Genomic DNA, 54,200 nt, shown 5'->3' on the forward strand with positions numbered 1-54,200 from the left:
GAACAATACTACGCTACGGCACCCCAAGCGACTCTCCCGCGGAGCGGGTTCGTGCACTGGTCGAACGCGACCGTAGGTGTTGAGCGGGTGAATGGCGGCTATCCCGATTTCGCGGACCATAAGCTGCCTTTCCGGTTCGTTCGCAACCTTTGACTTGATGAAGGGCGGGTAGAAGGTACGCCGACAAGCAGTAAGGATTCGAGCCTTTATTGGCCATCTTATCGCAACTGACAAAGCGGCTCTCTAGCCAGCGCTCGAGGCTGTTCGCTAGCTATTCTCAGGAAAAGCACACGGTCAGCTAGATGGGAGCGGTTTACTCCCTTCGCGTGATGCTTTTCCCAGGGGTAAATTGCAGCGACACGAGCCAGTATTCGGCAGCCAAGCAGGATTGATCGATGTCATCGTAAATCCTGCAAGCGATGCAACTGGCTAGACGATAGCGCACCTGAGGCCCGTTGTGCGGCACTACGCAGCGGAGCACTGGTCTCGGAACCGCCTCACTGCCTCCTGTAGGATGTTGGCGTCGATCTTCGCAAAACGAAGGGTAGACGAAATTGGCAAACAAGAAGTCCGCGCAGACCGCTAAGCGTCGTGCATACATCTACATGCGCTTGTCTGCCGACAAGGAGGGTGGTCAGCCGCAAAGCATTGACGCGCAGCGTCACGCGCTTCTGGAATACGCCAAGGCAAATGGCTTCGAGATCGTCGAAGAATTTGCTGACTCTGGCTATAGTGGGACGAACGACAAGCGTCCCCAGTTCAAGAAGATGATCAAGCTCGCGACTGACGAATCTCATCCTGTCGATGCTGTCCTGTTCTACATGTTCAACCGACTAGCCCGCGACATGCGCCTTTTCATTACCACCACTGGCGCTCTGGAAGATGCGGGTGTCCAACCCATTTCCATCACGGAAAATTTTGGAAACGGGCAGCACTCGAGGCTTGGCCGTAACATTGTCGCCGTGGTGGCCGAACAACAGTCTTACGACACCGCGATGATGACCCGCAAAAGTAGGCGCGAGAACGCCCGGCAGGGGTTCTACAATGGCGGACCGGTAGCCTTTGGCTATCGCTCCTACACGGCGCGCGTCGACGGTGAAAAGCAACGCAAGAAGCTGGAAATCATTCCGGAAGAGGCTGCTGTCGTGAAACAGATCTTCGACTGGGCTGAAGTGGGTCGCGGGGTTCGCTGGATTGCAAAAAACCTCAACCAATCCGGCGTTAAGTTTCGGGGTAAGAGGTTCAACAATGGCAATGTGTTCGGGATCTTGAAGCGGTCAATTTACACAGGCGTCTACCACGACATGACTGCTGACGACTATAACGTCAAACCGGACATTTCAGATGCAATCGCCGTTCCGGTCCCAGCAATTGTCACAGTCCAGCAGTTTGAAAGAGCGAGTGCAGCTAGCGCCGAGCGCAACCCCATGCGCTCGGCTCCACATGTCTCGGCTGGCACTACTCTGCTTACTGGCATTGTCAGATGCGGAATGCCTGGCTGCGGAGCAGGACTGACGATCAGGACCGGCAAGAGTGGGCAATATGCCTACTACGCATGCAACGATCGAGTGAACTGCGGGGGAAAATGCCCCTGCCCTTCAATCCGGAGAGAAAAGCTCGACGAGATCGTGATCTCGGCCCTCGAGAGTGAATTGCTTGCTCCAGAGCGGCTTCTGAATCTTCTTTCCGGCCTTCTGGATCAATCCGATCGCAAGCGTGAAAGCCTGCAGGCAAACCTGTCGTCTGCACGAGCGGAAAAGACCCGTCTTGATAAGGCCATGACAAATCTTCTCATGCTTGTGGAGAATGGGGTGATGACCCTTCGGGACCCGCAGCTGGCAGAACGCATCGCGACGAACCGGTCGGACCTCGCGCTTGTCGTTAGCCAGATAGACATTTTCGAAAGGCAACTCGCCCAAGGCAAGCGTCGTATTGACGAGGGCACTATCAAGCGCTTCGGCAAGTTGCTGTCGGCAAAACTGCGCGACAAGGACAACACCCTGCGGTCAGCTTACATCAAGATGTTTGTGGATGCGGTGACCATCTCGAGTGAAACAATCGTCATCTCAGGCCGAGTCTCAACCCTCGAAAGCGGGGTCTCGACTGGTCTACCGGTAAAACCGGGCATGGTGCCCAGCTTTGACCAGCAGTGGTGCCCCAAGCAGGACGAAAGCGATGAGTACGAATCGCCGCTTCTACTACGCTCGAGCCGCATTTTTCCGCATCGAGCCACCTATTGCCGCCGTTGAATACCTCAGATCGCTATGATTTAAATTCTGGTCGTATCCTCGGTGTAAGAGTTAGAAGCTGCTGCATGGGGAGTTGCTGTTCAACGCTCTCTCTTAATGGACGACTCCTGCCAACATTTCGGTCGATCCCTTGCCATTTTGCGCGCCCTGATATTGCCATCCGTTCAGGGGCTGTGTTGAGAACTGTTCTTGCTTCATTCGCTCACGCCGACGATGCACAGGACCCAGACCGCTCACTGCACTCACCGCCCAGATCTGATACCAGCAGAGTCAGTGCCTGGATTATCTACGTGGGCAGGTTCGTACCCGTAAGCTGTTCGACGACGGTGCGGGTAACATCGGCCGGCACGGCAAGACCGATGCCGACATTGCCGTCGCCGGGAGTGATGATGGCGCTATTCACCCCAATCACTTCACCGCGCATGTTGATGAGCGGCCCGCCGGAATTGCCGGGATTGATCGGCGCGTCGGTCTGCACATAGCGATAGCGGCCGTCAGAGGAGGTGCGGATCGCGCTGACGATGCCGGACGTCACGGTCTGACCGACCTGAAAGGGGTTGCCGATGGCCACGACATAGTCACCGACCTCGGTGCGTCGCGCCTCGGCAAGGGGAAGCTGGCGCAGGTCACGCGCCGGGACCCTGAGTACGGCAAGGTCGGTGCGCGGATCGCTGCCAATCAGCTCGGCCTCGACCCTGCGATTGCCGATGCCGACCGCGATGGCGCGGGCATTGGCGATCACATGATGGTTGGTGACCACTAGTCCGCGCGCCGCATCGACAACGAACCCTGACCCTGCCGACACACGCGGGGCCAGCGCCTCGTCAGGAACGCCCATGAACAGGCGGTAGTAGGGGTCGCGCATCAGAGGGTTCTGCAGGTGCGGCGAAGCCTGAAGAACAGCGATGTTGACGACCGCCGGAGACACCCGCCTCACAAGCGGCGCCAGCGTGAGTTGATCGACCGGAACGGGCTTATCCGATACGGGCGCGGCCGCAGCCTGCGCTTGCCGGTGCTCGAATAATGTCGTCACCGCGGCGCCACCGGCAAAGCTGCCGAGCCCGCACATCGCAAGGAGCGCGAGGGTGAAGCGACGTGAGCGCCCGGATGAAGCCGATCCCCGGTTCACGATTACACCTCCCATTGGAAACCAGCGCTATACGCGCCCGTCCAGGCCGTGGACAGAAAAGACGGGGCCGGCATGAAAGCCGGCCCCGTCGATCGTCAGTAATCCATCGCCGGCATCGGCGTGGCCTTTTCCTCCTTCGGCAACTCGGCGACGAGCGCTTCGGTGGTGATGAGGAGCGAGGCGACCGATGCCGCATCCTGCAGTGCGGTGCGCACGACCTTGGCCGGATCGATCACGCCGGCCTGGACGAGATCCTGATACTCGCCGGTCGCGGCGTTGAAGCCCCAGTTATAGTCGTCGCTTTCGAGCAGCTTGCCGACGATCCAGGCGCCGTCCTCGCCGGCGTTGTCGGCAATCTGTCGCGCCGGCGCGCGCAAGGCGCGACGGACGATGTCGATGCCCGACTGTTGATCGTCATTGGCGGCCTTGAGCCCATCGAGGGCTTTCAGCGCGCGTAGCAGCGCGACGCCGCCACCCGGCAGAATGCCTTCCTCAACCGCGGCGCGGGTCGCGTGAAGCGCGTCATCGACACGGTCCTTCTTTTCCTTGACCTCTACCTCGGTGGCACCGCCAACCCGGACAACGGCCACGCCTCCGGCCAACTTGGCGAGACGCTCCTGCAGCTTCTCACGGTCGTAATCCGACGTGGTGGCTTCGATCTGCTGGCGGATCTGGGCGACGCGGCCATCGATATCTGCCTTCTGGCCCACCCCATCGATGATCGTGGTATTGTCCTTGTCGATCGACACCTTCTTGGCTCGGCCCAGCATGTTGATCGTAACATTCTCCAGCTTGGTGCCCAGCTCTTCGCTGACGACATTGCCGCCAGTGAGGATCGCGATATCCTCGAGCATTGCCTTGCGGCGGTCACCGAAGCCTGGGGCCTTCACCGCTGCGATCTTGAGGCCGCCCCGCAGCTTGTTCACCACGAGCGTGGCGAGAGCCTCGCCTTCCACATCTTCCGCGATGATGAGGAGTGGCTTACCGGACTGCACGACCTGCTCAAGCAGCGGCACCAGTGCCTGAAGGTTGGAAAGCTTCTTCTCGTGGATGAGGATGTAGGGATCGTCCAGTTCGACCTTCAGCTTCTCCGCATTGGTGATGAAGTAGGGCGAAAGATAGCCGCGATCGAACTGCATGCCCTCAACGGTTTCCAGTTCGGTCTCCAGGCTCTTGGCTTCCTCGACGGTGATGACACCTTCGTTGCCTACCTTTTCCATCGCTTCGGCGAGGATGCGTCCGACCTCTGTATCGCCATTGGCGGAGATAGTCGCAACCTGCGCGATTTCGCTGTTGGCGCTGACTTTCTTCGCGTGTGCTTCGAGATCCTTCACCACCGCGCCTACCGCGAGGTCGACACCGCGCTTGATGTCCATCGGGTTCATGCCCGCGGCGACGGCCTTGGCGCCCTCGCGCACGATCGCCTGGGCCAGAACGGTGGCGGTGGTGGTCCCGTCACCAGCCTTGTCGTTCTGCTTGCTGGCCACTTCGCGCAGCATCTGCGCGCCCATGTTCTCGAACTTGTCGGCCAGTTCGATTTCCTTGGCGACCGTTACGCCGTCCTTGGTGATGCGCGGCGCGCCGAAACTCTTGTCGATCACGACGTTGCGGCCCTTTGGGCCCAGCGTCACCTTCACTGCGTTGGCGAGCGTATCCACGCCGCGCAGCATCCGATCACGCGCATCCGACGCAAACTTCACTTCCTTGGCAGCCATCTGCCTTGCTCCTTTCTATCAATGTCCTTTCTGAATGTTCGAGATGAGGGCGGCCGATCAGGCCGCCTGCTTGAGCGGCACGACAGTGTCGATCACGCCTAGGATGTCGCTCTCCTTCATGATGAGCAGATCCTCGCCGTCAATCTTGACCTCGGTGCCGGACCATTTGCCGAACAGGATACGGTCTCCGGCCTTGACCGAGAGTTCGACAAGCCGACCGCTATCGTCGCGGCCTCCGGCGCCGACGGCGACGACTTCACCCTCCTGCGGCTTTTCCTTCGCGGTGTCGGGGATGATGATGCCGCCCGAGGTCTTTTCCTCGGCTTCGATGCGGCGGACGACCACACGGTCGTGCAAGGGGCGGAAATGCATGCAAAACCTCCAGATGCAAAACATGATGTGATGGCCCTGGCCGTTCACATGAACGACAGGTTTCACGAAGCTAGGACGTGATATTTTTCCATTCAAGGGCCGGAATGAAGTTTTTTGGCACTCTCATGCATAAAGTGCCAATTCGTTTGTTTTGGGTCGCTTAGGAGCCAATCTGTTCTTGACGCGACTCATCTTCGTACCAAAATTGCCAAGCGCGGCGCCTCGCCGCACTCGTGAAAGGAGCGACATCAGGAAAGGAGGCAACAGCCATGTCGCAGCCATTTTCCCGTTTTCTGCATCCCTTCGAGGTTGCGCACCATCCAAGCCTGGAACCGGAAGTGAAGCGCGCCATTCTCGCTTCGTGGGCATCCGACCGTTCAGCGGTGAGGGATCAGCCAGCGATGCGAAAGCCACCAGGTGCCCGGCAGGCAGTGCCTGTTGACGATATTTTCGAGGCCATGCGCACGCTGGACGAACGACCGGATCACCGCAGATCGCTACAATGAGCGACCGCGCGTTCTTGAGGCAGTTGGAGGGTTACGGCTTGACGACGGCGGAAATCCATTATTACCGGCCCGACGCGCCCTCGCTGCTGCAACTGTTCATCTGGCAGGAATATGACCTAGCGCCGGATTTTCCAGTGCTGTTCGATTTCATCGACCATTGGAACCGTGAGATCGAGGCGGCGCTGCATTCCATCCGCATCGCACACGATCATCTGGTCCGCCCGGCGGAATGGCGCGCGGCGCGAGGCGAGTTCCGGCTCGATTGAACGACCGCATGCGAAAAGGCCCGCCACCCGGTTCGCACGGGTGGCAGGCCTTTCTTTGGCGTCCGCTTCAGGCGGCGGCTTCGCTCTTGCCAGCCTCGCGCTTGCGCAGACGCAGCCCGAGCGCGATCAACACACCCCCGGCGAACAGCGCCCAGACGGCAATCATCGTCCCCACGGAGAGGATGGTCGCGACCGGGTGCAGCCAGAGGAACGCCCAGACACCCAAGCCAAGCAGGATCGACAGCGCACCGGAGAGACCCAGCAGCCATTCGCCCTCGATTTCCTTGCGCAGCCGGATCGCGGCCGCGATCTCGAAGGCGCCCGTCAGCAACGCCCAGGCGATCACCATACCGAGCGTCACGAGCGCATAGCTGACCACGGCGAGGCCAGGCAGGATCACGAAGATCACCGCGCAGGCGATCCCGACCACGCCCCGCAGCAGCGCGCTCCACCAGCGCTTTTCCTTGCGCGAAGCGCGGCGGACACCGGCAATCAAAGACAGAATGCCGTCCGCGCCGGCATAGGCCGCGAACAACAGAGTGAAGGCGAACAATGCGTTCGCCGGGAACAGGAACGCCGTGACGCCGAGTGCAAGCGCAAGGACGCCGCGCAAGATGAATCAGGCGGGATGACGGGTGGTCAGCACCGGCTCAGACGGGTTGTCCCGCTCCGGTTCCGGGAGCGGGAGAGTAACGGATGATGCAGTCATCTTCTTCTCCCTTCACCATTGGTATGCCGTTGGTTGTGATCCCCGGGCCAAGCCCGCACCATATAGGGCAATCCCTGGCGCATGCAGTATCCAACCGCCGCCTCCGCGTTGGGAAAGCGCAGTCCAACATGGACGAGAGGATCGCTGCCACCTGTCCACCCGGTCAGCGGGTCGGCGAACGCCGGCGCCCTCGGCTCGAACCGCAGCCGCCACTGGTCGCGCTGCTTGCGCGGCACGCGATCGCCGAGCAATCGGATCGGCTCGATGATCGCGTACGCGTCCGGTGGGAAAGTGCTTCCCCATGCCGGATGAGCAGCGCGATTGTCATTCGCCGTCGGCTGCCGCGGTACGTGACCGTCACGGTCCGGCCCGGGGCTCACGCCCCGGGCCGAGGGATCAGGCTGCTTTCGCGTTGACCGGAATGCGCCGGACATTTTCATTGGCCTCCGCAGGCCGGGGCAGCGTGACGGTGAGCACGCCGTTCCGGAAGCTTGCCTGCGCCTTGTCGCGCTCGATCCCGCGCGGCAGGCCGATGCGTCGCTCGAAACGGCCGTAGCTGCGCTCCGAATAGCCGCGCTTCTTGTCCTCGACCTCGGCTCGCTTCTCGCCGCGCAGCATGAGGACGCCGTCCTCGACCAGGATATCGATGTCCCTCTCGTCGAGGCCGGGCAATTCCGCGGTGATGCGGATTTCGGTGTCGTTCTCGTCCAGTTCCACCTGCGGCCAGCTCGCCGTGCGGCCCAAGCCGGCGAAAGCGGGCACGCCAAAGCCACGAAAAACGTCGTCGAACAGCCTGTTCACCTCACGATGGAGCGAGAGCAGGGGATGGGACTCCAACGCCGCTTCCCGCTCGGGTTCGACCGTCGCGGGCAGCCGGTTCTCCTGCCGGCTCCAGGGAATCAGATCACGCAATGCCATGATATTCATCTCCTTTTCTGGCTGGAATTGGCATGACCCGCCGGCCCGCCCGAAGGCAGCGCCGGCAAGTCACTTTTGTCTATGGATCAGGCCGCTTCGAGCGCCTTTTCCGTCGGCGCCTCGATCCGGTCATTGACAGGCGCACTGCCGCCGATCGCGATGCGACGCGGCTTCATCGCTTCAGGCACGACCCGCTTCAGCGCGATGCCGAGCAAGCCGTTGTCGAAGCTGGCCTCGCCCACCTCGATATGGTCGGCAAGCTGGAAGCGCCGCTCGAACGCGCGCGTCGCGATGCCACGGTGCAGGTATTCGCCCTTGCCCTCGTCATTGGCGCGCTTGCCGGTGACGGTGAGCTGGTTCTGCTGCGCCACCACCTCGATTTCGTCGGGGCGGAAGCCAGCCACCGCAAGCGTGATGCGATAGCTGTCCTCTCCCTCCTTCACGATGTCGAAGGGCGGATAGCCATCGGCTGCGTCGCCGCGCATGCCGGTCTCGAGCAAATCGAACAGACGATCGAAGCCGACCGTGGAACGCCGATAGGGCGTGAAGTCAAAGTTGGTTCTCATTTCCAAATCCTCCTAAAAGCGATCTGGGCATGAGCTGCGCCGGTAAAGGAGAGCCGACGCCCTCTATGTCCCACCGGACCCGAACGCGGCGCCCGGCAAGGATGAGTTAGAAGCTGATTTTCCGGTTTCAAGACCTTCGGAAGCAATCGACGCGGCTCATCCGATCACGGCGCCGCAATGCACTCTCAGATCGTCGGAACCGTTCCACCATCGACCCTGACCTCCGCACCGTGAATAGCGGAAGCGCGGTCGGACGCGAGGAAGGCAATCAGTTCCGCCACCTCCTCCGGCCGCGCCGGTCGGCCGATAGGGATGCCGCCCAGCGCGTCGAGAATACTCTGGCGCGCCTCGTCCTCGCTTCCGCCGGCACTGGCGGCGATCCGCTTCACCATCGCCTCGGCTGCATCGGTGTAGATCCCTCCTGGCGACACCACGTTGACGCGAATGCCCTTGGGTCCCAGTTCTTTGGAGAGAGCCTTGCTGTATGTGACCAGGGCCGCCTTCGCCGCGGCATAGGCTGTCGTGGAGTCATGCAACGGCAGGGTGCGCTGGATCGAAGCGGTGTGAACCACCGCGCCGCTGCCGCGTCGAACCATGGCGGGGAGCAACGCCTTATCGAGCCTTACCGCGCTCATCAGGTTGAGATTCAGTTCATGCGCCCAATGCTCCTCACCGAGCGCCGCGAAGCCGCCGCCCGGCCACGCCGAGCCACCGAGCAGATGAACGATGATGTCGACGTCGCGGAGGCGCTCCAACGCGGCCGCGGCGAATGCAGCCACGCCCGCTTTCGTGCCGAGATCGGCTGCCAGAAAGCTCTCGGGCGGCACATCCACTGGCCGCTCGGACCGGGCGGCCGTGAAGACACGCGCGCCGCCCGACAGAAACCGCCGCAAGGTGGCAAGGCCAGTCCCCTTGGTTCCGCCGGTGATAACCACCGCTTTTCCGGCAAACTCCGCTGGATCGATCGCCGTCATCAGCCGATCTCCAGTTCTGCGATACGGCTATCCCGAAGAAGGAAAGCGAAGTTGAGCGTGACCGGGCTGCCTTTGAAGTCCCCGGCTACCCTGGCGGAAACCTCATGTCGGTCCCCATCGGATTCAATCGACAAAGGCGTGCTTATCGCCTTGCTTCCGACGGTGGCGTCCCCGATCCACGCCCGGATCGCCGCCGTGCCCCGAAGCTCCTTCTTTTCGTCACGGACGATGGCGTCATTCGCAAAGGGTGCGAGCATAGCCTCCACGTCAAAGTCCGGATTGCCGTTGAAATAGGCCTGAATGGGAGCGGGAAGTGCAAGCGCCATCATCTGCCTCCTGCGCTATCGGGTTGATCAGAAGAAAGTTGGCGATAAGCTCCGAAATCGGCAAGAACGAACCAAAAAGTAAGGTACAGACCTTTGGGTAAGAGACCGGATTATGCGGCGGATTCCGCTGCAGGCAGCGTGCAGAATCTGTTGCGCATTCTCGAAGGCCGCTGGAAACTGGTCATCCTGTTCCAGCTGTTCGGAGGCAAAATCCTGCGCTTTTCCGAACTGGAGCGGGCTATTCCCGGGATTTCGCAGAAGATGCTGATCCAGCAGTTGCGGCAACTGGAGAAGGACGGTGTCGTCGAGCGCATTGTCCATCACGAGGTGCCGCCGCGCGTCGAGTACCGACTGACCGCTTGGGGGCAGGCGCTATGTCCCGCTCTCGACGCTCTGCTTGTCTGGGCCGAAGCGGCGCCCGATTATATCCGCAGCAAACTGATCGTGGCGGATGCTGATGACAGCACAAGATAGCCTCGCCTTTTCTGCCATCCGGGCTCGCAATCATCAACCCGATGGTGGCGATTATGGCACGCCAGGACGTGAAAGGCGTTAGACGGCCATGATGAAGAGCCTCATCGTCGCCCATCGTGACCGCGCCCGTCTTCAGGAGATCCTCGGTATTGCCTCACGCTTCGGGCTGGGCGTGCTGCTCAAGAGGCTGGGCCTGGAGCGGGTGGGAAGCGTGGAAGGAGAAGCAGGGGAAGACCTGCCGCGGCGCGCGCGACTGGCGATCGAGTCATTGGGCCCGACGTTCGTGAAGCTCGGCCAGATTCTGGCTACGCGCGGCGACCTGCTGCCGCGGGAATGGATTGCCGAGCTGGAACAGCTTCACAGCCGTGCGCCGACCCTTTCGTTTGAGGAGTTGCGCGCTGCGGTCGAGGAAGTGCTTGGGGAGCCGCCTGAAACGGCGTTCGCCAGTTTCGACCCCGAACCGCTTGCCGCCGCGTCCATGGCGCAGGTGCATCGCGCAACCTTGCACGACGGCCGCGAAGTGGTGCTGAAAATCCGCCGGCCGGGTATCCGCCCCCGCATGGAGGCGGATTTGCGGCTGATCGCACAGCTCGCGGCTGTCGCGGAGGCCGCGAGCGCCGAAGCGCGCCGGTTTGCGCCTGCCGCCATGATGCGTCAGTTGGCGGAAGCAGTCCTCGAGGAGTTGGACTTCACCAACGAAGGCCGCAACGCCGACCGGCTGCGAGCCGATTTCGCACACGAGCCGCGAGTGCTCGTGCCGGACATCCATTGGAGCTGGTCCTCCGAGATGCTGCTGGTGATGGACTATGTCGACGGCACGCCGCCACGCGGCGGCGATATTCTGCGGGCGGCCGACATCGACCCGGCCGCGATCGCTGCGCTTGGCGCAGACACCATACTCGACATGGTCCTCATCAACGGCCGTTTCCACGGCGATCCTCATCCGGGCAATCTTCTGTGCCTGCCCGACAACCGCATCGCCCTTCTCGATCTCGGCATGATCGGTCATGTCTCCCCGCGTCGGCGGGAGGAATTCATCGCATTCGTCCAGTCCCTCAACGGCGGGGACCCCGCGCAGCTCGCCGACGTACTGGCCGGCTGGTCGGCAGGAAGCGGAGTTCCGCCCGAGCGCGTGCAGGTGGCGGCCGAACGGTTGGTCGCCCGCCACGGCGGCGGCCGCCTCGTGTTGAGCGCGATGGTCGCCGACTTCCTTCCGTTGATGCGCGAGGAAGGGATGACGATGCCCCCCGATCTGCTGCTGATCTTCAAGGCGCTGGTGACGATCGACGGAGTCCTTTCGGCGATCCAGCCCGGTTTCGACCTTTCGGAAGCGATGCAGCGCTCGTCGCTGCGGATCGCCAGAGCCCGCCTGTCTCCGGAGCATTGGGGGCCGATCCTTCAGGCATTCGTGTGGGAACTCGCGAAGATCGGCGACGATGCGCCACACCTCGTGCGCGCCGCGATCCGCCGCCTCGAGACGGGCCCTACGACTGGCCCTCCACCGGATCAGCTTGCCGCATTGTCCATGGCGGGACGCTGGATCGCCGGCGCCATAGTGGCTGGTGCAACAATCGTAGCGGCGGCCTTGCTGTTGAGATAGATTCGCCGCGCCTTGCCTTCTCCCTGTTCCGGGACCTGCCTGACCCCGAAACCCAGTCGACCTTGCAGGCGAAATATTCATGCGTTTCATTGACTTCAGCTCCTGGCAGAGCACTCTGCTGACCTTGATCGGCTTGCGGTCTTCGGTGATCAGCATGGGAATCCGCATGATCATGATGTTCACGATCCAACAGCGGCGGGAGATCGCAGCACGCTTCCCTGGTTCAACGCGGCTGCATTCGCTCGCCGAGCGCTTGAGATTTCTATTAATAACTTCCAGGTAGCCTGCGGGCTTAGATTATTCGACCGCTGCGTTGTCGACGCAGCCGTTGCGATCAGAGCCGCCAGCGGCGATTGCCCGACTTCCGCGATAGATCGCTTGCGCTACGATAAGCTTTTCCTCGCAGCCCACGGCCTAAGATTTATATATGCGATGACGACCGTCGCCACTGCCTGGAGACGGCGGACAGGTCGAAAGGCAGCGCTTGGAAAACGACCGAGCGCTTGCAGGAGTACCGGTCAGCCCTCCTCGGGCAGTTCATGCGCGACGAAATCACGCGGCAGAGATGCGCGCGCATAACGAGCGGATAAACGAATTGGCGAAGCCGATCACGGATATCGTCACGCATGTCGACAACGGCACCGCCTTTCCGCTGGCCGACGGCGAGATGGATTTCCACAACAGCTTCCAGCTTCGATCGTCTGTGCGGCACATTATCTGTCCGCTGCAGGTCTTCGCACTCGCGAAACGCTTCATGGCCGACAACCCCGGCCACAAAGGCAGACGGATTAAGTTCAACTGACGGTCAGCTTCCGATAAACCCGGAATCATGTCGCAACCGCAAAGCACCTTCTCCAAGACAGATCGGCCGGCACGGTTGGCTGTCCTGGCTACTTTGGCCCCACCAGTGCCGCAAACAAACGGTCTATGGTTAGCTGAAGGTCCTGAACGGCCAGGTTCTCGGCGTATTTTGGCAGTCCGAGCGGCAAGCTCATACTCTCATGCATCGCAGAGGCTTCCGCATCGGTCAGAAGGCCTCGCTTCCTCAGAATGCTCGCCAGGCTGAGTATGCCATTAATCGCGGACACATCCGAAGCTTCGTGCGCTTCGACGAGATCCTTCTCGGTGAGGTCGGGATTATCTGTCATCGCGTAGCATTGCGCTCCCGACATCGATCCGACAAGCCCGATTAATTTCTGAGGGCCCACCCTCAGTCTGCGCGGGAAGGAAACACCGCTCGATCTCCGTGCTGATCCGAGCCGGGGTTCTCGTCGATGCCTCGATACAGCACCAGCGCGACTGGACCTCGGCGATGACGTCTCTGTCTCGCTGGAACAGGGTCTCGAAGAAAGCGCTTTCTCGCCGAACCCTGCCCAGCCTGACATGTGCGGTTACCTGATCGTGCAGGAATGCCGGTTTGCGGTAAGAAATCTCGTGCTCCAGGGCGATCCAAAGATAGGCCTCGACCGCATCGGATGGCGCAACGCGTCACCAGTGCGCAATGACGGTCTCCTGCACCCAGCGCTGTTGACGTGTCCCATGAAATCGATGTCGTCGTCTCTTATGCAAACGTCCACAGTGTGAAGATGCGGCGGAGTCATGGCTGGTGAAATAGCAGGATCATGATGACATTGAAGTGTTGGCTGTGCACGAAAATCGCCGCACTTTCGAGGGACCGCTAAGGTGGTCATTCCACCTTCGCAATTGACTTTCCTACGCGTATCGTCCATATGCATCAACGCTAACGTCGCCTGCGACGGAATTTGATACCGCATTAGCGGCTCTCTCCTTCCATTCCACGCTTCCAGCTCCTCCTGCGCTTTTGCGGGCGGGAAAACTGTTTTCGTGAAAGGAAACAATCATGACTATCGGCACTGTCAAGTTCTTCAACGCCGACAAGGGCTATGGCTTCATCGCGCCCGACGGCGGCGGCAATGACGCTTTTGTTCATATCAGTGCGGTTGAACGTGCCGGCATGGGCACCCTTCAGAAGGATCAGCGCCTGAGCTATGACATCGAGAATGATCGCAGCGGCAAGCAGTCTGCTGTGAATCTCGAAGCAGCCTGAGGCTGAGCGGCCGGGGACCAGACGTCTCCGGCGGCAATACCGAACAGTTTTTCCGGACGGTGCGCCACGCGCCCGTTCGGTGAACTGCTCCCACCGCAGATATTGCGGGACGTTCTGAGGCCTTGTTGGCCCGCTCGTCCTGGCTCCGCATAACCGTGGGCGATCTGCGACATCTGGGGCTTTCCTCTCTCGCGTGCAACGCATGTTGAGAGGTCATAATTATCTCACGGAGACCGGCGATCGACAGACGCGAAAGCGCTCTCGCCCGGGTTCTCCATCATTTCAGACGCGTTATGCGCGCCAAGGATTTCCATGTTTTTCAAGACTATCGCCCGTTCACCTCATTTCACGATCCCCCATCAAAGCTTCAAGCGCAACGCTGCCGATACGTCTGGCCGCCTGACGCGCGACGAACTTCAGCGGATCGTGGCCAAAATGGTGGGCTAAATTCCCGGTCCTTAGGATGGAGACGATCAATGGCTGCAAACAGCGAATTCTATCTGGCCCGCGCGGCGCAGAGCGCCAAAGAGGCCTCCGAGGCTATCCTCGATAACGTCCGGGATCGTTGCCTGCGTTCTGAGAAGGCCTGGCAGGCCATGGCTGATCAACTTCTCTGCAGCGAGGCCAGCCGCAAGAAACAGGCTGACGAAAAGGCTACCCTGCAGGCCTTAGCATAGCAGCGAGCGCCAGAACTTGATTCATTCGGCTAAGCGTGCGGCCCCGCTGGTATTCAGGAACCCTCGAGAGAGCCTGGAGTTTTCTGAACATGGCCTGACAACGCGCCGCGAAGGGGGAGAGATGCCAGATGATCGGTGCGACCGATCCTGAGAAGCTTGAGCGGGGTATTCTGGCAACGATTGCCGATCCCACCTTTCCTTGCGTCGGCGCCAAGTCGGCAATGGCGCGCGGAACCCTTAAAGTCGTCCCTTGTATATCGCTTAACAGCAACTGGGATGACCTGCGGATCCACGCCGAGCTAATGCAATGGGCAGCCGACTACCGGTGCGATCCAGAAGGTCTACGTAGCCTAGCGGTCGCGTTTGAGGGACCACTCGACCTCACCGAAGCCGCGTTCGAAAAGGCAATGTGGGAGCGCATCCAGTCATGCGCCGACAAGGATCATTGGCTGGGTCAGCCCTTCGACCATCGCGTCAGCGCAGACCCTGATGACCCGCACTTCTCGCTGAGCTTCGGAGGTGAGGCGTTCTTTGTCGTTGGTCTCCACCCCAATGCCTCGCGGCCGGCGCGGCGATTTCCGACGCCTACCCTAGTGTTCAACCTCCACGACCAGTTCGAGCGCCTTCGCGAAGAAGGCAAATATGAGCGGATGCGTGAGCGGATCATCGAACGTGACAGCGCCCTTGCCGGGGAGCCCAACCCGATGCTCGCCCGGCACGGTGAGACTAGCGAGGCCCGCCAGTACAGCGGCAGACAGGTGGGTCCGAACTGGACCTGCCCCTTCAGGGATCCACGCGAATGACAGAGACGGTCGAAATTCCGCCGAGAAGCGGGACTGCCTTTTTGCTACCCGCGGGAGCGACGCTGACCGTAATCGATCCCTGCGGCGAGCAAGTCAGCGATCTGGTCGCATTCGCGCAAGCCGACGTGCGCGAGGTTATCTCGAATGGCCGGACGTTCGACTATGAGGAGTCGATGGTGCTGACCACCGGCAATCGCCTGTGGTCGAACAGGTCACGCCCGATGCTGGAGATCGTTCACGACATGGTGGGGCGGCACGATTTTCTGCTCACGCCGTGCAGCGAAGCGACGTTCCGTCACTTCTACCCCGGCAAACCGTTGCATCGCGGCTGCCTCGGCAATCTGGCCGAGGCGCTGGCGCCCTATGGGATAGCAGGTGACAGTATTCCGACCGCCTTCAATATCTTTATGAATGTTTCCGTCGATGGCGAAAGTGGCCGCTTGCGGGTCTTGCCACCGCTTAGCAAGGTCAATGACAGTATCCGGTTTCGGGCGCTGATGGATCTGGTCATCGGCATGACCGCCTGCTCGGCCTATGATTCAAACGCCGGAAGTTTCAAGCCGATCCAATATGCTGTCACACGGGATTGAAAGCGGCCGCCCACCCATGATGCGAACGTACTGCGGCTATGCGGCGCTGGTTCCCGACGTTTCCAGTCTTTGGTTTTCCAGCGCGGTCTGAACCTTCTGCTCGAGCCGCGCGCGCGGCGTAGCGGCATGGCGCAAGCGCGTGGTGCGATAACGCACACCACCCAGAAAGAGCCCGGTTCCCAGCGCCATCCACGACGTGACGGCACGCTCGGCGAGCCAGACGGGCGCCCAGAAGGCGCTGCTTGGCGCGAAGGCTGTTCGTCCGCCGGCTTTCCGTCTGCCGAGTTCGGCGACAGCCACGCTGCCAGCAGCCGCGGCGCCCAGCGCGAACGGTCCACCGACAAGAGAGAGCAGCAGACCGCCTGGAAGCAAGGCGAGCTGCGCTGCAAAGCGCGCCGGGCGCGCCCACTCGTCATAAGCCTGCCGAACCCGCTGCGATAGGAAATGCCGCGCCGGTGGCGGGCGACGCTCAACAAAGAGATCGAGCGGCACCGCCTCCCGTCCGCCCGCGGCCCTGACGGTGCGGACCATTTCAAGGTTCTCGAACAGGACGTCGCCAGAGTAGCCGCCCGCGTCCAACAGGATGGAGCGGCGTACCCCAAGGGTGCCAGGCCAGTCGCCGCCCGCTAGACGGTTTAAAAGGCTTCGGGCGGTATCCCAGCGCGCATGCCATGGCAGAGGACGGAAGATATTCTGCGGGCGCACGACCTCATGGGTGTGCAGAAGGGCGAGCATCCGTGCGAGCTGCGCCCGGCGATAGCGCACGTCATCGTCCGCAACGATGACATGCTCATGGCGTGCGGCCCGGACGCCGGTCATGACCCCGCCGACCTTGCCGTTGGTTGTCCGGTAGGCCGGGCGAATATGGCGCACCGCACCTGACCAGGCGCGGGCATGCGCATCGAACACCTCCCCGGGCGAGCCGTCGACCACGATTACGTCTTCCATCACGCGGCCCAGCCGCTTCAGATAACCAGTCAGGGCGCGCAGCTGCGGCGTCGCGGCAGCGATCGGAAGGACATAGCTGGCGTGGAACGGCGCACGAGGTAAGGACACCGCTATGTGCCCTTGGCGTCGAGGTCGACCAGCGCTTCGCGATCCCAGAAGCGCAGAGCCCGGCAAGCCTCGATGAACGTTGCGGTATCGCCCTTCGCGCCGAGCGCAATGCAGGCTTCATCGAGATCGTTCGCGATTCCGGCCTTCTCAAACAGCGCCATGACCTCTGACGAGTAGCCGATGAACTTGCAGTGGGCGAAGGCGTCGGTGACGAAGTCCTTCGCCGTAGCATCCCCGGCCAGCAGCGCCGCGCCTTCTTCCGACGCGATCACCGCGACCGCGTCATAAAGCACCGAAGGTCCGCCATCGATTTTCTGATCCGCGGGAATCTTGGTGCCGTCCGACAGGGTCGCGCCGCCAATCTTCGGGGCGATCACCTCGTAGACGGCCTTTTCCTTCTCCACCGCCGACACCAGCGCGTTGAACAGCGCGGCGTCGGCTCCGTCGGTGACGAGGATACCGAGCTTGCGGCCCTCGAAGCTGTCAGGGCCATTCCTGACGATGCTGAGCGCATCGGAAGGGGGAAGATCCTCGACAACCGGACTTGCCGCCTTCGCGGGTTCGGGAAGCTCCAGGCCCAGCCCATCGGCAACGGTGGCGGCAAGCTCGGCGTCGATATGGATCAGATGCGAAACCACGCGCGAGCGGATGTCGGGACGCTCGCATTTGCTCAGCTCGAACACCAGCGCATCGCCGATATGCTTCTGCTCGATGGGCGTCTGGCTGATGAAGAATTGCCGCGCCTGGCTGTAATGATCGGCGAAGCTTTCCGGGCGCAGCCGCACCTTGGGACCGGCTTCTTCGCTCGCAAAAGTACGGAAGCCGCGAACCGGGTCCTCGCGCGGTCCACCATCGGCGCCCCAGCTATTGGGTTCGTAGTTGGCGCGGCCGACCGGATTGCGCATCGCCATATGCCCGTCCTGCTGAAAATGCGCGAAGGGGCATTTGGGCGCGTTGATCGGGATATGGGTGAAGTTGGGGCTGCCCAGACGTTTCAGCTGCGTGTCGAGGTAGGAGAAGTTGCGGCCCTGCAGCAGGGGATCGTTGGAGAAATCGATGCCCGGCGGGACATTCTGGGTCATGAACGCAACCTGCTCAGTCTCGGCGAAGAAATTGTCGACGACGCGGTCGAGCACGAGCCTACCGATAACGCGGACCGGCACGTCTTCTTCGGGGATGATCTTGGTCGGATCGAGCACGTCGAACGCGAACTTCTCGGCGAACTCTTCGTTGAAGAGCTGCACGCCCAGCTCCCATTCGGGGAAATCGCCGCTGTTGATCGCGTCCCACAGGTCGCGGCGATGGAAGTCGGGATCGGCGCCGTTGATCTTGACCGCTTCGTTCCACGCCACCGACTGAAGCCCCAGCTTCGGTTTCCAGTGGAACTTGACGAAGGTGGAGCGGTCATCCTTGTCGAGCAACCGGAAGGTATGGACGCCGAAGCCTTCCATGAACCGGAAAGACCGCGGGATCGCTCGATCGGACATGGTCCACATGATCATGTGGAAGCTCTCGGGCGTTAGCGAGATGAAGTCCCAGAAATTGTCGTGCGCCGACTGCGCCTGGGGAAACTCCCGGTCAGGCGCGGGCTTCACCGAATGGACGAGATCAGGGAACTTGATGGCATCCTGGATGAAGAAGACCGGGATGTTGTTGCCGACAATGTCCCAGTTGCCTTGCCTAGTGTAGATCTTGACCGCGAAGCCGCGCACGTCGCGCGCGAGATCGAACGAGCCCTTGCTGCCCGCGACGGTCGAGAAGCGCACGAAGGCCGGCGTCTTCTCGCCAACACGGCACAGCACGTCGGCGCGGGTCACATCCTCAAGGCTGTCGGTCAGTTCGAAATAGCCATGGGCGCCATAGCCGCGGGCATGCACGACGCGCTCCGGGATGCGCTCATGATCGAAGTGGAAGATCTTTTCGCGGAAATGGAAGTCCTCGAGCAGAGCCGGGCCGCGCGTGCCATATCGCAGCGTGTTCTGGTCGTCGGCGACCGGGCCGCCCTGCGCCGTGGTCAGCGTTGGAACATCGCCGCCCGCGACCTGATGGGTCTCGCCGCCTGCGCCCTGATCCTCCCCATAGCTGGGCTTGAGGTCCGCACCGGGAGCATCAGGTGCGTTTTTCGGTGATTTGGCGGACTTGTTCTTGCTGGTGGCCATGATGATCCTCTCCATGCTGGACATGGCGGGGAGCGCCGGCATTTTTGCAAAATCAGGAACGCCCTCTTAGGCCCCCGGCCTCATCGGACTTACGCCCGGTGCACCCGAAAGTTCCGCTGCAGCGCTCTCTCGCGAGTCGTTCGCAGATTCACTCGTCCGCCTGAAGCGTATGCCGGTCCTGCTCGCGCAGCCAGTTATGCGCTTTGGTAGCGGCCAGCGCGCCATGCCCCATGGCGACGCTGATCTGGTCGAGCCCTTCCACGACGTCTCCCGCGGCGAAGAAACCCGGCACGCCGCTGTCCTTCTCCGCCCCGGCCGGGACGCAGCCTTCGTTCCTGAGTTCGATGCCGAGCTGTTCCGCCAGTTCCCCACGGGGGCGGCAGCCGAGCGCCGGATAGATCACATCGAATGACAGTGGCGCATCGCGGCCGTCCAGACGAACCTCCATATGGTCGTCGTGCGGCTCCAGCGCCAGCAATGCGCCGGTTTCCACAGCGATGCCGGCGTCCGCCATCTCTGATGCCTGCTCCCTCGAGAGCTCGGGGTGGCTGAGCGGCATGAGGGTGATGTCAACCGAATACTGCCGAAGAAACAGGGCCTCGGCCGCACCGTCGCTGTCGCAGCCGATCACGCCGATTCGGGCGCCGCTATGCTCGTAACCGTCGCAGACCGGGCAGTAGCGCAGGACTCCAGCCTCGATCGCCGCCTCATGGACCTCGTGCGGCAGGTCCACCTGATTGAGCAGGATACCGCTCGCCAGGATCGCCGCGCGGCTTTCCCACGTCTCGCCGATGCTTCCGGTCAGCCTGAACCCCGTGTCGGTCGGTTCGATGCCCGTGACCTTGGCTTCCTTGATTCTGGTACCGAACTCTTCGGCGTGCCGGGTCATGTGCTCGATCAGGTCGGGTCCCTCGATGCCGTCGGGAAAACCGGGCACATTGTGGGTCTTGGGGATGCGCAGCGCCCGGCTCTTGCCGTCATGGATGACCAGAACCTCGCGGCGATAGCGCGCCAGATAGAGCGCGGCCGTGAGCCCGGCCGGTCCGGCGCCGATGACAATCGTCTCGTAGTGATCGGCGGGATCTGTCATAAAGTGCTCCTTCGACATGCATGCTGGGTCGCACCTCCGTAGCCCGACCCTGCTCTGCCGCTGGCGAAACCGCTGCGCCGTGCTCGGGTTCCACTTTCCCGAGGTAGACCTCAGGTGGCGAACCCGGAGGGACGATATAAAGCGATCTTTCGAGGAAAGGGGTTCCGTCCCTCATTAACAGGGCGCCGAGATCGTAAGCTCGAAGGTCAGTCCATTGTCCGTAAACGTCTTGGAATAGCTTCCCTTGAGCTGCCGCTCGATGGTGAGCGAGAGCAGCCGGGAGCCATAGCCCATTTGGGGAACGATGGCCGCGGCAGATCCTCCCGTCTCTTTCCAGATCGCCCGCAATTGTTCACCGTCACATTGGAAATCCAGCGTGAGGAGGCCCGCTGACGCGGCGAGAGCGCCATATTTCGCCGAGTTGCTGGCCAGTTCATGGAAGATCAGCGCAAGCGGCGTCACCATTGCCTCTGCCAGTTCGGCATCGTCGCCTGCAAGGCGGATCCGGCCGTTGCCGTCATCATAGGGTTCCAGCAGCCGACGCACGAGCGCCTGGACGGTTGGGGGCCTATCCGCACCATTGGCGACCGAACGGATGAAGCCATGCGCGCGGTGCAATGCCGACAGGCGCGTTTGAAAGTCCTCGGCGATCGGCGCGACGTCGGGATTCTCCCGCATAGAGAGTGCCACCAGGCCGTTCACGAGCGCGAAGATGTTGCGGATCCGGTGCTCGAGTTCGTTCGCGACAAGCTCCCGCTCTTCTGCCAAACGCTTCTGATCCTCGATGTCAGTCGATGTGCCGTACCAGCGAATGATGTCGCCATCGCGGTCGCGCACAGGCAATGCCATGACTCGCAGCCAGCGAAAGTCGCCCGACCAATGCCGGAAACGATACTCGATATCGTAGGCATTGCCGGTGGCGAGACACTCTCCCCAGACCTCCGCGACGTTCGGCCAGTCCTCCGGATGCACCAGTCGCTGCCATTCATCGTCGGCAACGGCTGCGGGATTGAGCCCCGTGAACTCGGTCCACCGGCTGTTGAAATAATCGTGGCGACCCTGAGCGTCGGTGCTCCACACGATCTGAGGAATGGATTCGACGAGCGCCCTGAACCGCGCTTCGCTCTCGTAGAGTGCATCCTCGACCGAGACCTGATCGGTCAGATCGATCACGATGCCGGTCAGCTTGTCGATCCGTCCCTCGCTGTCGCGCAGCGCGCGGCCGACATCGAGATACCAGCGTTGCCCGTTGTCTCGCGTCAGCACCCGGTATCGGCATTTATAGTCGGCGCCCGTCTGAGTCGACGTTTCGAGGGCGGTGCGAACGGCCCGGCGGTCATCGGGATGAACGAGATCGACGAGACGGTCATTGTCGACCCCTGCGCGGCCGTCCTCGGTCGTCATCCCGAACAGACGGGCGAACCGTTCATCGCAGGTCAGCCGGTTGGTCGCGACATCGATGTCCCAGGTTCCCACCATGCCGCTGGCATCCAGCGCGACGTCGAGGCGCTTCTGCGTATGCTGAAGCTCCCGCAGCGCCGTGACGCGCGCGGTCGTCTCGCTCGCGATCAGCAGAACGCCGGATACCCTTCCGTCGATGTCTGCAACGGGCGTAAAGGAAAGGTCGAACCACGCCGTTGTCCATTCCCCCTTTTGGCACAGTTTCAAGGGCTGGTCGGCGAAGCGGCAGCTTTCGCCCAGGAAGCATTGGTCGATGGCTTCCCGGCAGAAATCGGCGGCTTCGGGAAGAACGTCGCTAATCGGACGCGCGAGCGACCCGTCATAATAGTCGCCGAACAGATCGCGCATCGCATCGTTGTAGGTCAGCAATGCGTCCCTGCCGAGCAGCAGCGCCATGGGCGTCGCTGCAAGCAACATCAGGCGGGCGGCATGTTTGAGCGGATCGTCCCATGACGGGATGGCTCCGGCCGGGGTTGCGCTCCAGTCGAAGGCGCGCATCGCGTCGAGCATGATCGAGGCGCCACGACTGCCGTTCGAGCCGAACCGGGCAAGGATATGTTCAGGCATGACGCTCTCCCTGCAGAACCGGGAGAGAGCAGATGCCGCGCCTTTCCCGGCACAGCCGCCTCGGACGAGATCCGACAGCAACTTCCTGGCAGGATGTTAGCGCATTTTCATATCACTCCAAACGAAACTTACCCGCATTCGGGCAAGAACCGGCTGACCTTCGCGGGTTCGATCATTTCCTGATGCCATCCGGCAGGCTCCGGTCGATACGGGTAATTGTGCGCCAGGCTAGCCGTAGATACTACGCCAATGGCGCACTCTGCCGCTTGGAGCCGTCGGATCCACCATTTTTATGAATTGGTGGGCGGCGACGATCTCGAACATCTGCTCGCTCGCGCCGATGACGCACTTATGCGAGCAAGCGCTCTTCACCCGAAATCCTTGCTTGAGATCTCCGTCGCCTGGCTGCGTTGCGGCAGTTCACCGCGTCCGGTGAGAAGCCTGGCGCCGCGGCCATAGGTGAACCAGGCCCATGACCAGTTCACATAGACCATCATCCGGCTGCGAAAATCCACCAGCAGCATCAGGTGCACCATCGACCAGGCGAGCCATGCCAAAAAGCCCTTGAGCTGGAAGCTGCCGAAATCGGCGACCGCGCGCGATCGACCGATGACCGCCATCGTACCGAGATCGCGATATCGAAACGGCGGGGGCGGAGCGCGCCCGGCGATCCGGGCGGCGAGCAATCTGCCGACATAGCGCCCCTGCTGCTTGGCCACCGGGGCGAGGCCCGGCAAGGGCTTCCCCGAGCCCCCATCAAAACTCGCGACGTCGCCGATCGCGAAGACGCCGGGCCGCCCCGGCACCGAGCAATCCGCTGCGACCTTGATCGCACCGTTGCGCGCAGCTTCTGCCTCGAGCCAGTCCGCAGCGGGTCGCGCCTGCGTGCCCGCACACCAAAGGACGGTCTCGGCCGCGATCCGCTCGTCGGCCAGAACGATCCCCTCTGCATCCACGAGCGAGACGGCCTCGCCCAGACGTACTTCGACTCCGAGCGAGCGCAGCGCCCTAGCGGCATAATCCGGCAGATCTCCGGGAAAAGCGCCCAGAATGTGGTTGCCGGCCTCGCACAGGATGATGCGCGCCGATGCTGGGTCAATATGCCTGAAATCGCGCGCCAGGGTGGTTCGCGCCAGTTCCGCGATGGTGCCCGCGAGTTCGACGCCCGTGGGGCCGCCTCCGACGACGACGAATGTCAGGAGCCGCCGCACCTCATCCGGGTCATTGCATTGCTCGGCCCGCTCGAACGCCGCCAGCAACGTCTCCCGGATGGAAAGAGCGTCCTCCAGCGACTTGAGCACCTTCGCGTGGTTAGCCCATTCGCCATGACCGAAGAAGCTATAGGCAGCCCCGGTCGCCAGTACGAGAAAGTCATAGTTTATGGTCCTTCCATCGGCGAGCCGGACGTAACGGGCCTCGGCATCGACCGAGACGACGTCCGCCATCACGACGGTCGCATTGGCATGCCTCCGCAAAAGGACACGGCTCGCCGTGGCGATATCGGCCGGAGACAACGCTGCCGTCGCGACCTGATAGAGCAGTGGCTGGAAGAGATGATGATTGGTGCGGTCGATCAGGGTCACGTCCGCGTCCGCTCGCTTGAGCGCCTTCACGGCGGCCATCCCGCCGAAGCCGGCACCAACGATCACAATCCTGGGACGCATCGAAACTCCTTACAGGCCGCGAAGGCGCGACCGCCTGTCATTGCTGGATCCGGGTCCATTGCTGCGACTTGCACCCGATACGCCCGATCAGACAGCCTCGACCCACGATCGTGTTGTCGTCGACCACGGTTACGGTGCCCGAGAATGTCTGGCCGATGTCGGGAACGAACACCTTGCCGCGCCAGATTTCCGGCTTTTCCAGTTTGAAGTCCCGGAACAGCCGGGATCCCACGAGCGGGTCGGTGCCACCCTTGCGTGCATCGGCCTTGGCCTTGTCATTGGCCCAGATGACGACCGCGCACATCCGGTCGCCGCAAGGCTCAGCGCGGACGTGAACGCTGTTCTGCGGATTTCGCCAGACCCCGAAGGATCGATCGGGTGCGGGCGTGGTCGCGGCTGCGGCCCACGGCATTAGTGTCGCCGCTGCCGCCAGGGCGACCGGATGAAGCCACCTCATGCCTCGCGCGTCCGGGACAGGCGGCGCAGACCCATTCCCAGGACGATCAGGAACGTCCCGCGGAAGAGGAAGCTGATGCCGACCATGGCCGCCAGGAATGCGAGACCGGTCGCCGGATTGGAGAAAAGGAGGAAAGCGCCTAGGACAAAGTCGAGAAGGCCCAGCGCCAGACGCCATCCTCGATCGTGTGTCCCCTTCACTGCTCCGACAATCTGAAAGAGTCCGGAAACCGCCAGCCAGAAGCCGATCGCCCAGACCAGCGACAAGGCGCCGGCAAAGGGGGCAAGGAGGACGAGAAGCCCTGCCGCGATGGCCAGCAGCCCAAGCAGCAGTTCGATCCAGCGCCCCCGCGTCGACAGCGAAGACAGGCCGGAAACCGCGGCCACGACTCCATAGGCCAGCAGCATCGCGCCAAGCAGGAGGCCGGTTGCGAGACCGGTAGCTATCGGGTTGAACAGGGCGAGACAGCCGATCGCCAGGAGGAGCAGACCATAGGCCAATATCCAGCCCCAGGCTGATCGAGAGACTTTCTCGGTTGGGTCGTCCCAGGGCGCATTTGCTGGCATGTCTTCCACCTGTTGTTTGGACCTTGCGATATCACTGCCGCCGACTCGCGACATCGCCGTATAGATTCCGCCCTCTTTATTGCTGCGACGCAAGATCGTCGTCCATCAGCCGTCAGGAAGCTTGTGGCGATGATCGCGTTTCACGGAAAAAGACCTTGCTCGAACGGCAGTTGGAAGAAGCGGCCGATCGCGAGAAGCTTCTCGCGCGGGAAATGCGCCACCGGATCAAAAATCCTTTCTCCGTAGTGGCGGGATCGATCTTCATTGCCGAGAAGGAGGCAGGTTCAGCCGACACCCATGAAGCTGCAAGCGAAATTGGCCTGGCGCATCGAAGGGCTCATGCTCGATCTCCGTTTTCCGCGCTTCGCCCAAGATTAGCGCCGACGTTACGCCCTTTTATTTCCCACCTGTGGCCGCACTTACCGCGATCTGCGCCGAATGTTCTGACCTCATTTCCTGGCCCGGTTTGGCGCAATGCGGACTCGCTTGCCAATCCGCCGCTTACCCCGAGCTATCTCGTCACGGTGATTGATCCCAAATGCAGCTATGAGCGGGTGCTTCGCTTCATGCCTTCTGTCGATGCTTACCGGCCTTATCATAAGCCGCTGCCCGATTGCTCCAACTACACGGTGCCCTGAAGCGCTGTCCTCACCGCGATCATGAGATCGAAGGCCCGCTGCGCTGGCGGCCGAAGGCCCAATTGATCGTGTCGCTGCGCATACAGGGTTGACCCTTCCTTGATGACAAGCATCCAAGCCATCATCCGACCAACTCATCGCGGACGGTCGCCTCAAATCCGCACTGGCTACTACGCTAAAACCGCATTGCGCCGCCTAGAACCGCCTCACCTACGATTTTTGAGAGTGGTGCCCCAAGGCGGACGAAAGCGATGAATATGAATCGCCGCTTCTACTACCCTAGAGCCGCCATTTAACGCAAATGATCGCCTTCCTTCGTCCCCGGATTGCCCCCAGCGCTATGACCTAAAGGAACCGTTTTACTCATCCGTCGAGGAACGATCACCCTGCGGCAAACCATCACATCGAAAGGATTGACCGTCCATGCGGCATTTGCCATGATTTGAATATGGGGATCGCGGTCTCCCCACGAGGCGACAGGCTCAAGAATCGCGTCCTACTTTCAACAAGGACGCATCATGTCTGTTCTCAACACGATCTCACCGGATAAACTCGTTCGCTTGGTCGGTATTCCGACCGGGCCTGTTTTGATCGACGTTCGACCCGAGGAGGAATTCTCGGCCGAACCGCTGCTGATCCCTGGATCGTTGCGAAGGTCCGCCAGCGATGTCAGCGCCTGGGCACGAGCATTCCACGGCCAGTCGGTCGTTGTTGCTTGTCGGGACGGTGGATCGCTGAGCCAAGGCGTCGCCGCCCGGCTGCGCCACGACGGCGTGTCAGCGGAGGCGCTGGAGGGCGGTGTGGCCGGATGGGCGAACTCTGGTCTTCCAATGGTGCCGAACACCGTGCTGCCGCCCCGCGATGCCGAGGGACGGACCGTCTGGGTGACGCGCGGTCGCCCCAAGGTGGACCGGATCGCCTGCCCGTGGCTGATCCGCCGCTTCATCGATCCGAGCGCGATCTTCCTGTTCGTGGCGCCCTCCGAGGTTCAGGGCGTCGCCGAGCGCTTTGGCGCCGCTCCCTTCGACATCGAAGGCGAAGGCGTCACTTGGAGCCATCGGGGTGAGCTATGCACCTTCGACGTCATGGTCGAGGCATTCGGCCTCAGCGGTCATGAGTCACTCAAACGCCTCGCGCCGATCGTGCGCGGTGCCGATACCGGCCGCCCCGACCTCGTGCCCGAAGCGGACGGGTTGCTTGCCGCCTCGCTCGGCCTGTCGCGCATGTATGCCGACGATCAGGAACAGCTCGAGGCCGGGATGCTCCTCTACGACGCCTTCTATCGCTGGTGCCGCGACGCGACCGACGAAACCCATAATTGGGTCTCGCACCAGCCCGCGAAAGCCCGCGCCAAAGCGCAGGTGCGGCCATGAGCGGCGCGGTGACGGAACTGCCCGTAGGCAGCGAAGCAGGCACGCCGGATCACGGCATCACATTTGGTGAAGCCGTGCGCGTCTGGGCGCGGATCGCATCGCTGAGCTTCGGCGGCCCCGCTGGCCAGATCGCGGTAATGCACCGCATCCTCGTCGAGGAGAAGCACTGGATCGGTGAGGAGCGCTTTCTGCACGCGCTCAACTATTGCATGTTGCTGCCCGGCCCCGAAGCGCAGCAGCTTGCCGCCTATATCGGCTGGCTGCTTCACAAGACCAAGGGCGGTCTGGTCGCAGGCGGACTGTTCGTGCTGCCCGGCTTCCTCGCAATCCTGGGCCTCAGTTATCTCTATGTGCTGCTCGGCCATGTGCCGCTGATCACCGGGTTGTTCTTCGGCTTGAAGGCGGCGGTCCTCGCGGTGGTGATCCAGGCGGTGGTGCGGGTCGGATCGCGTGCTCTCAAGAACAACGTCATGCGCGGGATCGCGGCGGCCGCCTTTGTCGCGATCTTTTTCCTCAATGCGCCTTTTCCGCTGATCGTCCTAGCGGCGGGCATCGGCGGCTATGTCGGCGGACGGCTGGGCTTGTCGGCCTTCAAGGGCGGCGGCGGACATGGGAGCGCGGGCGGGAATGTCGTCCATGACCGCGATACCGCGCTCGGCGAAAGCCTGCCGGATCATGCCAAGCCCAACCTTGGCTGGTCGCTCAAGATTTCCGGGACATTCCTGTTCCTTTGGCTCGCGCCGGTCATCGCGCTGCTGGTGCTTCTCGGCCCCGATGACGTGTTCACGCGCATCGCAACCTTCTTCAGCCAGATGGCGATGGTTACATTCGGCGGCGCTTATGCCGTGCTGGCTTATGTCGCGCAGGAAGCGGTAGGCACCTATCATTGGCTCAGGCCCGGCGAGATGCTCGACGGCCTTGGCCTGGCCGAGACGACGCCGGGGCCGCTGATCATGGTCACGCAGTTCGTCGGCTTCCTCGCGGCGTTTCGCGATGCGGGCGCATTGCCGCAATTGGTCGCGGCCACGCTGGGCGCGATCCTGACGACATGGGTGACGTTCATGCCCTGCTTCCTGTGGATCTTCGCGGGTGCGCCGTTCGTCGAGCAGTTGCGCGGCAACCGGACGCTCTCGGCCGCACTCAGCGCGATCACGGCGGCCGTCGTGGGCGTGATCCTCAACCTTGCCGTCTGGTTTGCGATCCACACCTTGTTCCAGGACGTGCGGGTGGTCCGGGTCGCGCGGTTCGCCTTCGACTTCCCGGTTCTGACCTCGCTTTACCTCCCGGCGGCGCTGCTGGCCGCCGGCGCCGCGATAGCCGTGTTCCGGTTCAAGGTCGGGATGATCCCGGTCCTCGCGGCAAGTTCCGCGATCGGTGCGGCCCTCTATCTGTCAGGCGTGGTCCAATGATCCCGCTGCTGCTCAAGGAGATCATGATGAAGCGTATCACCACGTTCGGCCTGTTGGGGCTTCTCGCTCTGAGTTCGCCCGCATTGGCGGCTGAACCCTGGGAACAGGCGGTCGCCACCGCCATCGGCAAACCGGGCGCCGAGATGCCGGGCGGTGTCTATCGCATCGGCCTGCCGCGCAGCGACCTGCATGTGGTGCTCGACGGCGTGACCTTGAAACCGGCGCTGGCGCTCGGCTCCTGGCTGGCGTTCGTACCGCATGGCGGGGGTCAGGCGATGGTCATGGGCGATCTGGTGCTCACCGATACCGAAGTGAATCCGGTGATGGCCAAGCTTGTCGCCGGCGGAATCGAGATCACCGCGCTCCACAACCATCTGCTGCGGAACACACCCCACACCATGTATATGCACATCGCCGGGCATGGCGATCCGGCGCAACTCGCCAAGGTGCTGCACGATGCGCTGGCGCTGAGCGGCACGCCCTTGTCCGCGCCTCCGGCGGCAAGCCCCGCCGCGCCGGAGACGATCGACCTCGACACCGCCGCGCTCGACCGCATCATGGGCCACAAGGGCAAGATCGGCGGCGGCGTCTATGCATTCGGCATTCCCCGTGCCGAGGCACCGCGCGATGGTGGGATGGCGTTACCGCCCGCGATGGGCGCGGCCATCGCCATCAACTTCCAGCCAACCGGCGGCGGCAAGGCGGCGATCACCGGCGACTTCGTGCTGACAGCGTCGGAGGTCAATCCGGTGCTGCGCGAGTTGCGGCAGAACGGGATCGAGGTGACGGCGCTCCACAACCACATGCTCGACGACGAGCCGCGCCTGTTCTTCATGCACTTCTGGGCCAATGACGACGCGCAGAAGCTCGCGCGCGGGTTGACCGCCGCGCTCAGCCATGTCGCGGTCGCGGCGAACTAGGGCGCAGCGATGAAACCCTGGAGGGGATGTGCAGCGGCACTGCTGCTGGCGCTGCCGGGGTGCAGCCAGGCACAACCGACCGATCCGCACTCCCCTCTCGTGCTGGAGCGAACGATCTCGCTCCCCGACACCAGGGGGCGCATCGACCATCTGGCGGTCGATCTGGCGGACCATCGGCTGTTCGTTGCCGAGATCGCCAACGGCACGGTCGATGAGGTCGATCTTGAGGCCGGCAAGGTCATCGGCCGCATCGCCGGCCTTGGCGAACCGCAGGGCGTCGCCTGGCTTCCGGCGACCCACGAATTGGTGGTCGCCTGCGGTGACGGCTCGGTCCGCTTCTATGACACAGAGCTTCACGAGCGGGCGCGGATCGCGCTTGAGGACGATGCCGACAATGTGCGGGTCGATCCGCGCAACGGCCATGTCATCGTCGGCTATGGCAAGGGCGGCCTCGCCACGATCGATCCCGTCCGTCACACGGTTCTCGCCCGATTGGCGCTGCCCGGCCATCCGGAGGGGTTTCGGCTGTCCGGATCGCGCGCCTATATCAATATCCCCGATGACGGCTCGGTGATCGCGGCCGACATCGACCAGGGAAAACAACTGGCACGCTGGCCGACCGGACTGCACCGGCTTAACTTCCCGATGGCGGTCGAGCCGTCAGGCAACCGGATCGTGATCGCCTATCGGCTCCCGGCGGCGCTGGCGACGATCGATACAGCGAGCGGCCAAACGCTCTCCCTCGGATCAGCTTGCGGTGATGCCGACGATCTATTCCTGGTGCGCGATCATATCCTGCTGGTCTGCGGCGCCGGCCATGTCGATGTGATCGGCGCCGATGGACAGAGCGCGTGGGCGCAAACTGCTGGCGGCGCACGCACCGGGCTCTATGTGCCGGAGCTGGACCGATTGTTCGTGGCGGTTCCGGCCCATGGTCATCCCGCCGCGATCTGGGCGCTCAAACTGAATCTCGCGCAGCCCCAGCGCTGAAGCACGGCGGCGTCAGAGATATTTGGCCAGTTCACCCAGCTTAGCCAGTTCGTCGCGCGTCGCCTTGGGCAACGGCCCGACCAGTTCCTCCAGATGATGTTCGATATGATCGCTGACCAGCAGTGTCTTGGTCTTGTCGAGCGCAGCGACCACCGCCTGCATCTGCTGCGCGATCTGGAGGCCGTCCCGGCCTTCGGCAACCATTTCGACGATCTTGGCGAGATGGCCCTGCGCGCGCTTCAGGCGGTTGAGAAGATCGGGATTGGCGGCATGGCTCATGCAAATGTCCTGCTCAATGCGGTAGCGCGATCCATCCGTGAACGGCGACATAGAGGCCGACGATCAGGATGACCCCACCCGAAACATAGGGCGCCTTGCGGACGATCTCGCCAAAACCGCTCCAGCGCTTCGTCACCTGCTTGACGCTGATCGCGGCGATGACGCCCGACGCGACCATGGTGATGGCAAGCCCGATGCTAAAGCACAACACCAGCACGGCGCCCAGCGCGAGCCGCTGGAGCTGGAGGCAGAGCAGCAGCACGGTGATCGCGCCCGGGCATGGGATCAGACCGCCGGTCAGGCCGAACAGGATGATCTGGCCGGTGGTGACATTGCTGTTCGCGAAGCGGCGCCGGATGTCCTCTGCATGGGCCATTTCGTGCGCATCGACAAAGCCGCCGGTCGCAACCTCCAGGCCGCGTTCCTCGGCTTCCTCGAATTCTTCATGTTCATGGTGGTCGTGATCGCCGTGATGATTATGCCCGTGGCCGTGGGAGTGGCCGTGATGGTGCCCATGATCGTGGTGATAGTGTTCGGCTGCAATCTGCTCGCGGCGGGTGCGCCATAGCATCCAGGCGGCGATCACGACGATCAGCACGCCGGATGCGAGCTGGAAATAGGGTTCGGTCGCTTCCGCGTTGAGGCCGCCGAACAGCCACATGCCGCCGAGCGCCACGACCCAGACCACGACCGTATGGGAGAGCGTCGCCGCCAAACCCAGCAGCACGGCCTGGCGCACTGTTCCCCTGACCGCGATGATGAAGGCCGCCATCATCGTCTTCGAATGGCCCGGTTCGAGCCCGTGCAGCGCGCCGAGCAAGATGGCGGTAGGCACAAACAGCCACGCATGGGCGGCGCTTTGTTGAAGCAGGTCTGCAAGAGAGGTCATGGCGTGGCGTTTAGCATGAGCTTTCGCATCATCCCATCCCCCTGGATAGGATATTTATCGATAAACGAACCTTATTGTGTTCTGGAGATTACTCCTCATCGCCTGATGAGCATCGGCGCCCGCTGGCTCAATCTACAAGTAGCGCGAGATTGCCTTGAAACCCTCGATCGCCCTGTTCGAGGGCGATCGGCGGTTCGCGGTGGTGGTCCGCTTGCCGGATGCCCAGCGCGACGATCTTGAAACGCTTGGCGTCATCCCGGTCATGCTGCCGGCGGCCGAAGGCCAGGCTGGTGCTGCCGGCGATTACGGCTTGGACAGCCCGCCTGAAGATCGGTCCCATGCCAAAGGCCAAGTTGGCGACCTCGTAGGCAAACGCAATGCCGGTGCCCGGATGGGCATCGGCATTGTGATCCAGCAAATATCAAGCCGGTCAGACTGCACCGTCCCTTCGGAATGCTGGTCGCGGATACGTAGCCAGAATCTCCGCAATCGATTTGAACTCCATGACCGTCATCGATCGCCGTTGTCACTACGCTGGCGTAGCAAAGGCGGTTTATAGGTCATTTTCGGCGGAAACCAACGGTATGTGGTGACCCGCGATGATGAACACTACATTTACGCTGTAACACCGCCCTAATGCTTGCACATTCGAATCAATTCGGATGGGCCGCCGCCGCAGTCGAGTCTATGACGGAAGAACTTCGACAGTCATGGAATAAGACGATCGTGGCCGCGGTGGCGCAATCGGGCGCGGTGCTCCTTCGCCTCCGGGCAGATTACCAGCAGCCAGTGGCTGTTCAGCCTTGGCACTGGCTTGGGGCGCAGAACCACCGGGGCCGGCCGCGCTCCGTCCACCGCCGCTGGCGACGTTTACCCACCACATACCGGCGTCCGGCCAAGTGATCGTGACCTTGCCCTCGGCATCGGTCGTGAGATCAAGCTGCTGAATGCCATCGCGATAGCGAACGCCACCGTTTACCGCGCTCACGGAAAGGTCGGCCGCCGGCTTGCCATCAAGCAGGAACTGGAAAGTGGCAGCCTCGCCGCTCGCCAGTTCGGTAGGGTGCGTAACCGGAACCATCTCAAGTCCCTTGCCGGTCGGCTTGAAAACCGCGGTGGTCGGCTCTCCAGCGGTCGCAAAGGTCTCGATGCGGCTCGTATTGACCGCGCTCCATACATCGGTCGCCCCGGCGGGCACAGCTTGAGCGAGCGTTGCAGGCGTGGTCCCGCGCGGAAGCATCTTCCGTTCTCCGTTCAGCAGGTAGCTGCCGCTCACCGATTCAGAAACGATTGCGATCTTGTAGGTGCCGGGCTGCACGACATGGACATCGAAAGTCTGACGCAGGCGGCCCTTCGCGCTGTTCTCGACCGCTACCTTGCTGCCATCCGGCGCGAGCGCGAACGGTTCCCAATTCTGCACGGCGTGATCGAAATAATAGAGGTCCGTCGATAGGGCCGCATCGACCGTCAGCCATTCGTCGCCGCTACCGACGAACATGGTCTCGGAAGGAAGCATCCACGACCGGGGCGCTGCCTCGACAGCGATCGGCGCAAGCGCGGCTCCCATGGCGAGGGCCGACAGGATCGACGTGCGGATCATCTTCACAGGCATAGCTCCCCCTTAACGCCGGGCGTTCAGTGAGACGCGGCCAAGCTCGAACTTGCCGCTCGTCGATGCAGTTGCCTGGGTTCCCGACCAGGTGAAGGGCAGACGCACCGCTTCGCGTCCACCGGCCTCGCGTGCTGCTTCGACGACGAGGACATAGTTCCCCGGTGTCAGCGCGGGCATACCTCCCCGACCGGCGGTGAAGCTGAGCGTATGCGATCCGGCCGGACGGGTTGCGCCGCTCACGCCGTCGGCAGGAACACTGAGCATTCGTCCGGCAGCACGCCACCAAAGACGCACGTCGCGCAGCCATTTGGCGCCCGCATTGTTGCGCTTGTCGACATCATAGAGAATGCTGAGGGTCCGGGGAGCGCTGCCCGCCTTCTCCAGCCAGACCGCCACATAGGGGCGATGATATTCGGCAACCGACAATCGCGGCAGCGTGAACGAAAGGTCAATCGTCTGCGCGCCAGCTGGCGTTACCCCAAAGCCGCTTGAGCCGAGAGCCGCCGCAGTCAATCCCGTCAAGCGAAAACGCATGCATATATCCCTGATTTCGATTGCTTCTAAGAAGCCCAAGGTCCAATTCAACATCACCCACGTAGCGCAAACAATTCGCATTCGCAACAAAAGGGACTTGCGTTCATCAATATTGCATCGTCAAATGGGAAGAGCGCATGTTCGTGCACCTTAACTCCGATTGTAAGAACGGCTATTCCATTCAAGACGGCGACCCACAGATGCAGCATGGGCGGGCAGTCCTTCAGCCTCGGCAAGGGTCACGGCTGCACGACCGAGTTCTCGTAAAGCCCGTTCGTCCAGCTCGATAACGCTGGTGCGCTTCATGAAATCAAGCACCGATAGTCCTGAGGCGAACCGCGCCCGGCGCCCTGTTGGCAGGACGTGATTGGGGCCAGCGATATAGTCGCCGATAGCTTCCGGCGTATGCTGGCCGAGAAAGACCGAGCCAGCATGTGCGACACGGTCAAAAAGATGGCGAGGTCGAGGGGTGGCGATCTGGAGATGTTCGGGCGCAAGCGCATCGATGAGTGGTATGGCATCGTCGAGAGCAGGGACGACAATGATCGCGCCATGCGCTTCCCACGAGGAACGCGCCACCGCCGAAGTGGCGAGGGTGCCGAGTTGCACTTCGACCGCCGCAGCGACGTGGTCGGCGAAGGCCCGATCGTTGGTGATGAGGATCGACTGGCTCGTCGGATCATGTTCGGCCTGACTGAGAAGGTCGGCGGCGATGCAATCCGCATCGTTCGCTCCATCCGCCAGGACGACAATCTCGGATGGACCCGCGACCATGTCGATTCCCACGACACCGTAAACCTGCCGCTTGGCTTCGGCGACCCAGGCATTGCCCGGACCGGTGATGACATCGACGCGTGGGATCGACCCAGTGCCGTAAGCCAGCGCGGCGACCGCTTGTGCACCGCCAATCGGACGCACCTCGTCAATGCCGGCGAGGTAGGCCGCCGCCAGCACCAGCGGGTTGGCGATGCCATCGGGCATCGGGGTCGCCATCACCACGCGACTTACGCCCGCAACGGCGGCAGGAATCGCGTTCATCAGCACCGATGAGGGATAAGTGGCTCGGCCCCCCGGCACATAGATACCGGCGCTTTCCACTGCCCGCCATCGCGCGCCGAGCCGGACGCCAGCACCGTCCACATAGTCGCTGTCCGTGGGCAACTGCCTTTCATGGTAGGTGGCAATCCGCCGCGCGGCAAGTTCCAGGGCCATACGCAAGTCAGGGTCGAGGTCGCGGAACACCCTCTCGCAAACGTCGCGGCCGATCGTCCATCCGGTCTGGTCGAGGTCGTGCCGATCCCACTTCCAAGTATAGGCGCGCAACGCATCGTCGCCGTCCCGGCGAACAGCCGCGATCACCTCGCGCACGACCACCGAGACATCCTCGTCGGCTTCGCGCCGCGCTTCCACCAGTGCGTCAAAATCCAATTTGAAATCAGGGGCGTCCGCAAAAAATCTTCGAACCATGCTTCACACTTCCACTTGTTGGGCGCTGAATTTGGTGAGGCGACACGCAGCAGCTTTCGCAGATTACCGCACAGCCTCGACCGCGATCAGCAGCACGGCATAGCGCCCGCCTTTGGCCAGCAACACCAGCGGCAGGAAGACCCGTAAAGGCGTGCGTAGCAATCCGGCCGCAAAGGTTAGCGGATCTCCTACAATCGGCGCCCAGGAAAGCAGGAGAGACCATTTGCCCCACCGGGCATACCAGCAAACGGCCTTCTCGACCGTGGCGGCCTTGAACGGAAACCAGCGCCGGTCGCGCAGCCGTTCGAAACCGCGTCCGAGCAGCCAATTGAAAAGCGAACCGAGCGTGTTTCCTGCCGTCGCACTTAACAGCAGCAGGAGCAGATCGTATCGCCCACTGATCGCCATCGCCGAGAGCAGGATTTCGGACTGTGCAGGCAGCAGGGTCGCGGCGACGAACGCTGTCACGAACAACCCGGCATAGGGCGCCGCTATAGCGATCATCGCGATCGACAGAAGGCATAGCGGTTCGCATCCTTCACTGCACAGTCGTGCCGAACAGGTGGCCGATGCCCGCCGTGGCTGCCAGCGCGATCGCGCCCCAGAAGGTCACCCGCACCGCGCCACGCCACATCGACGCGCCGCCTGCCCTTGCGCCGATCGCGCCGAGAATGGCGAGGAGGACGAGCGTCGCGATCGTGATTGCGATGACCAGCGAGGCGCGCGGGACCACGCCGACCATTAACACCGGTATGATCGCACCTGCGCAGAAGGTTGCCGCCGACGCCAGTGCCGCCTGGATCGGCCGTGCCGCCAATTCGGACGTGATGCCAAGCTCGTCACGCATGTGCGCGCCGACCGGATCGCTGCGCATCAACTGCTCGGCGACCTGGACGGCGAGGTCGGGTGCAAGCCCGCGCGCTTCATAGACAGCGGCCAGTTCGCGGCGTTCCTCCTCGGGGTCTGATGCATGTTCGCGCGTTTCGCGCAGCCGGTCGGAGCCTTCGACATCGGCCTGACTGCTCACCGAGACATACTCACCCGCCGCCATCGAGATTGCGCCGGCGATAAGCGCTGCGACGCCGGTCAGCATTACCGTCGACGAACTCGTCTGGGCCGAAGCGATGCCGACCACCAGGCTGGAGGTTGAAATGATGCCGTCATTAGCGCCGAGCACTGCCGCTCGCAGCCAGCCGACCCGCTGCACCAGATGCCGTTCGCTCGGATGTCGCATGCCTCAGTCTCCCTGCCTCGTTCGCGATGGGCATCCAGTGAGACGCCCATGGCGCGGACTGTTTCCGCACTTATGCCCGAAGGACTCAGCACTCGGTGGCCAACGCCGAGACCCCTCCATCATGCTTCCGCAATCCTGACGCGCAGAAGCTTGACCGAATTAAGGAACACGAGAACGTCTGGTCCCAGATGGATGAACGCCGCCTGGATTGGTCCAATCCAGCCCATGAGCGCGGCGGTGATGCCAAGCACATGGACCACTCCGACACCGACCCAGAGATTTTCCTGGACGGTCCGATAGGCGCGACGCGCGATAGTGCGCGCGCCAACAATCTTGCCGAGGTCGTCGGTCATCAGTGCGATGTCAGCGGCTTCCAACGCCGCCTGCGTGCCGCCGCCGCCCATGGCGATGCCAATGTCGGCACGCGCGAGTGCCGGCGCGTCGTTGACGCCGTCACCCACCATCGCAACCTTATAGCCGCGCTTCTGCAAGTCGGCGATCATGGCGACTTTGTCTTCGGGCATCAGGTCGGCCTTGACCTCATCGACACCCAAGTCTCTCGCAATCGCGTTAGCAGTCGTCTGATTGTCGCCGGTCAGCATGACGATATGTCTGACGCCATTTTCCTTCAAAGCGGCGATGGCTTCTCGCGCCCCTGGGCGCAGCGTATCGGCGATGAAGATGATCCCGCAAAACCGGCCGTCAACCGCGACGTGGACGGGCGTGCGATCCCGATCTTCGACAGCATAGGCGATGGACACGCCGTTCTCGCGAAGTAAAGCCGGATTACCTACGAGAACGGTTCTGCCTTCCACGGTCGCCCTAACGCCTCGACCCTGAACCTGCTCGTAGTTTTCCGGTTCCGGCACTGTGATTCCGTCCTCGGCGGCCGCCTCGACCACCGCCTTGGCCAAAGGGTGGGCTGAGCGGCGATCGGCGGCGGCCGCGATCCGCAGCAGTGTCGTTTCCGAAAAATCTGGATTGGTCACCTTGACGTCGACCACTAACGGCTTGTTGGCGGTCAGCGTGCCGGTCTTGTCAAAGGCGATCGCGTCTGCCTTGGCGAGTTGCTCAAGATAGAGCCCGCCCTTGATGAGAATGCCGCTGCGAGCAGCCCTGGCAATCGCGGCGATCATGACGATCGGCGTCGCCAGGCCAAGCTCTGCCGGCGAGGTGAAGATCAACAAGGTCACGATCTTGGAGACGTCGCGCGTCACCAGAAAAACGACGATCAGGAAGACGAACACGACCGGGATCAGCCATCCCGCGACCTTGTCGGCCAGCTTCTGCACGGGGGCAGCCTCGGCTTCGGCATTTTCGACCAGCGCGATGATGCGGGAGAAGATCGTATCGCCGCCGACCTTTTCGGTTCGGATGTCGAGCGCGCCGGCTTCAACGATGGTGCCGGCGAACACCTCTGCACCCTCCGTCTTGTCCTGGGGGACGCTTTCACCGGTGATCGGTGCCTGGTTGACCGAGGCTCGCCCGCCGACGACCACGCCATCGACCGGGATTTTCTCGCCGGTTCGCGCGAGGACGATGTTGCCCGCCTTGAGCGCCGCGATCGGCACCGTGCGCTCCGACCCGTTATCCCGCACGATCGCGGTTTGGGGCACGGACCCGATCAGCGCCTTGATCGAGGCGCGAGCGCGATCGGTATTGAGGTCGGCAATGAACTCCGCAATGAGAATGATGACCATTAGGACGGCGCCGGCCACAGTTTCGCCGCCGAATATCGCGACAATGGTCGCGATCGTCACGAAGATCTCGGTGCCGATCTTACGTTCAGTTATGAGGTCGGCGAGCCCTGTCCTGACCAGCGGATAGAGGCCGATGACGACCGCAGCCCAAAGCACCTGGATCGGCACAAGCTGTTGCCAATACAGCAGCGCCACCGTGCCGGTAAGCAGTATCCGGCCAATTTCGATCCAGCGTTCCCGTGTCATCAGGTCGCGCCAGGTCGCACCGTCTTCCCGGGGTTCAACTGCCTCACTCATCGTAACGCTGCCTCCTGTCGCTTCATTTTTCCGTTCGCCCGATAGAGGCTCCCGTTTCCCGCACCCTGAGGGGACATTTCGCCGCGAGCGCGGGGGCGAGCGCCCGCGGCGTGGTTCAGACCTCAAGGGGCAGGCCCGAACCAATCTCGATTTTAAGCACCGGAGCGAAAGCCCTTCCTGGCGCGACGCCTGGGTGCAGTTGACGGCCTGCGGAGCGCAAGATGCCGCGCGAGCAAGCGGTCCTCGGCCCTGAGCAACGAACCGAAAAGTCGCTTCGCACCTTTGAGCGGCAGCAAGGATAAAAGCCCCGTGCAGCGGAAACTGTGGACCACGCGCGCGCCTGGGGGGATTGCAGAGAGCAGGTAGCTTTCCTCCAGTGCGAAAAGCTTTCCCAGACCGAAGCGCAGGGCAAAGCACCGCTGCTCATCTACCGTTACAATGCGGGCATCGACGGTTCGGAAAGGCGCATTGCCTGTCTTCATGCGGAACGAATAATCGACCTTTGTATCCGACGTCAGCGAACCGGTTATTCTGACGAAAGGATGCCAGCGAGGGTAATCGTCAAACCTCGTGATGGCGGTCCAAACCCGCGGAAGCGACGTGTGGATGACGGTTTCATTCTCGACGGTGAACATGGCTCAGCTCCCGACGTCTCGACGGCCTTTTCAGGCTTGATCGTCGCGCGCGCCGAGCAATGTCTCGACCGGCGCGATCGTGATGAGCCCGATGCTACGTATGGTGTTGATCTCCGTCACGAACGTCCGAAGGCGCTCGTCTTCGTCGACGATTTCAACGACCAGGGGATCATTGCGATCGAGGAAGCCAGAGGCATGAATCAGTTTGGAATGCCCGAAGCCGACACGCCCGTTCAGGACCGTCACTCCAAGCAGTTTATGCGCTTTCGCCTTCTCCAGAATCACCTCGAACACGGGACGGTCGCCGCTCATCGCCAGTTCATCGGTGAAGATACGGAGCAAGGAATAGGATTTGGCTGTCATAACGCTGTCCTCTCTTCGTTTCGTGTCGAGGGGCCGACGACGTTTGCGGTTCGCCGCCGGCCCCTCTTGCTAGTTGGCCGGCAAGGGCTCATGCGGCTCTGCGCGCTCATCCCTTTGCCCGCGCCCGGCCATGTAGCGGGACATGAGCGCAGTGATCGCCGGCAGGACCAGCAGGGTGAGCGCCGTGCAGGTGATGAGGCCCCCGATCACGACTGTCGCGAGCGGACGCTGCACCTCGGCGCCGGTGCCCGTGGCGAGCGCCATCGGCACGAAGCCGAGGCTGGCGACCAATGCGGTCATCAGCACTGGCCGGACACGTTCCATCGCGCCGCCGATGATCGCTTCATCCTCATCGACGCCATCGTCACGCCGCTTTCGGATCGCGCTCATCATGACGAGGCCGTTGAGCACGGCGACGCCCGACAGGGCGATGAACCCAACCGCCGCCGTGATCGAGAAGGGTATGCCACGCAACAGCAGCGCAAACACCCCACCCGCCAGCGCCATCGGCACTGCCGAGAACACGATCGCCGCCGGCACGAAGCCGCCGAGCGCCATGTAAAGCAGTGCGTAAATGGCGAGGAAGCAGATCGGAACCACAATCAGCAGGCGCAAACGTGCCGACTGGAGGCTTTCAAACGTGCCGCCCCAATCGGTATACATGCCAGCGGGCAGATTGAGCTGGCCGATCTTCTCCTGGGCTTCGGTGACGAAGCCCCCGAGATCGCGACCGCGCACATTGACCTGCACGACGACCATGCGCTTGCCGTTCTCACGGCTGATCTGGTTCAACCCTTGTGTGTAGCTGAACCGTGCCACCTCGCGCAGCGCGATCGAGCGCGCGACCTCGCCCGGTCCTGCGGGCAGCATGACCGGAATCGCGCCAAGCGTTTCCAGATCGTCGCGCTGCGCGTCCGGCAGTCGCACCACCACTGAGAAGCGCCGATCGCCCTCGAACAGCAGCCCGGCCTCGCGCCCGCCGAGCGCGGCGGCGACGGTGTTCGCCACCTCCTCGACCGACAGGCCGTAACGCGCCGCAGCCTGCCGATCGATCTTAACGTCGAAGGTCGGCGCACCCGATGTTTGCTCTGCGCTGACGTCACCGGCGCCCGGTATCGAGCGAAGGATACCGGCGATCCGGTTGGCCTGGGCACTCATCGCGCCGAGGTCGTCGCCATAGAGCTTGACCGCGACATCCGCGCGCACGCCGGCGATGAGTTCGTTGAAGCGCATCTGAATGGGCTGCTGAATCTCGGTGCGATTGCCGATCAGCGGCTTCATCCGTTCCTCGATTCGCTTAAGGATGTCCTCCTTCGACTTGACCTCGGCCGGCCACTCATCCTCGGGCTTGGGGATGACATAGGTGTCCGAGGCGTTGGGCGGCATCGGGTCGGTGCCAAGGTCGGCGTTGCCGTTCTTGGAAAAGACCAATGCCACCTCCGGTAGCGATTTCAGCGCATTTTCTATCTGAAGCTGCATCTGCGTCGACTGGTCGATTGAGGCCGAGGGCACGCGGAAGTTGGTAACGGTGATGTCCTTCTCGTCGAGCTGCGGCATGAACTCCTCGCCGAGCAGGCCGAAGGCGAATATCGCCGCCACGAACACGCCCGCGCCACTGGCGACAAACGGCAGTGGATGCGCCACCGCTTTGGTCAGGAGTGGCGCGTATTTCTCCTTGAACCAGCGGATCGGCTTCACCTCCGTCTCGCTGACCTTGCCGGTGATCACGAGCGCGATCATGGCGGGCACGAAGGTCAGCGACAGCACGAAGGCGGACGCGAGCGCCACCATCAGGGTGATCGCCATCGGCGCGAAGGTCTTACCCTCGACGCCCTGGAAGGTGAGCAGCGGCACGAAGACCAGGAAGATGATGAGCTGGCCATAGACGGTCGGCCGGATCATCTCCTGTGCGGCGAGTGTGGTTTCCTCCATGCGTTCGGATCGGGTAAGAAGCCGTCCTTCATGCTCCTGCCGCTCCGCAAGGCGTCTGAGCGCGTTCTCCACGATGATGACCGCGCCGTCGACGATCAAGCCGAAGTCGAGCGCGCCGAGACTCATGAGGTTTCCCGACACGCCGAGCCTGTTCATGCCGGTAGCGGTCATGAGCATGGTGATCGGGATCACTGCCGCGGTGATGAGCGCTGCACGGATATTGCCCAGCAGCAGGAACAGGACGACGATGACGAGCAAAGCGCCTTCGACGAGATTCTTCTCGACAGTGGCGATGGTGGCGTTGACGAGCTTGGAACGATTGTAAACGGGCTCCGCGAAGACGTCGGGTGGAAGTGCCCGGTTGATTTCCGTGAGCTTGTCTGCCGCGCTGGTGGCAACGATCCGGCTGTTGCTGCCGGTCAGCATCAGCACGGTCGAAATGACCGCCTCCGATCCCATGCGGCTGCCCGAGCCGGTGCGGACCGCGCCACCGATCTCGACGTGACCGACATCCTTCACACGCACCGGCACGCCGGCGCGCGTGGCTACGACCGCCTCCTCAATGTCCTGGATCGACTTGAGGCGTGCGTCGGCGCGGACAAGGAAACTTTCACCGGCCCGCCGAATGTAATTGGAACCGGCAGAGAGGTTGGCCCGCTCCAGCGAGTCTGCCAGCTCCGTGATCGAGAGACCATAGGAAGCCAGCGCATTGAGGTTGGGTTGGACGAGATACTGCTTCACATAGCCGCCGTTGGAATCGACGCCGGCCACGCCCTGCACCGTCCGCATCTGCGGGCGAATGATCCAGTCCTGCACCGTCCGCAGATAAGCCGCCTTGGCGAGTTCGGTCGTCAGCTTCTCGCCTTCGGGCGTGAGATAGCTGCCGTCCGACTGCCAGCCGGGCTTTCCGTTCTCGATCTTCACGCCCTTCCCGTCGGGATGGCGGAAGGCGACCGAGTAGAAGAAAATCTCCCCGAGGCCGGTGCTGAGCGGCGCCAGATTGGGCTGGACGCCGGCAGGCAGGCTATCCCTTGCCTGGGCGAGCCGTTCGGTCACTTGCTGCCGCGCGAAATAGATGTTGGTGTCGTCGGTGAATACCGCCGTCACCTGGCTGAATCCGTTGCGCGTCAGTGATCGGGTCAGGGTGAGGCCGGGAATACCGGCCAACGCGGTTTCGACCGGAAACGTGACCTGCTTTTCCATGTCGACGGGACCAAGCGTCGGATTGAAGGTGTTGATCTGCACCTGACGGTTGGTGACGTCGGGCACGGCGTCGATCGGCAGTTTGGTGATTTGCCATGCGCCGATGCCGACGATGATGAGGACGAGGAAGGCGACGAACCATCGCCCCCTCACCGAGAGGCTGAGGATACGCGCGATCATTCCGCCGACTCCTTTTCGAGTTCGGCTTTCAGCAGGAAAGCGTTGGTGGTGGCGATCGGCGTCCCGGCCTTGAGGCCGGAGACGATGGCAACGAGCCCGCCGCTGCGGCTGCCGGCCTGGACCGTCTGCGCCTTGAAGCCGTCACGGGTCCGAACGAAGACGACGGTGCGATCCCCGATCGTCTGCACGGCATCCTGCGGCACCATAACGCCATCTTTGACGGCACCGCCGCTCGCAAAAATGCGCGCCTGGACGAGCTGCCCCGGAGCGAGCAAGCCCGCGTCACCCTTCGGCTCGATGACGACGGTCGCTGCCCGGCTCTGCGGATCGATCACGCCGGTCGCGGACCGGACGCGGCCCTCGATGGTGCGGCCGTCGCTGACGGTGAGTTCGACGCGATCGCCTGTGCGCACGCGCCCGGCGTCTGCCGGAGGAATGCTGGCCGTGATTTGCAGACGGCGCGGATCGGCAACGCGGAACAGTTCGGTTTCCGCAGCGACGAACTGGCCGAGATTGGCGGGAGCCGACGTGATGCGGCCACTGACCGGGCTCACCACCGCGACCGAGCGGCCGTCTCTCGACACCCTTGCTGCGCCCGCAGCCGCGCTCGCCCGGCGGGCATCGGCCTGTGCGACGGCGAGATTCGCTTCGGCGGCTTCATAGTCAGCTCTCGGACTCACACCTTGCGCCAGCAAGCCCCGCTCACGCGCGAGCTGGCGGTTGGCGAGCGTGACGCGCGCCGCCGCCGCCGCCTGATCGGCGGCGATCGTCGAAGCATCCCGGCTCTCAACGAGAGCGAGGGTTTCACCTTGCCCGACGGGATCGCCGATCCGCTTGAAGATTCGGGTCACGGTGCCGGGCGCTCTTGCGGTCAACACCGCCTCGGCATCCGGCGTAGCTTCAACCGTGGCGGCGGCCGGGATCGCCGCGTCCAGTTCACCGGACGCGGCGGGAGCAATGCCGATCTGTGACGCGGCGATGCCCTGCTGCGATATGGCTATCGTATCGGTTGGTGCAGCCGAAGCTTGCGACTCCGTTTCTGCTGCCGGAGCAGAGGCGGAAGGCTGCGTGAGGCGCGCGGCACCGAAGCCGAGCGCGGCGGCGGCGACCAGCCCAAGGGCGGCACCGGCATAGAGGCGGTTCTTGTCGTTCATTGGACCGGTTCTCCGGTGATGGTGAGGCCCTGGAGACGGGCGAGATTGGCGCGGGCATCGAGGCGGGCAGCGGCAGCGTCGAGAACGACCCCGCGCGCAAGTCCCAGCCCGTGCCTTGCCGCGATGAGTTCGATCAGGGGCGACTTGCCGGACTCGTAGGCGATGCGAGCAAGCCGGTAGGTCTCGTCTGCCGTTCGCAGCGTCTGTTCGGCCGCTGCGACACGCGCGTCCGCCGCTTCGTTGAGGGCGACAGCGGCGCTGATTTCTGCTTCCAATTCTAGCAAGGTAGCATTTGCCCGCGCTTCCGCGCCGCGTAGCTCCGCCTGGGCGGCGGCAATGTTCCCGCGATTGCGATCGAACAGCGGAAAGGGGACAGTTATCCCCGCGATGATCGCATTGGCCTTGTCGACTTCCAAACGACGGACGCCGACTGACGCCGTCACGTCCGGCACTGCTTGACGCCGTGCCACGATCACACGATGCGCTGCCGCCTCTCGCTCAGCCTTGGCGGCGAGGTAAGGTGCGGTCTGCATCGGGTCCACGGGACCATAGCCGGACCGCGCCTCGAACCTTCCCAGGAGAGGTTCGGACAAGGTAGTGAACGGTGTCGTCTGACCAGCAAGCGCGGAAAGGCGCGCATAGGCGCCGACCCGCTCGGCCTTCGCCGTGTCCACGGATGCCCGTAAAGAATTGACCTCGGTCTCGGCCTGAAGGCTGCGCAGCCGCGCTTCCTTTCCAGCCCCAACGAGCGCGCGTGCAGCACGCAGGTCAGTCTCGGCCTCCTCGACTTCATCTTCCGCCAGAGTGATTCGTCGATCAGCGATCTCCGCCGCGCCGTAAGCGCGGGCAAGATCATAGGCATAGGCCAGGCGACCATCCCTGCTCCTGGCGCGAGCGGCTACGACTCCCGCTTCGCCAGCCGCAATGCGCGCGGAGCGTTTGCCGCCCAGCTCGATGACCTGGTTGAGTTGCAGTGTGCTCTCGGCCCGGTCGAAACCTCTATAGGGCTGTTGACCGGCGATGTTCTCGGTCATCACCCCAATGCTGGGATTGGGCCGTGCCCGTGCTTGCCGGGCCAGGCCCTCGGCGCGTTCGACATCTGCTTCCAGGATCACCTGACGCGGCGCTTCCTGTGTCTCGCGAAAGAGTTCTGCGAAAGGCGGGGCGGTTTGCGCGTTTACACTTGTGCACATCAGGCCGCCGGCCGCCGTGAACAGGCCAAACAGCGCCACGCGAACGCGCCGTTGGCCGATATAATCGGTCATTTGGATTTTCCTTGAGGTTATGCTTGCGGAACGCCGGTCGGCGCGCGGGCATCAGCCTCGTGGGGGACGCAGAAGGGCTTCCGGTAAAAGACCGCTGATGACGAAGTCTTTGGAAACGAACCAGTCGCCTGAAACGGCGAAGAAAGTAGCAGTCATGCCAGTGCTAGGCACGATGTCCGCCAACCCATGAATGACCGTGTGGGTCGCCTTATGAAGATCGACTTCCGGCATGGACGGACTATCGTCATCATGCTGGACAAGAGCGCTTTCGATCCTCGTCTCATCATGGCCGGCCATCGAACTGTGCCAAGCATTCAAGCCGAGCACGTTGAGCATCGCTAGCATGGCCAACAGCGCGCCAACGATGAGGTATCGATTGGCGGCTTTTGCATGAAGGACATGGCGTTGGCCGAGGCGCATCTTCTTTTTACTATCGGCAAATGCGCAAATCGGCAATCCCGACCTTCCCGCAAGACAGCGAACGGCCCTCATGCCCGCCTCGCCCAATGCGGGTGGAGATCGTCGATCATATAGGCGTGTGCGGCACCGTCGCCCGTATGATATAGACGAATATGCTCATGATCCTTCGGTAGATCGTCATGCTCGTGCGGCACGACATCGGGGTCGTCAGACGGCCAAAATAGCAAGGCAAAAATCGTGCCCGCACTTGCAAAAATCGCCATCGCACCGAACGCAGCGGTCATGGAGATATTGGCGCCGAGTTGACCAACCAGCGGATAGCATATCAGCCAGCATATGTGGCTGAGAGCAAACTGTGCGGCAAACAGCGCCGGCCTGTCTTCTGCATTGGCCGATCGTTTGAGCAACCGCCCCGAAGGCGTGACGCTCATCGAATATGCGATCCCCAGCACGACCCAACCAGCGAGCAACATGTGCCAGTACGAAGGACCGACCGGAACGGCGATACTGATCCAGGTCATTGCGCCGAGGCCCACAGACAGGGCGACAGCTGCACCGACCATAACCCTTCGATCATCGATCCTGTCGAGCAATCGGGGCAGAAGCAGGGCTGCGGCGATCGAACCCAGACCATAAGCTGCCAGAGTCAGCGCCACGTCGCGTTGGGCCATCCCGAGTAAGCTCTGGACGATGACCACGGTGTTGACGATTACCATAGAGCTGGCGGCGGCGGCGGACAAGGTAATCGCCAGCAGACCGAGCAAGCGCGGCGTCTGGAGGTAGATACGCATCCCGCGCGTGGTCTTGGCATAGAGGCTTTCCTGCCGATCTGCTGACCGCTCGGCGCGCGGCAGAATGACCGAAACGACTAGCAGCGCCGAACCGATGAAACCGATCGCCGTGCCGGAAAACAGCCAATGGAAATTGATCACGGTCAACAAGGCGGCCGCCAGCATCGGGCTGGTGATATTCTCCATGTCATAGGCGAGGCGCGACAGCGAGAGCGCGCGGGTATAGTCGCGCTCATCGGGCAGGACGTCGGGAATGGTCGCCTGGAAGGTCGGCGTAAATGCCGCCGAGGCAGCCTGGAGCACGAAGATCAGGACATAGATTTGCCAAATCTCGCTCACGAAGGGCAGGCAGATCGCAACGGCCGCGCGCACGAGGTCCAGAGAAACGAGCAGCGCCCTGCGCGGGACGCGATCAGCAAAGGCCCCGGCGATGGGCGCAATCCCGATATAGGCGACCATCTTGATAGCGAGAGCTGTTCCCAAGACAGCGCCCGCATTGCCGCCAGCGAGATCGTAGGCCAGCAAGCCGAGCGCCACGGTCGCAAGGCCGGTCCCGACCAGGGCGATGACCTGGGCGAGCAGCAGATGCCGGTAGGTTCGGTTCGCAAGAACGGCGAGCATGGTTTCCAACGAGTCGGGCATATCCCCCCAGGGGGATACTTGCCTTTATCCTCGTTGCGGTTAAAAGGTCAATAAAGGACTGGTGTCGATCGCTCTTTCGGTCGGTGGCATCATGATCAAATTCCTACCTGGCGGTCGGTGAACCGAAAACTACGTCTCGACAGCATGACCTTAGGTAACGATGATAAGAAGATGTCCCATCCCCATCCTCACTCGACCCATCCCGCAATCGTCAAACGCCTCAACCGGGCTACCGGTCATTTACGCAGCATCGTGGACATGATCGAGAACGGACGATCCTGCTCCGATATCGCCATGCAATTGCAGGCGGTCGAAAAGGCGATCGCGACCGCCAAGCGAACCTTGATCCAGGATCACCTCAGCCACTGCATCGGTGGCGATCCGGCGCACGGCGAAAAGGCGATGGCTGAGTTTCAAGCTATCTCTAAATATCTCTAACCGACGCAGCCGGGAAAGAACAGCGACGGAGCCATGTCCACACTGTTTTCAAGTCAAACATTCCGCCGCTTTCTGTTGGGCCTGCTCGCCTTTGCTGTGCAACTTTCCGCTTGTCAGGCTATTGCACGCCACGCCCCTAGTGCAACGCTCGCTGCGGAGGCAGAACGCCATGCCGAATTAAAGCAGCAATCCGCTGCCCACGGCCACATCCATGACGACGGCGATGATGGCGAGCGCGTGCGTGGCCATGTGCATGGGCATAACCCGGCCGACCATAGCCATGATACGCCTATCGGTGTTGCCCAGTCAGGCGTCGATCTCCCTCTTGTGCAACAGGGATGGCCACCTCAGGCCGGACCGATATTGAGCGGCCGCAACAGCGACCCTATGGACCGCCCCCCGGAGTACCTGTCCTCGATGTGACCGCGACGCCGCGCCAGCGCGGCAATTCACATAGATAGACAGGTATTCTCATGATACAGGCTTTTACTGAGCCGGCGCACGGACGACGTGCGTCCTCCCGGCTCCTATTGTTATTGTTCTTGACCGGGCTGAGCCTCGTTCTTTGGACCGGCACCGCCTTCGCCCATGCCGTCGCCGAAGGCGATAAGGGCTATATCCAGGAGATCAGCGGGGTTCACCTGCTGGAGTTTATGTATCTCGGCGCCAAACATATGGTGACGGGATACGATCATATTTTATTTCTGTTCGGGATCATCTTCTTCCTCTATCGGATGAAGCATATCGCGATCTATGTCAGCCTGTTCGCGATCGGCCATTCGACGACCATGCTGCTGGGCGTTTTCTTCGACTTCGGCATCAACAGCTATATTATTGACGCGATCATCGGCTTTTCGATCGTCTATAAGGCGCTCGACAACCTTGGGGCGTTCCAACGCTGGTTCGGCTTCCAGCCGAACACCAAGGCTGCAACGCTGATATTCGGTTTCTGCCACGGCTTCGGCTTGGCGAACAAGATCATCGACTATGAGATTTCTCCCGACGGCCTGCTGCCTAACCTGCTGGCCTTCAATGTCGGCGTCGAACTCGGTCAGTTGCTCGCGCTCGCCGCCATTCTGATCATCATGGGCTTCTGGCGCCGAACGCCGAGCTTCTGGCGTCATGCCTACACCGCCAACGTCGTGATGATGACCGCCGGGTTCGTGCTGATCGGATATCAGCTCACCGGCTGGGTCGTCGCCTGATCAAAGGATTTGAACCATGTATAACACGCCCATACCCTCACAAGCCGAACTGCCGTCATCCGGCCAGCTTATCCGTTCGACCGTGATCGCTGCCGTGACAGCCGTCGCGCTCCTCGTCACGATCGTGCTCCCGGCCGAATATGGTGTCGATCCTACCGGAATCGGCCGCGCGCTCGGTTTCACTGATATGGGGGATATAAAGCGCCAACTCGCCGAAGAGGCCGAAGCGGACAGGAAAGTTGATACCGCCGCGAATGATGCCAGAAGCAGGGCCATCATCGAGGCCGCTGCATCAGGAAGAACCATCGCCCCTGGGCAGAGCGCCGACGCCCCGCCCGCAGTCGACGCTGCGCCGGGCCGGACTGATCGGATGAGCGTCACTCTGAAACCCGGCGAGGGTGCAGAGGTGAAGCTCGTGATGAAACGAGGGGAAAAGGCGAGCTTCGTCTGGACCGTTCAAGGCGGAGCCGTGAATGTCGACCTCCACGGTGACGGCGGCGGACAATCGATCAGCTACGAAAAGAAGCGCGGCCTTTCCAGGGGCGAAGGCGTAATTACGGCTGCGTTTAACGGCAATCATGGTTGGTATTGGCGCAATCGGGGTGATGCCGAAGTGACCGTGCTTCTGGAAACTCAAGGCCAGTATGCCGACATAAAGCGGCTAATCTAGCGCATAAAAACAGAGTGCCTTCCTTGGGATTCTACAGCCGATACCGAGTTATACTCGGTATCGGCCATTCAGATTGTACTGACCATGTCGGATTGAAGAAATAGATATGCCTTTCGACATTCGCCAACTTCGCTACGCCATCGCCGCGGCGGATCATGGCAGCTTCTATCGCGCGTCCAGGGTGCTGGACGTGGAGCAGTCGACGTTGAGCCGGGCCATCCTGAAGCTGGAGCGGGTGATCGGCGGACGGATTTTCAACCGCTCGCAGGGCGGCGTCAGCATGACGCTCGCCGGCGCGCAGTTCATCCGCGCGGCGCGGTCGATGGTGGCGAACGCGGACAAGATGGTGGCAACGATGCGGGCGGCGGGCCAGGGCCGCGCGGGGGGACTTATGATCGGACACAACAGCGCGATCTCGGCCGGCCATCTGCGCGCCACCATACTGGGCTGGCGAGCGGCAAATCCCGATGTCGAGATCGACGGCGTGGAAGCCGACCGGGGCGCGCTGCTCGCGGGGCTCGATACGGGCGAGATCGATATCGCGGTCCTGGTCGGCGAAGCGGGCCATGCCGGATTCCGGCGTGAGGGGTTGTGGAACGAGCGTGTCATGGCCGCGTTGCCGGCAGATCATGCCCTTGCCGCAAGCGAGGCCGTTCATTGGACCGATTTGCGGCGCGAGCGCTTTCTGCTGCCTGCCGCCGATCCCGGCCCGGAAATCCGCGACCTGCTGCTCGGCCGCCTGATGATGGCGGGCGAGCCTCCCGATATCAGGATGCATCAGGCCAGCCGCGAGGCGATCCTGAGCGTGCTGGGCGGCGGTCTGGGCGTGTCGATCGTCTGCGAGGGCGCGACGGGCGCTCGCTATCCCGACGTCATCTATCGCCCCGTCCAGGGCGAGCAGGGACCGGCCTTCATCAACTATTCGGGCTACTGGCGAAAGGACAACGCCAATCCCGCGCTGAGGCGTTTCCTCGCCTTCGTGCGCGACCGCTATGCGCTGTCCTTCGACATCCCGTGACCGCGCGAGACAGTGACATGCGACGTTAACAGGCGGGATCGCAACCAACGGCCGGCCTGATTTGCAACCGGAGAAAGGAGCCGTCATGACGCAGGGAAAGACACTCATCATCGTGCTGGTCACGCTGATCGTCGGGTTCGGAGCGGGTTTCGTTCTGCGCCCGGTGATCGCGCCGGCCGAACCGGCAGCAGCGGTCGCGAGTCCTGTGCCCGTCGCCGCGCCCGCGGAGCCGCGCGGCAAGCAATATTTCGCGGCGCATCTCGACGAGGCCCGGCAGGTTCTGACACAGTGCGCGGAAGGCTCGACGCGCGGCGACGAATGCTTCAATGCCGAGATGGCCGTGACCGAGGCGGAGGGCCGAGCGCGGCACAAGAAGTTCTTTGGCAATTGACCACGCGAACGGGCTTTCAGTCCCCCTGCGCGCGATGCCGGCGAAAGGCGCGGTCGGTGGCCATGAACCGCTCCAGCATCGGCGCGATCAGGCGCGCGGGCGGGATCGGGCTGCCCTCGCCGAGAATCTCGCCGTAGCGCCGTAAATCCTCGAACAGCGGCGCGGGCAGTTCCACGGCGAGCTTGACGGGCTTGTCCTCGGGGATCTGCCCCAGCTTGAGTTTGGTCATCGCGTTGCTCCGATGGGTTCGAGGATCAAATCTCTCGTCAGGACGACCCTGAGCGGATGCCCCGGCCGGATGGTGAGCGTCGGCTGCACATTGAGCTGCCGCCGCACGACCTGCTGTCCGGTCTGGTTGATGGTGTCCTGCGATCCCCGCCGAAGCGCGCGGGTGAGGTCGTCCTCGCTGTCGGCCCCCAGCTCGGCGCCGACGCCGAGCAAGGTCGAGACGGCGGCGGCTTTCAGCAGATTGCCCCAATGCTGATTGACGCGACCCTGTAGCCCCGCAAATCCCGCGGCGTCCGTTCCGGGCTGGCGCTCGAGAACGATCGAGCGCCCGTCCGGCATGATGAGGCGGTCCCAGGAGAGCAGCACACGCGTCTGCCCCGCGGCGACCTCGCTGTCATATTCGCCGATCAGCCGCGCGCCCTGCGGAATGAGCAGGATGCGCCCGGTGATGCTGTCATAGACGTTCTGCGTCACCTGGGCGGTGATCTGGCCGGGAAGGTCGGAACGGATGCCGGTGATCAGCGCGGCGGGGATGATGCTGCCGGCCTGGACAATGTTGGGCGAGGCCGGCGCGGTCAGCCGCTCGGCGCTGACAGTGCGCTGATTGGTCGCTTGCGCCATGAACGCCCGCTTGGCGGCTTGGTCGCCCTGCGCAGCCTCTGACGGTTGCGGAGCTGCGGCCTCCGGCGCTGCGATGGCGAGGCTCGGCAAGGACGGCATCGCACCGGTCCCGGCGCTGCTTCCGCCGAGGAACACCATGCTGGTGCGGGCTGCATCGCGTTCCTGGGCGATGCGCTGGCGAGCGGCTTCGGCGGCCTGGATGCGCGGATCGGGCTGCGCGCCGACCGGTGGCACGGGCACATTCTCCCCGCGCTGCTGCGCCGAGACGATCGGGCCGCCGAGATCGCCGGGAAGCCTGGGGCCGAGCTTCGGGACCTGGCCGTAATCCTTCGGCCCCGAGGTGATGGTCTCGGATGCGGCGCGGCTGTCGGTATTGTAGAGTTCCTTCGCCGCCTGTTCTCCTTTGGGCGCGAGCGCATACCAGAGCGAGCCGCCGATACCGAGCCCCGCGACCACGCCGAGCGTCGCCAGCGCCTTCCTCGAAAGGCGCATGACGCGCGGCGCAGGCCCGCGAAGCTGAAAGGCGGCGGGGTTCGCGGATGCGGGTTGGGGGGATGCCTGCGGCGCTGGCTGGACGGGCGTATTGGTGGGATCGGCCATCACCGCCCCCTGCGGGACGTGTCCGCGCCGTCGCGCACGATTCGCACGCGCCGCTCGGTGCGCTTGTCGCTCAGGCGCAATTCCGCGCTGGCGAACAGGCGATCGACCACCATATAGCGCCCCTGCACGCGGTAATTGACCAGCTCGGCGTCGCCAGCCGCGCCGGTCACGAACAGCGGCGGCATCTCGCCCTGCGAGATCCCGGCCGGGAACTCGATGAACACCTGCGCGGAATCGTCGAAGGCGCGCACGGGCTTCCACGGCACGCGGTCGCCCTCGATCCGGTAGCGGAAATTGAGCGCCGCGATGTCGATGCCGGTGGCGACGGGGGCCGAGGCGGCAGCGGCGGCGTTTGCGCCGCGCAGGGCGATCAGCGCGTCCTGCGGATAGGTCCACGACACCGACGCCATATAGGTCGAGGCCGTCGCGCGCAGTTCGATATGATAGGTGCGCCGGTCGGTGTTGATGACGAGGTTAGTGAAAATGTCGGGCCGCGTGGGCTTCGCGAGGATATGCACGCGCGCCGTCGCGCCGCTGCCGCTCACCGTGTCGCCGATGATCCAGCGCACGGTGTCGCCGGCCGCGACCGGCCCCGGCCCGACGAGCTGCTCGCCCTCCTGAAGCGCGATGTCCGTCACCTGGCCGGGCGCGGTATATACCTGATAAAGCGCGCCTTCGGTCCAGGGATATTGCTGGATGGCGTTCACATAGCCGTCGCGGGTGGGTTGCACGCGGGCGGCCGCGTTCGCGGCCCCGACGCGGCGGCGCGGATCGGTCGCTTCTCGCGGCGAGGCGCTTTGCGTGACCGGCTTCAACTGGCCCGGAAGCGGCAGCGGTTCGGGGATAGTCACCACCTCGACCACGCGTGGCGGTTGTGCGGCCGGCGTGGCCGCGATCTCGCGCGGTGGATCATCGTAAGCGATGCTCGGCGCTTTCGCCGATGAGGTGGCGCAGCCGGCCAGCGCGGTTGCGGACAATAACATAACCGCGCTGGCGGCATGGCGGGCGGACATGCGTGTCATTGCGACAGCTCCTTGCTCCAGTTGAGGGCGTTGACGAACACGCCGAGCGGGTTCTTGCGCAGCGCGTCGGGGGTGCGCGGGGTCTGGACAACGACAGTGAGGATCGCCGACCAGCGGGTCGTCTCGGCGAGACTGCCGTCCTGATAGCGCCGCTCGATCCAGGCGACGCGGAAGCTGTCGCCGGAGGCACGGATCACGCTGGAGACGTCCACCGCGACCTGCACCTTGCCGACCTGTGCGATCGGATCGTTGGCGCGCGCGTAGTCGTTGAGCGCCAGTGCGCCCTTGTCGGTCGTGAAATCGTAAGCCCTGAGCCAGTTCTGCCGGACGATGACCGGATCGGCCGGGATCGCCCTGACCTGCTCGATGAACCGGGCGAGATGGAACGCGATCTGCGGATCGGTCGGGCGGTAGCCGGTTTCGGCGGGAGCGACGGCCTGCGCTTCGCCGAGCCGATCGACCTGCACCACCCAGGGCACGATATGGCCGCGGGCGGATTGCCAGACGAGTCCGGCCGAGAGCCCACCGGACAGGGCGAGCGCGCCGAAGAAGGCAAGGCGCCAGTTCTTCGCCTGCACGCGGGCGGAACCGATGCGGTCGTCCCAGACCTGCGCGGCGCGCTGGTAGGGCGTCGCGGGTTCGGGGGTCTGGCCGTAGCGGATGGTGGGTCGTCGGAACATTTTCGGATCACTCCCTTTCCTTGACGTCGGGACCGCCGCCGCCGCCGTGGCTGTCGCCGGCCTTCATCGTGTGAGCGAGGACGGTCGCGCCGTGGGTCGCGGACTGGCGCTGCTTCATGGCCTGTCTCTTATACACATCTGACGCTGCCGACGCCCATGCGGGCGGCGCGGAAGCCGGGGCTGCCGGCGATGCCGCGGGCGCGGGACTTCCCGATGCGGGAGCGACGCCCAGCCCGGCGCGGGCGCCTGTGCGGAAGTTGTCCTTCATGGATGCGCTCGCCTTGCCGGCCATCCGGCGCAGCGGCGAGAGCGCGGCATTGACGGCGCCGGTCGCCGCCGTCTGTCCGACAGCGGCCATGCCGCCCGCCACAGCGCCCGCGCCGCTCCTGCCGAGCGAGCCGACGCTGTAGGCGCCCGCCGCGCCGCCCGCCATGCGCG

61 protein-coding genes and 1 pseudogene are annotated in these 54,200 nt (G+C 62.9%); 23 read left to right on the forward strand and 39 right to left on the reverse strand.

Annotated features, from left to right (window positions below; all coding sequences use genetic code 11):
- Positions 1 to 554: 554 nt before the first annotated feature.
- Positions 555 to 2,249 (forward strand): recombinase family protein, encoded by a 1,695-nt coding sequence (locus tag AX703_RS11620; RefSeq protein ID WP_062344236.1) that lies wholly within the window; start codon positions 555 to 557, stop codon positions 2,247 to 2,249.
- A gap of 286 nt (positions 2,250 to 2,535) precedes the next feature.
- On the opposite strand, the gene AX703_RS11625 is transcribed toward AX703_RS11620, so the two are convergent.
- The 3 genes from AX703_RS11625 to groES form a co-directional block, all read right to left on the reverse strand.
- Entirely contained in the window at positions 2,536 to 3,378 is an 843-nt protein-coding gene (locus AX703_RS11625) for a trypsin-like peptidase domain-containing protein (RefSeq protein WP_062344284.1), read from the reverse strand.
- Between the two features lie 95 nt (positions 3,379 to 3,473).
- Positions 3,474 to 5,093 (reverse strand): chaperonin GroEL, encoded by a 1,620-nt coding sequence (gene groL / locus AX703_RS11630; RefSeq protein WP_062344238.1) that lies wholly within the window; start codon positions 5,091 to 5,093, stop codon positions 3,474 to 3,476.
- A gap of 57 nt (positions 5,094 to 5,150) precedes the next feature.
- On the reverse strand, positions 5,151 to 5,465 hold the full coding sequence (gene groES / locus AX703_RS11635; protein WP_062344240.1) for a co-chaperone GroES: 315 nt from the start codon (positions 5,463 to 5,465) through the stop codon (positions 5,151 to 5,153).
- A gap of 269 nt (positions 5,466 to 5,734) precedes the next feature.
- On the opposite strand from groES, the gene AX703_RS26605 reads away from it, so the two are divergent.
- Positions 5,735 to 5,971, forward strand: a complete 237-nt coding sequence (locus AX703_RS26605) for a hypothetical protein (protein ID WP_082734551.1) — start codon at positions 5,735 to 5,737, stop codon at positions 5,969 to 5,971.
- Positions 5,968 to 6,237 carry an usg protein gene (locus AX703_RS11640; RefSeq protein WP_062344242.1) on the forward strand — a complete coding sequence of 90 codons (270 nt, stop codon included), beginning with the start codon at positions 5,968 to 5,970 and terminating at the stop codon, positions 6,235 to 6,237. Before AX703_RS26605 ends, AX703_RS11640 begins: the two co-directional genes overlap by 4 nt.
- Before the next feature lie 67 nt (positions 6,238 to 6,304).
- On the opposite strand, the gene AX703_RS11645 is transcribed toward AX703_RS11640, so the two are convergent.
- The 6 genes from AX703_RS11645 to AX703_RS11665 all read right to left on the reverse strand — a co-directional run bounded on the left by AX703_RS11645 (position 6,305) and on the right by AX703_RS11665 (position 9,730).
- The gene (locus tag AX703_RS11645; RefSeq protein ID WP_231735509.1) at positions 6,305 to 6,850 is read right to left on the reverse strand and encodes an HdeD family acid-resistance protein; all 546 of its coding nucleotides are present in this window, start codon (positions 6,848 to 6,850) and stop codon (positions 6,305 to 6,307) included.
- Positions 6,851 to 6,942: 92 nt separating this feature from the next.
- The gene (locus AX703_RS28890) at positions 6,943 to 7,386 is read right to left on the reverse strand and encodes an NADH dehydrogenase ubiquinone Fe-S protein 4 (RefSeq protein WP_082734552.1); all 444 of its coding nucleotides are present in this window, start codon (positions 7,384 to 7,386) and stop codon (positions 6,943 to 6,945) included.
- Positions 7,343 to 7,864: an Hsp20/alpha crystallin family protein gene (locus AX703_RS11650; protein WP_062344286.1), complete on the reverse strand. Its 522-nt coding sequence runs from the start codon at positions 7,862 to 7,864 to the stop codon at positions 7,343 to 7,345. Before AX703_RS11650 ends, AX703_RS28890 begins: the two co-directional genes overlap by 44 nt.
- Before the next feature lie 86 nt (positions 7,865 to 7,950).
- The gene (locus AX703_RS11655) at positions 7,951 to 8,430 is read right to left on the reverse strand and encodes an Hsp20 family protein (protein WP_062344246.1); all 480 of its coding nucleotides are present in this window, start codon (positions 8,428 to 8,430) and stop codon (positions 7,951 to 7,953) included.
- Between the two features lie 185 nt (positions 8,431 to 8,615).
- Positions 8,616 to 9,404, reverse strand: coding sequence for an SDR family oxidoreductase (locus AX703_RS11660; protein ID WP_062344248.1), 789 nt, complete (start codon positions 9,402 to 9,404; stop codon positions 8,616 to 8,618).
- Positions 9,404 to 9,730, reverse strand: coding sequence for a nuclear transport factor 2 family protein (locus AX703_RS11665; protein ID WP_156452027.1), 327 nt, complete (start codon positions 9,728 to 9,730; stop codon positions 9,404 to 9,406). The genes AX703_RS11660 and AX703_RS11665 overlap by 1 nt, the downstream gene beginning before the upstream one ends.
- Positions 9,731 to 9,823: 93 nt before the next feature.
- Here AX703_RS11665 and AX703_RS11670 point away from each other — a divergent pair, with 93 nt between their 5' ends.
- The 4 genes from AX703_RS11670 (at position 9,824) to AX703_RS11685 (ending at position 12,606) form a co-directional block, all read left to right on the forward strand.
- A complete protein-coding gene (locus AX703_RS11670; protein ID WP_062344252.1) occupies positions 9,824 to 10,204 on the forward strand; it encodes a helix-turn-helix domain-containing protein in 381 nt (126 codons plus the stop codon).
- A gap of 88 nt (positions 10,205 to 10,292) precedes the next feature.
- Positions 10,293 to 11,804 carry an AarF/ABC1/UbiB kinase family protein gene (locus tag AX703_RS11675; RefSeq protein ID WP_062344254.1) on the forward strand — a complete coding sequence of 504 codons (1,512 nt, stop codon included), beginning with the start codon at positions 10,293 to 10,295 and terminating at the stop codon, positions 11,802 to 11,804.
- A gap of 102 nt (positions 11,805 to 11,906) precedes the next feature.
- Positions 11,907 to 12,383 (forward strand): AAA family ATPase, encoded by a 477-nt coding sequence (locus AX703_RS28895; RefSeq protein WP_156452031.1) that lies wholly within the window; start codon positions 11,907 to 11,909, stop codon positions 12,381 to 12,383.
- Between the two features lie 16 nt (positions 12,384 to 12,399).
- Positions 12,400 to 12,606: a hypothetical protein gene (locus AX703_RS11685; RefSeq protein WP_156452028.1), complete on the forward strand. Its 207-nt coding sequence runs from the start codon at positions 12,400 to 12,402 to the stop codon at positions 12,604 to 12,606.
- Between the two features lie 88 nt (positions 12,607 to 12,694).
- On the opposite strand, the gene AX703_RS11690 is transcribed toward AX703_RS11685, so the two are convergent.
- Both AX703_RS11690 and AX703_RS26615 read right to left on the reverse strand, forming a co-directional pair.
- A complete protein-coding gene (locus tag AX703_RS11690; RefSeq protein WP_062344260.1) occupies positions 12,695 to 12,952 on the reverse strand; it encodes a hypothetical protein in 258 nt (85 codons plus the stop codon).
- Positions 12,942 to 13,253 carry an acyl-CoA thioesterase gene (locus AX703_RS26615; protein WP_369821014.1) on the reverse strand — a complete coding sequence of 104 codons (312 nt, stop codon included), beginning with the start codon at positions 13,251 to 13,253 and terminating at the stop codon, positions 12,942 to 12,944. The genes AX703_RS11690 and AX703_RS26615 overlap by 11 nt, the downstream gene beginning before the upstream one ends.
- A 412-nt stretch (positions 13,254 to 13,665) precedes the next feature.
- Between AX703_RS26615 and AX703_RS11695 the strand changes: the two genes are divergently transcribed.
- From AX703_RS11695 to AX703_RS11710, 5 genes are all read left to right on the forward strand, one after another.
- Entirely contained in the window at positions 13,666 to 13,872 is a 207-nt protein-coding gene (locus AX703_RS11695; RefSeq protein ID WP_062344261.1) for a cold-shock protein, read from the forward strand.
- A 312-nt stretch (positions 13,873 to 14,184) separates the two neighbouring features.
- Complete coding sequence (locus AX703_RS28665) at positions 14,185 to 14,319, forward strand: hypothetical protein (RefSeq protein ID WP_255355054.1); 135 nt, start codon at positions 14,185 to 14,187, stop codon at positions 14,317 to 14,319.
- A 29-nt stretch (positions 14,320 to 14,348) separates the two neighbouring features.
- On the forward strand, positions 14,349 to 14,549 hold the full coding sequence (locus tag AX703_RS11700) for a hypothetical protein (RefSeq protein ID WP_062344262.1): 201 nt from the start codon (positions 14,349 to 14,351) through the stop codon (positions 14,547 to 14,549).
- Positions 14,550 to 14,677: 128 nt separating this feature from the next.
- The gene (gntA, locus tag AX703_RS11705) at positions 14,678 to 15,352 is read left to right on the forward strand and encodes a guanitoxin biosynthesis heme-dependent pre-guanitoxin N-hydroxylase GntA (RefSeq protein WP_062344263.1); all 675 of its coding nucleotides are present in this window, start codon (positions 14,678 to 14,680) and stop codon (positions 15,350 to 15,352) included.
- Positions 15,349 to 15,942 carry a DUF1989 domain-containing protein gene (locus AX703_RS11710; protein WP_062344264.1) on the forward strand — a complete coding sequence of 198 codons (594 nt, stop codon included), beginning with the start codon at positions 15,349 to 15,351 and terminating at the stop codon, positions 15,940 to 15,942. Before gntA ends, AX703_RS11710 begins: the two co-directional genes overlap by 4 nt.
- Before the next feature lie 36 nt (positions 15,943 to 15,978).
- Here AX703_RS11710 and AX703_RS11715 read toward each other — a convergent pair whose 3' ends face one another.
- The 7 genes from AX703_RS11715 to AX703_RS11745 all read right to left on the reverse strand — a co-directional run bounded on the left by AX703_RS11715 (position 15,979) and on the right by AX703_RS11745 (position 24,962).
- The gene (locus tag AX703_RS11715; protein ID WP_062344265.1) at positions 15,979 to 16,998 is read right to left on the reverse strand and encodes a glycosyltransferase family 2 protein; all 1,020 of its coding nucleotides are present in this window, start codon (positions 16,996 to 16,998) and stop codon (positions 15,979 to 15,981) included.
- A 2-nt stretch (positions 16,999 to 17,000) separates the two neighbouring features.
- Positions 17,001 to 19,172 carry a catalase gene (locus tag AX703_RS11720; RefSeq protein WP_231735510.1) on the reverse strand — a complete coding sequence of 724 codons (2,172 nt, stop codon included), beginning with the start codon at positions 19,170 to 19,172 and terminating at the stop codon, positions 17,001 to 17,003.
- Between the two features lie 133 nt (positions 19,173 to 19,305).
- Complete coding sequence (locus tag AX703_RS11725; RefSeq protein ID WP_197423693.1) at positions 19,306 to 20,247, reverse strand: NAD(P)/FAD-dependent oxidoreductase; 942 nt, start codon at positions 20,245 to 20,247, stop codon at positions 19,306 to 19,308.
- Positions 20,248 to 20,421: 174 nt separating this feature from the next.
- Positions 20,422 to 22,275, reverse strand: coding sequence for a PAS domain-containing protein (locus AX703_RS11730; RefSeq protein WP_062344275.1), 1,854 nt, complete (start codon positions 22,273 to 22,275; stop codon positions 20,422 to 20,424).
- A gap of 368 nt (positions 22,276 to 22,643) precedes the next feature.
- Positions 22,644 to 23,939, reverse strand: coding sequence for an NAD(P)/FAD-dependent oxidoreductase (locus tag AX703_RS11735; RefSeq protein ID WP_082734553.1), 1,296 nt, complete (start codon positions 23,937 to 23,939; stop codon positions 22,644 to 22,646).
- Between the two features lie 37 nt (positions 23,940 to 23,976).
- Positions 23,977 to 24,396 (reverse strand): DUF2147 domain-containing protein, encoded by a 420-nt coding sequence (locus AX703_RS11740; RefSeq protein WP_062344277.1) that lies wholly within the window; start codon positions 24,394 to 24,396, stop codon positions 23,977 to 23,979.
- Entirely contained in the window at positions 24,393 to 24,962 is a 570-nt protein-coding gene (locus AX703_RS11745) for an HdeD family acid-resistance protein (protein ID WP_062344290.1), read from the reverse strand. The genes AX703_RS11740 and AX703_RS11745 overlap by 4 nt, the downstream gene beginning before the upstream one ends.
- Before the next feature lie 155 nt (positions 24,963 to 25,117).
- Between AX703_RS11745 and AX703_RS27375 the strand changes: the two genes are divergently transcribed.
- The 5 genes from AX703_RS27375 (at position 25,118) to AX703_RS11765 (ending at position 30,292) form a co-directional block, all read left to right on the forward strand.
- A complete protein-coding gene (locus AX703_RS27375) occupies positions 25,118 to 25,600 on the forward strand; it encodes a hypothetical protein (protein WP_156452029.1) in 483 nt (160 codons plus the stop codon).
- A gap of 518 nt (positions 25,601 to 26,118) precedes the next feature.
- Positions 26,119 to 26,973: a sulfurtransferase/chromate resistance protein gene (locus tag AX703_RS11750; RefSeq protein ID WP_060978302.1), complete on the forward strand. Its 855-nt coding sequence runs from the start codon at positions 26,119 to 26,121 to the stop codon at positions 26,971 to 26,973.
- Positions 26,970 to 28,382 (forward strand): chromate efflux transporter, encoded by a 1,413-nt coding sequence (chrA, locus tag AX703_RS11755; RefSeq protein ID WP_060978301.1) that lies wholly within the window; start codon positions 26,970 to 26,972, stop codon positions 28,380 to 28,382. Before AX703_RS11750 ends, chrA begins: the two co-directional genes overlap by 4 nt.
- Positions 28,379 to 29,302, forward strand: a complete 924-nt coding sequence (locus tag AX703_RS11760; protein WP_208597921.1) for a DUF1259 domain-containing protein — start codon at positions 28,379 to 28,381, stop codon at positions 29,300 to 29,302. The genes chrA and AX703_RS11760 overlap by 4 nt, the downstream gene beginning before the upstream one ends.
- Positions 29,303 to 29,311: 9 nt before the next feature.
- Positions 29,312 to 30,292 (forward strand): YncE family protein, encoded by a 981-nt coding sequence (locus AX703_RS11765; RefSeq protein WP_060978300.1) that lies wholly within the window; start codon positions 29,312 to 29,314, stop codon positions 30,290 to 30,292.
- Positions 30,293 to 30,304: 12 nt separating this feature from the next.
- Here the strand turns inward: AX703_RS11765 and AX703_RS11770 are convergent, their stop codons facing one another.
- The 16 genes from AX703_RS11770 to AX703_RS11845 form a co-directional block, all read right to left on the reverse strand.
- The gene (locus tag AX703_RS11770) at positions 30,305 to 30,571 is read right to left on the reverse strand and encodes a metal-sensing transcriptional repressor (RefSeq protein WP_060978299.1); all 267 of its coding nucleotides are present in this window, start codon (positions 30,569 to 30,571) and stop codon (positions 30,305 to 30,307) included.
- 13 nt (positions 30,572 to 30,584) lie between these two features.
- Positions 30,585 to 31,460: a nickel/cobalt efflux transporter gene (locus AX703_RS11775; RefSeq protein WP_060978298.1), complete on the reverse strand. Its 876-nt coding sequence runs from the start codon at positions 31,458 to 31,460 to the stop codon at positions 30,585 to 30,587.
- Between the two features lie 127 nt (positions 31,461 to 31,587).
- On the reverse strand, positions 31,588 to 31,800 hold the full coding sequence (locus AX703_RS27380; protein ID WP_156452030.1) for a hypothetical protein: 213 nt from the start codon (positions 31,798 to 31,800) through the stop codon (positions 31,588 to 31,590).
- Between the two features lie 345 nt (positions 31,801 to 32,145).
- The gene (locus tag AX703_RS11785; RefSeq protein WP_060978368.1) at positions 32,146 to 33,060 is read right to left on the reverse strand and encodes a DUF4198 domain-containing protein; all 915 of its coding nucleotides are present in this window, start codon (positions 33,058 to 33,060) and stop codon (positions 32,146 to 32,148) included.
- A 21-nt stretch (positions 33,061 to 33,081) separates the two neighbouring features.
- On the reverse strand, positions 33,082 to 33,606 hold the full coding sequence (locus AX703_RS11790) for a DUF2271 domain-containing protein (protein ID WP_060978296.1): 525 nt from the start codon (positions 33,604 to 33,606) through the stop codon (positions 33,082 to 33,084).
- A 150-nt stretch (positions 33,607 to 33,756) separates the two neighbouring features.
- Positions 33,757 to 35,073, reverse strand: a complete 1,317-nt coding sequence (hisD, locus tag AX703_RS11795; protein WP_060978295.1) for a histidinol dehydrogenase — start codon at positions 35,071 to 35,073, stop codon at positions 33,757 to 33,759.
- A 63-nt stretch (positions 35,074 to 35,136) separates the two neighbouring features.
- Positions 35,137 to 35,541 (reverse strand): YqaA family protein, encoded by a 405-nt coding sequence (locus tag AX703_RS11800; RefSeq protein ID WP_223806831.1) that lies wholly within the window; start codon positions 35,539 to 35,541, stop codon positions 35,137 to 35,139.
- Between the two features lie 70 nt (positions 35,542 to 35,611).
- A complete protein-coding gene (locus AX703_RS11805; RefSeq protein WP_060978293.1) occupies positions 35,612 to 36,307 on the reverse strand; it encodes a VIT family protein in 696 nt (231 codons plus the stop codon).
- Between the two features lie 119 nt (positions 36,308 to 36,426).
- On the reverse strand, positions 36,427 to 38,304 hold the full coding sequence (locus AX703_RS11810; RefSeq protein ID WP_060978292.1) for a cation-translocating P-type ATPase: 1,878 nt from the start codon (positions 38,302 to 38,304) through the stop codon (positions 36,427 to 36,429).
- Positions 38,305 to 38,456: 152 nt separating this feature from the next.
- Positions 38,457 to 38,939, reverse strand: a complete 483-nt coding sequence (locus tag AX703_RS11815) for an SRPBCC family protein (protein ID WP_062344279.1) — start codon at positions 38,937 to 38,939, stop codon at positions 38,457 to 38,459.
- 30 nt (positions 38,940 to 38,969) lie between these two features.
- Positions 38,970 to 39,302, reverse strand: coding sequence for a DUF190 domain-containing protein (locus tag AX703_RS11820; protein WP_060977360.1), 333 nt, complete (start codon positions 39,300 to 39,302; stop codon positions 38,970 to 38,972).
- 69 nt (positions 39,303 to 39,371) lie between these two features.
- Positions 39,372 to 42,617: an efflux RND transporter permease subunit gene (locus tag AX703_RS11825; RefSeq protein ID WP_060977359.1), complete on the reverse strand. Its 3,246-nt coding sequence runs from the start codon at positions 42,615 to 42,617 to the stop codon at positions 39,372 to 39,374.
- On the reverse strand, positions 42,614 to 43,771 hold the full coding sequence (locus AX703_RS11830) for an efflux RND transporter periplasmic adaptor subunit (RefSeq protein WP_060977358.1): 1,158 nt from the start codon (positions 43,769 to 43,771) through the stop codon (positions 42,614 to 42,616). Before AX703_RS11830 ends, AX703_RS11825 begins: the two co-directional genes overlap by 4 nt.
- The gene (locus AX703_RS11835) at positions 43,768 to 45,036 is read right to left on the reverse strand and encodes a TolC family protein (protein ID WP_060977357.1); all 1,269 of its coding nucleotides are present in this window, start codon (positions 45,034 to 45,036) and stop codon (positions 43,768 to 43,770) included. Before AX703_RS11835 ends, AX703_RS11830 begins: the two co-directional genes overlap by 4 nt.
- 51 nt (positions 45,037 to 45,087) lie before the next feature.
- Positions 45,088 to 45,456, reverse strand: a complete 369-nt coding sequence (locus tag AX703_RS11840) for a hypothetical protein (protein WP_060977356.1) — start codon at positions 45,454 to 45,456, stop codon at positions 45,088 to 45,090.
- 68 nt (positions 45,457 to 45,524) lie between these two features.
- Positions 45,525 to 46,868 carry an MFS transporter gene (locus AX703_RS11845; protein ID WP_060977366.1) on the reverse strand — a complete coding sequence of 448 codons (1,344 nt, stop codon included), beginning with the start codon at positions 46,866 to 46,868 and terminating at the stop codon, positions 45,525 to 45,527.
- Between the two features lie 165 nt (positions 46,869 to 47,033).
- On the opposite strand from AX703_RS11845, the gene AX703_RS26625 reads away from it, so the two are divergent.
- The 6 genes from AX703_RS26625 to AX703_RS11865 all read left to right on the forward strand — a co-directional run bounded on the left by AX703_RS26625 (position 47,034) and on the right by AX703_RS11865 (position 50,611).
- The gene (locus tag AX703_RS26625) at positions 47,034 to 47,327 is read left to right on the forward strand and encodes a metal-sensing transcriptional repressor (RefSeq protein ID WP_269466502.1); all 294 of its coding nucleotides are present in this window, start codon (positions 47,034 to 47,036) and stop codon (positions 47,325 to 47,327) included.
- 33 nt (positions 47,328 to 47,360) lie between these two features.
- Complete coding sequence (locus AX703_RS27385) at positions 47,361 to 47,750, forward strand: hypothetical protein (RefSeq protein WP_124811103.1); 390 nt, start codon at positions 47,361 to 47,363, stop codon at positions 47,748 to 47,750.
- A gap of 50 nt (positions 47,751 to 47,800) precedes the next feature.
- Entirely contained in the window at positions 47,801 to 48,532 is a 732-nt protein-coding gene (locus AX703_RS11850; protein WP_060977354.1) for a HupE/UreJ family protein, read from the forward strand.
- Positions 48,533 to 48,614: 82 nt separating this feature from the next.
- Positions 48,615 to 49,202 carry a transmembrane anchor protein gene (locus tag AX703_RS11855; RefSeq protein ID WP_231735511.1) on the forward strand — a complete coding sequence of 196 codons (588 nt, stop codon included), beginning with the start codon at positions 48,615 to 48,617 and terminating at the stop codon, positions 49,200 to 49,202.
- 106 nt (positions 49,203 to 49,308) lie between these two features.
- Positions 49,309 to 50,220: a LysR family transcriptional regulator gene (locus tag AX703_RS11860; protein WP_060977352.1), complete on the forward strand. Its 912-nt coding sequence runs from the start codon at positions 49,309 to 49,311 to the stop codon at positions 50,218 to 50,220.
- Positions 50,221 to 50,305: 85 nt separating this feature from the next.
- A complete protein-coding gene (locus AX703_RS11865; RefSeq protein ID WP_060977351.1) occupies positions 50,306 to 50,611 on the forward strand; it encodes a hypothetical protein in 306 nt (101 codons plus the stop codon).
- Positions 50,612 to 50,627: 16 nt separating this feature from the next.
- On the opposite strand, the gene AX703_RS11870 is transcribed toward AX703_RS11865, so the two are convergent.
- The 5 genes and pseudogenes from AX703_RS11870 to AX703_RS28340 all read right to left on the reverse strand — a co-directional run.
- Positions 50,628 to 50,840 (reverse strand): DUF2274 domain-containing protein, encoded by a 213-nt coding sequence (locus AX703_RS11870; RefSeq protein ID WP_060977350.1) that lies wholly within the window; start codon positions 50,838 to 50,840, stop codon positions 50,628 to 50,630.
- Positions 50,837 to 52,060 carry a TrbI/VirB10 family protein gene (locus AX703_RS11875; protein ID WP_060977365.1) on the reverse strand — a complete coding sequence of 408 codons (1,224 nt, stop codon included), beginning with the start codon at positions 52,058 to 52,060 and terminating at the stop codon, positions 50,837 to 50,839. Before AX703_RS11875 ends, AX703_RS11870 begins: the two co-directional genes overlap by 4 nt.
- Complete coding sequence (gene trbG, locus AX703_RS11880; protein WP_060977349.1) at positions 52,060 to 53,082, reverse strand: P-type conjugative transfer protein TrbG; 1,023 nt, start codon at positions 53,080 to 53,082, stop codon at positions 52,060 to 52,062. Before trbG ends, AX703_RS11875 begins: the two co-directional genes overlap by 1 nt.
- Positions 53,079 to 53,762, reverse strand: coding sequence for a conjugal transfer protein TrbF (trbF, locus tag AX703_RS11885; protein ID WP_060977348.1), 684 nt, complete (start codon positions 53,760 to 53,762; stop codon positions 53,079 to 53,081). The genes trbG and trbF overlap by 4 nt, the downstream gene beginning before the upstream one ends.
- A gap of 7 nt (positions 53,763 to 53,769) precedes the next feature.
- Positions 53,770 to 54,200, reverse strand: a pseudogene (locus tag AX703_RS28340) (P-type conjugative transfer protein TrbL); the annotation flags it as partial.

This window comes from Novosphingobium sp. CCH12-A3 (assembly GCF_001556015.1).
Lineage (GTDB): Bacteria > Pseudomonadota > Alphaproteobacteria > Sphingomonadales > Sphingomonadaceae > Novosphingobium > Novosphingobium subterraneum.

Excerpts from the sequence above, each read along its gene's own strand:
- AX703_RS11820 (WP_060977360.1), bottom strand. The coding sequence starts at position 39,302 with ATGACAGCCAAATCCTATTCCTTGCTCCGTATCTTCACCGATGAACTG.
- AX703_RS11650 (WP_062344286.1), bottom strand. The coding sequence starts at position 7,864 with ATGGCATTGCGTGATCTGATTCCCTGGAGCCGGCAGGAGAACCGGCTG.
- AX703_RS11875 (WP_060977365.1), bottom strand. The coding sequence starts at position 52,060 with ATGGCCGATCCCACCAATACGCCCGTCCAGCCAGCGCCGCAGGCATCC.
- AX703_RS11710 (WP_062344264.1), top strand. The coding sequence starts at position 15,349 with ATGACAGAGACGGTCGAAATTCCGCCGAGAAGCGGGACTGCCTTTTTG.
- AX703_RS11765 (WP_060978300.1), top strand. The coding sequence starts at position 29,312 with ATGAAACCCTGGAGGGGATGTGCAGCGGCACTGCTGCTGGCGCTGCCG.
- AX703_RS11730 (WP_062344275.1), bottom strand. The coding sequence starts at position 22,275 with ATGCCTGAACATATCCTTGCCCGGTTCGGCTCGAACGGCAGTCGTGGC.
- AX703_RS11760 (WP_208597921.1), top strand. The coding sequence starts at position 28,379 with ATGATCCCGCTGCTGCTCAAGGAGATCATGATGAAGCGTATCACCACG.
- AX703_RS11840 (WP_060977356.1), bottom strand. The coding sequence starts at position 45,456 with ATGCGCCTCGGCCAACGCCATGTCCTTCATGCAAAAGCCGCCAATCGA.
- AX703_RS11830 (WP_060977358.1), bottom strand. The coding sequence starts at position 43,771 with ATGAACGACAAGAACCGCCTCTATGCCGGTGCCGCCCTTGGGCTGGTC.
- hisD (WP_060978295.1), bottom strand. The coding sequence starts at position 35,073 with ATGGTTCGAAGATTTTTTGCGGACGCCCCTGATTTCAAATTGGATTTT.
- AX703_RS26625 (WP_269466502.1), top strand. The coding sequence starts at position 47,034 with ATGACCTTAGGTAACGATGATAAGAAGATGTCCCATCCCCATCCTCAC.
- AX703_RS11640 (WP_062344242.1), top strand. The coding sequence starts at position 5,968 with ATGAGCGACCGCGCGTTCTTGAGGCAGTTGGAGGGTTACGGCTTGACG.
- AX703_RS11695 (WP_062344261.1), top strand. The coding sequence starts at position 13,666 with ATGACTATCGGCACTGTCAAGTTCTTCAACGCCGACAAGGGCTATGGC.
- AX703_RS11870 (WP_060977350.1), bottom strand. The coding sequence starts at position 50,840 with ATGACCAAACTCAAGCTGGGGCAGATCCCCGAGGACAAGCCCGTCAAG.
- AX703_RS11805 (WP_060978293.1), bottom strand. The coding sequence starts at position 36,307 with ATGCGACATCCGAGCGAACGGCATCTGGTGCAGCGGGTCGGCTGGCTG.
- AX703_RS11745 (WP_062344290.1), bottom strand. The coding sequence starts at position 24,962 with ATGCCAGCAAATGCGCCCTGGGACGACCCAACCGAGAAAGTCTCTCGA.
- chrA (WP_060978301.1), top strand. The coding sequence starts at position 26,970 with ATGAGCGGCGCGGTGACGGAACTGCCCGTAGGCAGCGAAGCAGGCACG.
- AX703_RS11845 (WP_060977366.1), bottom strand. The coding sequence starts at position 46,868 with ATGCTCGCCGTTCTTGCGAACCGAACCTACCGGCATCTGCTGCTCGCC.
- AX703_RS26605 (WP_082734551.1), top strand. The coding sequence starts at position 5,735 with ATGTCGCAGCCATTTTCCCGTTTTCTGCATCCCTTCGAGGTTGCGCAC.
- AX703_RS11785 (WP_060978368.1), bottom strand. The coding sequence starts at position 33,060 with ATGATCCGCACGTCGATCCTGTCGGCCCTCGCCATGGGAGCCGCGCTT.
- AX703_RS11655 (WP_062344246.1), bottom strand. The coding sequence starts at position 8,430 with ATGAGAACCAACTTTGACTTCACGCCCTATCGGCGTTCCACGGTCGGC.
- AX703_RS11750 (WP_060978302.1), top strand. The coding sequence starts at position 26,119 with ATGTCTGTTCTCAACACGATCTCACCGGATAAACTCGTTCGCTTGGTC.
- AX703_RS11815 (WP_062344279.1), bottom strand. The coding sequence starts at position 38,939 with ATGTTCACCGTCGAGAATGAAACCGTCATCCACACGTCGCTTCCGCGG.
- AX703_RS28890 (WP_082734552.1), bottom strand. The coding sequence starts at position 7,386 with ATGAAAATGTCCGGCGCATTCCGGTCAACGCGAAAGCAGCCTGATCCC.
- AX703_RS27380 (WP_156452030.1), bottom strand. The coding sequence starts at position 31,800 with ATGGGACCGATCTTCAGGCGGGCTGTCCAAGCCGTAATCGCCGGCAGC.
- groES (WP_062344240.1), bottom strand. The coding sequence starts at position 5,465 with ATGCATTTCCGCCCCTTGCACGACCGTGTGGTCGTCCGCCGCATCGAA.
- AX703_RS11790 (WP_060978296.1), bottom strand. The coding sequence starts at position 33,606 with ATGCGTTTTCGCTTGACGGGATTGACTGCGGCGGCTCTCGGCTCAAGC.
- AX703_RS11725 (WP_197423693.1), bottom strand. The coding sequence starts at position 20,247 with ATGACAGATCCCGCCGATCACTACGAGACGATTGTCATCGGCGCCGGA.
- AX703_RS11700 (WP_062344262.1), top strand. The coding sequence starts at position 14,349 with ATGGCTGCAAACAGCGAATTCTATCTGGCCCGCGCGGCGCAGAGCGCC.
- AX703_RS11835 (WP_060977357.1), bottom strand. The coding sequence starts at position 45,036 with ATGACCGATTATATCGGCCAACGGCGCGTTCGCGTGGCGCTGTTTGGC.
- AX703_RS27385 (WP_124811103.1), top strand. The coding sequence starts at position 47,361 with ATGTCCACACTGTTTTCAAGTCAAACATTCCGCCGCTTTCTGTTGGGC.
- AX703_RS11865 (WP_060977351.1), top strand. The coding sequence starts at position 50,306 with ATGACGCAGGGAAAGACACTCATCATCGTGCTGGTCACGCTGATCGTC.
- AX703_RS11770 (WP_060978299.1), bottom strand. The coding sequence starts at position 30,571 with ATGAGCCATGCCGCCAATCCCGATCTTCTCAACCGCCTGAAGCGCGCG.
- AX703_RS11810 (WP_060978292.1), bottom strand. The coding sequence starts at position 38,304 with ATGAGTGAGGCAGTTGAACCCCGGGAAGACGGTGCGACCTGGCGCGAC.
- AX703_RS11860 (WP_060977352.1), top strand. The coding sequence starts at position 49,309 with ATGCCTTTCGACATTCGCCAACTTCGCTACGCCATCGCCGCGGCGGAT.
- AX703_RS11660 (WP_062344248.1), bottom strand. The coding sequence starts at position 9,404 with ATGACGGCGATCGATCCAGCGGAGTTTGCCGGAAAAGCGGTGGTTATC.
- trbG (WP_060977349.1), bottom strand. The coding sequence starts at position 53,082 with ATGACACGCATGTCCGCCCGCCATGCCGCCAGCGCGGTTATGTTATTG.
- AX703_RS11775 (WP_060978298.1), bottom strand. The coding sequence starts at position 31,460 with ATGACCTCTCTTGCAGACCTGCTTCAACAAAGCGCCGCCCATGCGTGG.
- gntA (WP_062344263.1), top strand. The coding sequence starts at position 14,678 with ATGATCGGTGCGACCGATCCTGAGAAGCTTGAGCGGGGTATTCTGGCA.
- trbF (WP_060977348.1), bottom strand. The coding sequence starts at position 53,762 with ATGTTCCGACGACCCACCATCCGCTACGGCCAGACCCCCGAACCCGCG.
- AX703_RS11740 (WP_062344277.1), bottom strand. The coding sequence starts at position 24,396 with ATGAGGTGGCTTCATCCGGTCGCCCTGGCGGCAGCGGCGACACTAATG.
- groL (WP_062344238.1), bottom strand. The coding sequence starts at position 5,093 with ATGGCTGCCAAGGAAGTGAAGTTTGCGTCGGATGCGCGTGATCGGATG.
- AX703_RS11690 (WP_062344260.1), bottom strand. The coding sequence starts at position 12,952 with ATGACAGATAATCCCGACCTCACCGAGAAGGATCTCGTCGAAGCGCAC.
- AX703_RS11850 (WP_060977354.1), top strand. The coding sequence starts at position 47,801 with ATGATACAGGCTTTTACTGAGCCGGCGCACGGACGACGTGCGTCCTCC.
- AX703_RS11675 (WP_062344254.1), top strand. The coding sequence starts at position 10,293 with ATGATGAAGAGCCTCATCGTCGCCCATCGTGACCGCGCCCGTCTTCAG.
- AX703_RS11735 (WP_082734553.1), bottom strand. The coding sequence starts at position 23,939 with ATGCGTCCCAGGATTGTGATCGTTGGTGCCGGCTTCGGCGGGATGGCC.
- AX703_RS11720 (WP_231735510.1), bottom strand. The coding sequence starts at position 19,172 with ATGGAGAGGATCATCATGGCCACCAGCAAGAACAAGTCCGCCAAATCA.
- AX703_RS28665 (WP_255355054.1), top strand. The coding sequence starts at position 14,185 with ATGTTTTTCAAGACTATCGCCCGTTCACCTCATTTCACGATCCCCCAT.
- AX703_RS11825 (WP_060977359.1), bottom strand. The coding sequence starts at position 42,617 with ATGATCGCGCGTATCCTCAGCCTCTCGGTGAGGGGGCGATGGTTCGTC.
- AX703_RS11665 (WP_156452027.1), bottom strand. The coding sequence starts at position 9,730 with ATGGCGCTTGCACTTCCCGCTCCCATTCAGGCCTATTTCAACGGCAAT.